This is a genomic window from Streptomyces sp. NPDC054796 (genome assembly GCF_053611545.1).
Window position 1 is genome coordinate 1 of sequence record NZ_JBSHAO010000041.1, and the last position, 57,671, is coordinate 57,671.

Genomic DNA, 57,671 nt, shown 5'->3' on the forward strand with positions numbered 1-57,671 from the left:
CCCGCCTTCCACACCCCCACAACCCCCACCACCATCTCCGGGCCACGAGGCAGGGCCAACCCCACCACCGACTCCCCACCCACACCCCGACCACGAAGCCAATTCGCCAACCGATTCGCCGCCACATCCAACTCGCCGTACGACAGCCCCACACCCTCAAACACCACCGCCACCGCACCCGGAGACTCCGCCACCCGCTCCGCAAACAACTCCAGCACAGACACATCCACCACATCGGCAGCCGTGTCATTCCACTCCGACAACAGCCGATCCCGCTCGCGAGGCTCAAGAATGTTCAACACGCCAAGTCGAGTCTCGGGAGCTCCGTTCAACGTGTCGGCCAGCGCCTCCAGCACGCTTCCTATCGCCGTGCGCAGCAGATGGCACACAGCGGCCACATCAATCGGCTGGACGGCCTCCACACTGATGCTGAGCTCGCTCGGCCCAACGTCGTTGAGCGCCACGGTGAGCGGATAGTTGGTCCGCTCCCGTCGGGAAATATGCTGGATTCCCTCAAGCTGCCGTTGTCCGGCCGCGTCTTCCTGCTGAACGGTATGACGGTAATTGAACAGCGAAGTGAAGAGCGGAGCATTCCCCGCGACTCCGCTGGTCCGCTGGGCGACGGCCAGCGGAGCGTGCTCGTGCTCCAACAGGGCGGCCAGTTGGTCCCGCATCATCTCGACCGCGGCTCGTACTCCGACCTCTCCGGTCCGCAGGCGTACCGGCAGCGTGTTGATGAACGGGCCGAGCACTCGGTCGGCGCCCGCGCCTGCGTTCATCCGGCCGAAGAGCACGGTGCCGAACACCACGTCGTCCCGGCCCGACAAGGTGGCCACAACCCGCGCCCACGCCACATGCAGCACGGTGGCCACGCTGACGCCCAGCTCACGCGCCACCTGACGCAGGGCCGCGACCATCTGGCCAGGCAGAGGCAGCAGCTCTGCGCGGAGGTCAGCGTCCCCCCGTACATCCAGCACTCCGTAGGGGGCGGTGGGTTCGGTGATGTCGCCGAGCAGCTCGGCGAAGAACCGCTCGTGCTCGGCCCTCGGGACGGCCCGTGTCTGCGCCACGAAGTTCCGGAACGGCAACGCCGGCGCCAGGTCCGCGGCCCTCCCGGCCAGCACGGTTCGCAGCTCGCCCAAGAGCACGTCCATGCCGAGGTGGTCCTGGACCATGTGGTGCATGCGGACGACGGCCAGCCAGCGGCCCCCCACCACCTCTGCCACGTGCACGTCCACCAGCGGCGCACGCCCCAGGTCCATTACCGAACCAGCTCGGGCCATCAAGTCCGCCCCCGTGGCGGCCGGTTCCGTACCCTCGACCTCCAGCGTGTGCTCGACGACGGGGAGCTCTATCTCCCGCCACACCACCTGCACAGGCTCCCGCAAGCCCTCCCAGACGACGCCGGTGCGGTAGATGTCGTGCCGATCCACCACCCGCTGCAAGGCTCGCGCAAACTCATCCAGCCGGGACCGCGAGTCGAACTCCATCACCCGCACGGTGAGGTAGACATCTTCTCCTTCACCCGCCATGAGGTGGTGGAAGAACATGCCCTCCTGTAACGGCGCCAGCGGGTAGATGTCGGCGACGTTCGCCGCCCCGCCCTCGACCGACGCGACGACCCGATCGACCTCCACCTGGTCCAGCTCCACCAGCGGCAGCATGTCCGGCGTGATCCGCTCCGCTCCGTAGGGGATCAGGTTCTCCGGCACCTCGACAGCACCGACACCTGCCGCCCCTGCCAGGCCCGCGGGCGTCGGCGCCTCGAACAACGCCCGGACCCCGACCTCCACACCCAGCACCGCGCGGATCCGCGATATCAGCCGGACAGCGAGGAGGGAGTGTCCGCCGAGCTGGAAGAAGTTGTCATCGACCCCAACCGACTCCACGCCCAGCACGTCGGCGAAGACAGCGCACAGGATCTCCTCCTGCACGGTCGCCGGTGCGCGTCCAGATCCGGTGGTGTACTCGGGGGCGGGCAGAGCACGGCGGTCCAGCTTCCCGTTGGCCGTCAGCGGCAACTCCGGCAGCGTGACGAACGCGGCCGGGACCATGTACTCCGGCAGCCGCGAGGCCACCACCTCCCGCAGCCCTTCCGGCTCCCGGCCGTTCGGCACTACGTAGGCCACCAACTGCTGATCACCAGGGCTGTCCTCACGGGCGATCACCGCAGCCTGCGTGACGCTCGGGTGGGTCAGCAGGGCGGCCTCGATCTCGCCCGGCTCGATACGGAACCCGCGGATCTTCACCTGCTCATCCGCACGACCGACAAAGAGCAGCTGACCGTCCGGGGTCCATTTCGCCAGGTCACCGGTGCGGTACATCCGCTCACCCGACCCCGAGCCGAACGGGGAAGCCACGAACCGCTCACCCGTCAACGACGGACGACCCACATAGCCACGCGCCAGGCCCGCACCGGCAACGTAGAGCTCACCGGCCACCCCGACGGGCATCGGCTGAAGGGTGTCGTCGAGCACGAACAGGCGGGTGTTGGCAATCGGGCCGCCGAACGGCACCGTGCCCGGACGGCTCCCGTCGACCGTGCCGATCGCCGAGATGACCGTCGCCTCGGTCGGACCGTAGGCATGCACCAGGTCCCGCCCCGGCGACCAGGTGCGCGCCACGCTCTCGCTGACCGCCTCCGACCCCACCACCATCGGACCCACCTGCGCGAGATCCTGCGGATCCAGCACCTCCAGCAACGACGGCACCACACTCGCCGCCCCCACACCCTCCAGCTCCGCAAGTCGCTGCGGTTCCCGACGCTGCTCCTCGCTGGCGATCCACAACGTCGCACCCGACGACAACGCCACACACACATCCAGCACAGAGGCGTCGAAACTGAAGGAAGCAAACTGCAACAGCCCCACACCCGGCCCCGCGCCCATCACCGGAACAAACACCGACACCAAATTCGCCACCGAAGCGTGCGAGATACCCACGCCCTTCGGCCGCCCCGTCGAACCCGACGTGAAGATCACATACGCCAGCGAAGCCGGGTTCACAGCCACCTGCGGTGCCGTCTCCGGTGAATCGGCAGAGCTGGCCAGCTCCTCCACACCAACGACCATCCCGACCCCGGCGTCGGCGAGCATGAACGCCACCCGCTCGGGCGGCAGCGCCGCGTCGACCGGCACATACGCCGCCCCGGCCTTCCACACCCCCACAACCCCCACCACCATCTCCGGACCACGAGGCAGGGCCAACCCCACCACCGACTCCCCACCCACACCCCGGCCACGAAGCCAATTCGCCAACCGATTCGCCGCCACATCCAACTCGCCGTACGACAGCCCCACACCCTCAAACACCACCGCAGCCGAATCGGGAGCCTCGGCCACCCACCGCTCAAACAACTCCGGCACCGTCACGGAATCCACCGGCACAGCCGTGTCATTCCAGCCCGACACCAACTGGGCACGCTCGTTGGCATCGAGCACGTCCGTCTGACGAAGCCGCAGCTCAGGAGTTGCGGTCACCGACTCCAGCACGCGGTCAAGCCACACCGTCAGCCGCTCGGCCGTCTCCGCCTCGAACACATCCGCCGACGCCACCAGCGCACCCCGCAACCCCGCCGGACGCCCCTCCTCGTCAACCACCTCCGACAGCAACACCTCAAGGTCGAACTTCGACACGGCTGTCGACCTGTCCAGCCGCACACCCTCAGCATCCGCGTCGACCAGCTCCAACGCGGCACGCTCGACGTTCTGTACCGTCAGCGTCACCTGGAACAGTGGATGCCGCGCCAACGACCGCTCCGGCGCCAGCTCCTCCACCAGCCGCTCGAACGGCACATCCTGATGCGCCAACGCACCCAGACTCGCCTCCCGCACCCGTGCCAGCACCTGCCGGAACTCCGGATCACCCGACAGATCCGTACGGATCACCAACGTGTTCACGAAGAACCCGACCAGATCGTCCAGTGCCTCATCGGTACGACCCGCGATCGGCGACCCGATCGGGATGTCGGTACCGGCCCCGAGTCGCGACAGCGTCACCGCCAGCGCGGCCTGCGCCACCATGAACACCGTCACGCCCTCGGCACGGGCCAGGTCCACCATCCGCTGGTGCACCTCGGCAGATATCCGCACCGGCACCCGATGACCAACGTGGCTGGCCACCGCAGGGCGGGGCCGGTCCACCGGCAACACCAACTCCTCCGGGGCACCGGCCAGCGCCTGCCGCCAGTACTCCACCTGCTGCGACAGCAGACTGTTCGGGTCGGATTCCTCGCCCAGCAGCTCCCGCTGCCACACCGCGTAATCCGCGTACTGCACCGGCAACGGCTCCCACGCCGGAGCCTCACCCCGCAGCCGCGCCTCGTAAGCGAAGGAGACATCCCGAGCAAGCGGACCCCGCGACCAACCGTCGGAAGCAATGTGGTGCACGACTACGACCAGCACCTGATCATCCGACCCCGCCTGGAACAACCACGCCTTGATAGGCAGCTCCACCGACAAGTCGAAGGCATACCGCGACGCCTCCGCTACGGCGTCCGCGACACCCTCGGGCTCCACCTGCGACACTTCCAGGTCCCATGCCAGCTCGTCCGCAGAGAGGATGTGCTGGTAGGGCTCGCCGTCGACCGCCGGGAACATCGTCCGCAGCGACTCATGTCGCCCGATCACATCCCGCAGCGCCGCACCCAACGCGTCGACGTCCACGCCACTCATCCGAATCGGGCTCGGAATGTTGTAGGTGGGGCTGGGGCCCTCCAACTGCGCCAGGAACCACAGCCGCCGCTGCGCGAACGACAACGGCACCCGCTCCGGACGCACCGCGGCCCGCAACGGCGGACGAACCGAGCCCGCACCCTCGTCCGTGAGACGTGTCGCCAGTCCAGCAACGGTCGGGGCCTCGAACAAGGCCCGGACTTCGACCTCCACCCCCAACACGGCGCGGATCCGCGATATCAGCCGGACGGCGAGGAGGGAGTGGCCGCCGAGCTGGAAGAAGTTGTCATCGACCCCGACCACGGCCACACCGAGCACGTCGGCGAAGGCCGCGCACAGGATCTCCTCCTGCACGGTCGCCGGTGCGCGTCCAGATCCGGTGGCGTACTCCGGGGCGGGCAGAGCACGGCGGTCCAGCTTCCCGTTGGCCGTCAGCGGCAACTCCGGCAGCATGACGAACGCGGCGGGCACCATGTACTCCGGCAGCCGCGAGGCCACCACCTCCCGCAGTCCCTCCGGCTCCCGACCGTCGGGAACCACATAGGCCACCAACTGCTGATCACCGGAGCTGTCCTCGCGGGCGATCACCGCAGCCTGCGTCACATGCGGGTGGGCCAGCAGAGCGGCCTCGATCTCGCCCGGCTCGATCCGGAACCCGCGGATCTTCACCTGCTCATCCACGCGCCCGACAAAGAGCAGCTGGCCGTCTTCAGTCCATTTCGCCAGGTCACCGGTGCGGTACATCCGCTCACCCGACCCCGAGCCGAACGGGGAAGCCACGAACCGCTCACCCGTCAACCCCGCACGACCCACATAGCCGCGCGCCAAACCGGCACCGGCCACATACAGCTCACCGGCCACGCCCACCGGCACCGGCTGAAGGGCGTCATCCAGCACGAACATGCGGGTGTTGGCGATCGGGCGACCGAAGGGCACCGCACCCGGACGACTGGCATCGACCGTCTCGGCAGCCACCATCACCGTCGCCTCAGTCGGACCATACGTGTTCACCAGCCGACGCCCACCCGACCAACGCCGCGCCACACTCTCGCTGACCGCCTCCGACCCCACCAACAACGGACCCACCTGCGCCAGATCCTGCGGATCCAGCACCTCCAGCAACGACGGCACCACACTCGCCGCACCCACACCCACCAACTCCGCAAGCCGCCCCGGCTCCCGACGCTGCCCCTCACTCGCAATCCACAACGCCGCACCCGACGACAACGCCACACACACATCCAGCACCGACGCATCGAAACTGAACGAGGCGAACTGCAACACCCCCACACCCGGCCCCGCACCCATCACCGGAACAAACACCGACACCAAATTCGCCACCGAACCATGCGAGACCCCCACACCCTTCGGCCGCCCCGTCGAACCCGACGTGAAGAGCACATACGCCAGCGAAGCCGGATCCAGCACCACCTGCGGTGCCGTCTCCGATGAATCGGCAGAGCTGGCCAGCTCCTCCACACCAACAACCATCCCCACCCCGGCGTCAGCGAGCATGAACGCCACCCGCTCGGGCGGCAGCCCAGCATCCACCGGCACATACGCCGCCCCCGCCTTCCACACCCCCACAACCCCCACCACCATCTCCGGGCCACGAGGCAGGGCCAACCCCACCACCGACTCCCCACCCACACCCCGACCACGCAGCCAATTCGCCAACCGATTCGCCGCCACATCCAACTCGCCGTACGACAGCCCCACACCCTCAAACACCACCGCAGCCGAATCGGGAGCCTCCACCACCCGCTCCGCAAACAACTCCAGCACAGACACATCCACCACATCGGCAGCCGTGTCATTCCACTGCCGCACCACCACATCGCGCTCATCGGCATCCAGCACCTGCACCGCACGCACGGAGATGCTTGGCTCAGCGACCGACGCGCCCAGGACCCGTGCGAACCAGTCCGCGATCCTGTTCACAGTTCGTGGCTCGAACAGGTCCACGGCGCCGGTCACGGAGCCTTCCAGTCCCGCAGGGCGGCCCTGGTCGTCGGTCATCTCGTGCAACGACACTTCCAGGTCGAACCGTGCGGAGCTGCCTGACCCGTCAAGTGCCTCGGTTTCGACGTCGGGCAGTTCAAGTACGGCACGGTCCAGGTTGCGCAGCGTCAGCATGACTTGGAACAGCGGGTGCCGTACCAACGACCGCTCCGGCGCCAGCCCCTCCACCAACCGCTCGAAGGGCACATCCTGATGCGCCAACGCCCCCAGACTCGCCTCCCGCACCCGACCCAACACCTGCCGGAACTCCGGATCCCCCGACAGATCCGTACGGATCACCAGCGTGTTCACGAAGAACCCGACCAGATCGTCCAGCGCATCATCCGTACGTCCCGCCACCGCCGAGCCGACGGGGATATCCGTCCCCGCGCCCAGCCGCGACAGCGTCACCGCCAGCGCGGCCTGCGCCACCATGAACACCGTCACGCCCTCGGCACGGGCCAGCTCCACCATCCGCTCGTGCACCTCGACCGGTATCCGCACCGGCACCCGATGACCAACGTGGCTGGCCACCGCCGGACGCGGCCGGTCACTGGGCAGCGATAACTCCTCCGGGGCACCGGCCAACGCCCGCCGCCAGAACTCCACCTGCTGCGACAGCAGACTCTCCGGATCCGACTCCTCCCCCAGCAACTCCCGCTGCCACACCACGTAATCCGCGTACTGCACCGGCAACGGCTCCCACACCGGAGCCTCACCCCGCAGCCGCGCCGCGTAAGCGGTGGACAGGTCGCGGCCCAGCGGCCGATGGGACCAGCCGTCAGTGGCGATGTGGTGGACCACCAGCGCCAGCACCTGCTCGTCCGTGCCCGCCCGGAACAACCACGCCCGGATCGGCGGCTCCGCCGACAGGTCGAACGCGTAGTTCGCGGCCTGCGCTGCGGCACCCGCCAGCGCGTCGGGCTCCACCTCGGTCACCGTGACGTGCCAGTCCAGCTCGTCCGGGTCGAGGATCTGCTGGTAGGGCTCGCCGTCCGTGGCGTGGTAGATGCTGCGCAATGGTGCGTGTCGGGCGATGACGTCCCGCAGCGCCGCGTCCAACGCGGCGATGTCGAGTGCGCCGGTCAGCCGCACCGCGAGGGGGAGGTTGTAGGTCGGGCTCGGTCCCGCCAACTGGTCCAGGAACCAGATGCGTTGCTGCGCGAACGACAGCGGCACCCGCTCCGGATGGGGCCCCGCGCGCAGCGGGAGGCGGGCCCGGTCGTGTCTGCGGCCGGTGGCCAGGAGGGCCGCGAGACCGGCCGGCGTGGGGGTCTCGAAGAGCGTCCTGATCTTGACTTCCGCGCCCAGCCTGCTGCGGATTCGGGACAGCAGCCGGATCGCCAGCAGGGAGTGGCCGCCGAGCTCGAAGAAGCTGTCGTCCACTCCGGGCGTGTCCAGGCCCAGAACCTCGGCGAAGATCCCGCAGAGCGCGGCCTCCGTCTCGTTCGCCGGTGCCCGGCCGGTATCGGCGCCCGGGAACTCGTCGGGGAGCGGAAGGGCCTTGCGGTCGAGTTTGCCGTTGGCGGTCAGCGGCAGCTCCGGCAGCGTGACGAACGCTGCCGGGACCATGTATTCGGGCAACCGCCGGGCCACGAACTCCCGTAGGTCCCCGGCGCCGGGCCCGTCCCCGGTGAGCACGACGTACGCGATCAGCCGGTCGCCACCGGTTCCGTCTTGGCGGGCCATCACCGCGGTGCGGGAGACGGCGGAGTGCTCCAGCAGGACGGATTCGACCTCACCTGGTTCGACGCGGTAGCCGCGGATCTTCACCTGCTCATCCGCACGCCCGACGAACACCAACTGCCCGTCCGACGTCCACTTCGCCAGGTCCCCGGTCCGGTACATCCGCTCACCGGAGCCCGGACCGAAGGGGCACGCCACGAACCGCTCACCCGTCAACCCCGGACGGCCCACATAGCCGCGCGCCAGCCCGGCACCGGCGACGTACAGCTCGCCGACGACACCCATCGGAACGGGACCGAGCGCATCGTCCAGGACGTACAACCGGGTGTTCGCGAGGGGCCGGCCGATCGGGATCACACCCCCGGCCACGGTCGCGGGGGAAAGCTCGGCGGTGGCGACGCCGATCGTGGTCTCCGTCGGGCCGTAGTGGTTGAACACCTGACGGTGTGCGGCGGCCCCGACCACGTCGCGTGTCCAGGCCGCTGGTGCGGCCTCCCCGCCGAGCACCAGGGAGCGGGCGGGCAGCACGGCCTCCACTCCGGCGTCCGCGGACAGCGCGGCCAGGTGTGACGGCACTGCCTTGACGAAGTCGATCCTCTGGTCCCGCAGATAGTCGGTCACGGCTGCCGGATCGGTCACCGCCTCGGAGTCGAGAACGTGCAACTGACCGCCGGTCGCCAGGCTGACGAACAGCACCGTGTTGCCCAGGTCGGTCACCTGCGGTTGCAGCAGTGCGTAACGCGAGCCCGCATCCGCCCATCCGAGTCGGTCGGCCACCGAGGCCACGTAGTTGGCAACCGCTCCATGGGTGACCAGGACGCCCTTCGGCGAGCCCGTCGATCCGGACGTGTACATCACGTACGCCAGCGCTGCGGGGTCCACCGTGGCCGCCGTGGCCGCCGTGGCCGCCGTGACCGGCGTGGCTGGTTCGGTGAGTTCTGGTCCGGCGGAAGCCGCCGAGCGCATCGCCTCGTCGATCCACACCACCGGTACATCTACCGGTACATCTACCGGCACGTCTACCGGCCGGTCCACGTCCGAGAGAGCCGTGTCCGGGGGAGCCGCGTCGCAGTGGGTCAGGAGCACTGTCGCTCCGCTGTCCGCCAGCATGAACGCGATGCGCTCGGACGGCAGGTTCCCGTCGATGGGCAGGTAGGCCGCGCCGGTCTGCCACACGCCCAGGATCGCCGTGATCATCTCGATGCCGTGGGGCAGGCAGAGCCCCACCACCGACTCGGCGCCCACGCCCTCACCGCGCAGGTGTCGGGCCAGCCGGCCGGCCGACGCGTCGAGCTCCCGATACGTCACCTCGACGCCGTCGGCCACCAGGGCTGTCGCGTCCGGGGTCGCGGCGACCTGGTTCTGGAACAGGCCGGGGAGCGCCGAGCGCGCGTGGGGCACGACGGTGTCGTTCCACTCGATGAGCACCTGGTCCCGCTCGTGGGTGTCGAGCAGGTCCACCTCGTGCAGCCGCAGGCCCGCGTCCGCGGTCACGCCATCCAGCACCCGGACATACCAGGCGGCGATCTTGGACGCGGTGGATTCGTCGAACAGGTCCGCTGACAGGGTCAGCAGGGCGTGCAGGCCAGCCGGGCGGTCCTGGTCGTCGAACGTCTCGCTGACCGTCAGGTGCAGGTCGTAACGGGCGGGCTGGGCGGCTGCGACCACGATCTCGGACGTGCCCACCGCGACGTCGGCGCCGGTCAGGTCCAGCTCGGCGGGGTCGGTGTTCAGCATGGTGAGCATGGTCTGGAACAGCGGATACCGGCTGAGCGACCTCGTCACCGCCAGCTCCTCGACCAGCCTCTCGAACGGCACGTCCTGGCGCTCCAGCGCCCCCAGGCTCACCTCCCGCACCCGCTCCAGCACCTGCCGGAACTCGGGATTCCCCGTCAGGTCCGTCCGGAGCACCAGCGTGTTGACGAAGAAGCCGACCAGGTCGTCCAACGCCTCGTCGGCGCGCCCGCTGACCGGCGCGCCGATTGGGATGTCGGTGCCGGCGCCGAGCCTGGACAGCAGGACAGCCAGCGATGCCTGGAGGGCCATGAAGGGGGTGACGCTCTCCGTCCTGGCCAGCTCCATGAGCCGCTGGTGCACTTCCGCGGACACCTCGAACGCCACCCGATGCCCGCGGTGGCCCGCCACCGCGGGGCGCGGACGGTCGGTCGGCAGCGTCAGTTCCTCCGGCGCACCGGCCAGCATCTGACGCCAGTACCCCACCTGCCGCGACAGCAGACTGTCCGCGTCCGACTCCTCGCCCAGCAGTTCCCGCTGCCACAGCGCGTAGTCCGCGTACTGCACCGGCAGCGGCTCCCACGCCGGGGTCTCACCGCGCACCCGCGCCGCATAGGCCGTCGACAGGTCGCGTGCCAGCGGTCTCATCGACCAGCCGTCCGAGGCGATGTGGTGCATGACCAGTACCAGCACGTACTCGTCGGCAGACGTCTGGAGCAGTTCCGCTCGGATGGGCAGTTCCTCGGCCAGGTCGAATGTGTGCTCGCGCGCCTGCGACACGGCCTCGGCCACGTCGGCGGTGCCGACCTGCCGTACCTCCAGGTCCCACTCGACCTCGTGCACGGCCAGGATCCGCTGGCGCGGTTCGCCGTCGACGGACCGGTAGAGGGTGCGCAGGGGCTCGTGGCGTTCGATCACGTCGCGCAGCGCTCTCGCCAGCGCCGGGGCGTCCAACTGGCCGGTGACGCGGATCGCCGCCGGGTTGTTGTAGGTCGGGCTCGGTCCCTGGAGTTGGTCGATGAACCACAGTCGGCGTTGCGCGAACGACAGCGGCAGCAGCTCCGGCCGGTCTCCGGCCATCGGGGCAGCGCGGACGGAGTCCGACCCCGCCCGCGCGAGCAATGCGGCCAGGCCTGCCACCGTCGGCCTCTCGAATACGGTCCGCAGCGGCAGCTCAGCGCCCAGAGCGACGCGGATGCGTGAGACCAGCCGGGTGGCGAGCAGCGAATGTCCGCCCAGTGTGAAGAAGTTGTCGTCCGGCCCGACAGATTCCAGATCCAGCACGCTGGCGAACGCCCCGCACAGGAGCTCCTCCTGCACGGTCGCCGGACCGCGTCCCGTCCCGCTCGCGTACTCCGGGGCCGGCAGCGCCCGGCGGTCCAGCTTGCCGTTGGCGGTCAGCGGCAGCTCCGGCAGCACTACCACTGCCGCAGGCACCATGTACGCCGGCAGCCGCTCGCCGACGAAGTCGCGTACGGCGGCGGGCAGCCCGGCAGCCGCGACCGTAGCCGTGGTCGTGGCCGTAGCCGTGGTGTCGTCGCCGGCAGCCGCGACCACGTAGGCCACCAGCCGCTTGTCCCCCGGGATGCCCTCCCGGACCACCACCGCGACCTGCTCGACATCGGGATGCCGACGCACCACTGTCTCGATCTCACCGAGCTCCACCCGGAACCCGCGGATCTTGACCTGATCGTCCGCCCGGCCCGCGAACACCAACTGCCCGTCCGCCGTCCACTTCACCAGGTCCCCGGTCCGGTACATCCGCTCTCCGCCGGACCGGAACGGGCACGCGACGAACCTCTCGCTCGTCAGCCCTGTCCTCCCGACGTATCCCCGTGCGATGCCGGCGCCCGCCACGTACAGCTCACCGGTCACGCCGGGCGGCACCGGGTCGAGACGGTCGTCCAGGACGTACAGACGGGTGTTGGCGATCGGGCCGCCGAACGGCACCGCACCCGAACGGCTCCCGTCGACCGTGCCGATCGCCGAGATGACCGTCGCCTCGGTCGGACCGTAGGCATGCACCAGGTCCCGCCCCTGCGACCACGTGCGCGCCACACTCTCGCTGACCGCCTCCGAACCCACCACCATCGGACCCACCTGCGCCAGATCCTGCGGATCCAGCACCTCCAACAACGACGGCACCACACTCGCCGCCCCCACACCCTCCAGCTCCGCAAGCCGCCGCGGCTCCTCACGCTGCCCCTCACTGGCGACCCACAACGTGGCACCCGAGGACAGCGCCACACACACATCCAGCACAGAGGCGTCGAAGCTGAAGGAGGCGAACTGCAACACCCCCACACCCGGCCCCGCACCCATCACCGGAGCGAACACCGACACCAAATTCGCCACCGAAGCGTGCGAGACCCCGACACCCTTCGGCCGCCCCGTCGAACCCGACGTATAGATCACATACGCCAGCGAAGCCGGGTCCACAGCCACCTGCGGCGCCACCTCAGCACCGCCGTCCCACGCGTCGGAGTCGTCCAGCCACACCACCGGCGCGCGGCTCGCATCGGCCAGGTTCCCGAACTCGTCCCGGTCCGCCAGCACCAGGCGCACGCCGCCGTCGGCGAGCATGAACTCCGCGCGGTCGAACGGCAGTTGCCCGTCGACCGGCAGATAGGCGGCTCCCGCCTTCCACACACCCAGGATCGCCGCGATCATCTTCACGCCGCGCGGGAGACACAGTCCGACGACGGACTCCGGCCCCACCCCGGCACTCCGCAGGCAGTGGGCCAGTCGATTGGCCCTGGCGTTCAGCTCCGCGTACGAGACCTCCATGCCCTCGCACACGACCGCGACCGCGTCCGGGGCCCGGAGCGCGTGGGCGGCGAACATCTCCAGCACGGGTGCCGGCCGGTCGGCGACCGCCGTGTCGTTCCAGTCGGTGAGTATCCGGTCCCGCTCCTGCGGATCGAGCACGTCCACCGCGTGCAGGCGTATGTCCGGATCCGCGGTCACCGCCTCCAGCACCCGCACGAGCCGCTCGGCGATCGCCGCCACGGTCGGCATCTCGAAGAGGTCAGCGGCGCCGGTGACGAGCCCGCTGAGACCCGCCGGGCGGCCCTGGTCGTCGAAGTGCTCGGACAGGTTCAGATCGATGTCGAACTTCGCCACGGGCAGGTTCGGCGCGATCGGCCGGGCGGTGATGCCTGGCAGCTCCAGGGACGCCTGTGCCGTGTTCTGGAGGGTGAGCATGACCTGGAAGAGCGGGTGCCGGGCCAGCGACCGCTCCGGTGCCAGCTCCTCCACCAGCCGCTCGAACGGCACATCCTGGTGCGCGTACGCCCCCAGGCTCGCCCGGCGGACCCGGGCGAGCGCCTGGCGGAACTCCGGATCGTCCGACAGGTCGGTGCGGATGACCAGGGTGTTGACGAAGAACCCGATCAGGTCGTCCAGCGCCTCGTCGGTGCGCCCCGCGACCGGTGACCCGATCGGGATGTCCGTGCCGGCCCCGAGCCGCGACAGCAGCACCGCCAACGCGGTCTGAAGGACCATGAACACCGTCGCGCCTTCGGCCCTGGCCACCTCTGCCAGCCGCTCGTGCACCGAGGCCGGCACCGTCAGCGGCACCCGGTGTCCGCGGTCGCCCGCCATGGCGGGCCGCGGGCGGTCCGCAGGCAGCGCCAGTTCCTCCGGCGCCCCGGCCAGCGCCCGCCGCCAGTAGTCCAACTGGACCGAGATCCGGCTGTCCGGGTCGGACTCCTCCCCCAGCAGGTCCTGCTGCCAGAGGGTGTAGTCCGCGTACTGCACGGGCAGCGGCTCCCACACCGGGGCCTCACCGCGCACCCGCGCCGCATAGGCCGTCGACAGGTCACGTGCCAGCGGACGGTGGGACGAGGCGTCGGTGGCGATGTGATGCACGACCAGGACCAGCACATGCTCGTCCGGCGCGGCCGTGAGCAGCGACGCGCGGATGGGCACGTCCGAGGACAGCTCGAAGGTGGCGCGGGCCACCTCCAGCCTGGCCGCGTCCACGTCCTCTTGCGCGACGTGTCGGACCGCCAGCCCCCAGTCGAGCTCCCCCGGATCAAGGATTCGCTGGTAAGGCTCGCCGTCCACGTCGGGGAATACTGTGCGCAAGGATTCGTGGCGTATTAGCAAATCCCGTAAGGCGGCGTCAAGCGCCGTCACGTTCACGGCTCCCCGCAACGCCAAAGCCATGACATTGCTGTAGGAGAGGCTCGAATTATCCAACCTTGACAGGAACCACAGCCGACGCTGCGCGAACGACAACGGGATCATCAATGCATCTCCTCAGCGCATCGGATGCCACACCGTAATTCCGCCCACCGCCGATACACCACCCAAGTCGGCCGGCAGGATCATTCCAGTCCATCCGCGGACGGCTTGGCAAGGTTCCTTAATTCGCTGCGATCCCTTGTTCAACCGATGCGCTCGCGCAGTTGAACGCCACGGCGAGCCGTGCGGTGTGCGCGCCGGGCGGTGGCGCCCTTGGCGGAGTCGGCCGAGCCCTTGCGCAAACGGGTGGCCACGGTGTTCGGTGCCCCGAGGAGAGTGGGGGCGACTTGCTTGATCTTGGAGTCGACGTCCAGGTGGACGATCTGGTCGTCGCCGGGCAGCAGGTCGCGGTGCGCTGCCAGGTTGAAGGCGCGCGGGAAGGTTCCCGGCCATAGGGAATCCGAAATTCTCGCGGGTCAGCCGTTCCCGCGTCGTTCCCGCGCCGCCCCCGGCTCCAAGGTCACGATCTATGGAGCGCTACCCGCGCTTGCCTCCAAATTTCTTGTTGCACACTGAGAATGCCTCGACGAGCTTCTCCTGGGAGATATCGGAATCCTCCCCGATGCCGATTTCCACCGTTCCCGGCTCAGGATCCTTGGCGTCGATCCCCTCTTTGCGCAAGCACTCGGCCTTCTTCAGCGCGCGGTCCTGGTCGGCTTTCGAGACGTCCTCGGGGGCGTCCTGGGCGGGCGCGTACTTCGCGCAGGCCATCCGCGCGGCCTCCTGCTCGGCGGAGGATTCCCCGGGTTGCTGGACATCCATCTCGCCCTCCTTCACCTCGCCGGGGGCAGGCATGTCCATGCCGTGTTCCTCCATGCACTTCTGGTACCTCTGCTGCTGCGGGCCCTCATCCGACAGCGACTTCCCGCTGCCGGAGGACGAGTCCTCGCCGCAAGCGGTCAGCCCGAACGTGGCGACAGCCGCGAGGGTCACCGCGGCAAGAATCTGTGTCTTCATGCCCACAAGCGTTGCCGCCGACAGGTTTCCCCACGGTGACCGTCTCCAGCGGGAGCGAGAACGGGAACGCGAGCGGGAGCACGGCGGCGGACATGAAGGCGGGGTGCCTCCGCGACGGTGAAAGCGGAGGCACCCCTGTGACCGGCTCGGGGGATGACCGGTCAGTTCGTGGCGAGGGCTTCGGTGGGCGTGAGATTGGCCGCGCGGCGGGCCGGATAGACGCCGGCCAGCGCGCCGATGAGGACGGCGGCCAGCGCACCGCCGACGATGGCATCGGCAGGCAGGACGGTGGGCCAGCCCCGGTAGACGGCGTATCCGACACAGGTGCCGAGCCCGATGAGCACTCCGGCGGCCCCGCCCAGTGCTGACAGGGTCACCGATTCGGTGAGGAACTGGAGTCTGATCTGCCCACGGGTGGCGCCCAGCGAGCGGCGCAACCCGATCTCCTGCCGTCGCTCCAGCACCGAGATGACCATGATGTTCGCGATGCCGACGCCGCCTGCCAGCAGGGCGATGGCGCCGAGCCCGAAGAACAGCGCGTTGAAGGTGCGTTCCGCGGCGGCCTGGGCCGTGAGCGCGTCCGACGGACGGCTGACCGCCACCTCCTCCGGATGCTCGGGATTCACGGTGTACCCCAGCACGCTGCGCACCTTGTCCACCGTCGCGTCCGTGGACTTCTCGTAGAGGGTGGTGATGTTCCCGTCGAACCCCAGCTTTTCCGCGTACGACCAGCCGATGAGGGCGGCGCGGTCGACCTCGGGCGCGAGGTCGACCTCGTCGAGGATCCCCACGACCATGAACCACCGTCCGTCGATGTAGACGTGGGCGCCGGCGCGGTCGATGCCGAGCCGCCCGGCGGCGTCGGTTCCCAGCACGACCACCGGGTATTTGCTGGTGGCGGCGTTGAGGAAGGTGCCGGAGCGCATCTTGCCACCGAGGGTCTTGAGCAGGTCGGTCCGGCTGGCCTGCACCGCGATGCCGTTGGTGGTATCGGCGTCGATCTTGTCGGTGCGGCGGGCGGTCGCGTCCTCGACCTTTCCGACCGCGGACACGCTGGTCACCCCGGGGACACGGGCGACCATGTCTTCCGCGCTCTTGGGCAGTTCCGAGTCCTTGCCCGTCAGCGTCGTGCCCGGCTCGACGGTCAGCAGGTTGGTGCCCAGCTTCTCGATGTCGGCGATCAGCCCGGCCCGGCTGGAGGTGCTGATGCCCACCAGGCCGATCATGGCGGCGACACCGATGGCGATGCCGAGCGCGGAGAGCACGGCGCGCAGCGGCCGGCCGCGCAGTCCGTCGACGCCGACGACGGCCAGGTCACGGGTGCGCAGCCGGGCTGCGTTGGGCAGGGCCTTCATGCCGGCATCCCCGAATCGGCGTAGATCCGCCCGTCGCGGATCTCCAAACGCCGCGGCAGCGCGGCCGCGACCTCCATGTCATGGGTGATCACCACGACGGCGGTGCCGTCGCGGTTCAGTTCCGCGAGCAGTTCCAGCACACCCTCACCTGACTTCGTGTCGAGGTTGCCTGTCGGCTCGTCCGCGAGCACGAGCGGCGGATTGCCGACGACCGCCCGGGCAATCGCGGCGCGCTGCTTCTCGCCACCCGACATCTGGTTCGGGCGGTGATTCAGCCGGTGGCCGAGCCCGACCCGCTCCAGTGCGGCCTTCGCCAGCCTGCGTCGCTCCCGGGGCGGGATGCCGTGGTAGAGCAGCCCGGTCGCCACGTTGTCCACGGCGGAGAGGTGCGAGGTGAGGAAGAACTGCTGGAAGACGAAGCCGATCCAGTGGGCGCGGACCGCGGCGAGCCGCCGGTCGGGAACATTGGCGACGTCGTGTCCCTGGATGAGGACCCGGCCGCTGCTCGGCTTGTCCAGGGTCCCCATCAGGTTCAGCAGCGTCGACTTTCCGGATCCGGACGGCCCCAGGATCGCCATCAGCTCACCTTCATGGACAGCGAGCGAGACGCGGCGCAGTGCCCACACGCCACCGGGGTACTCCTTGGTGCAGTTGTCCACCTCGATGACCGCGGCCGGCCGGTCGGCGGTCGGTTCCGTGGGTGTCAGCCCTTCCGCGGTGCTGATGCTCTGGCTCATGAGCGGGGCACCTGCACCTTCATGCCCGCCGAGAGGTCGCCCTTCACCTCGACCATGTCGGCTTCGAAAAGGCCGAGCTTGACCGGCACGGTCCGCGCCTTCCCTGCCGCGTTCACGACCTTCACCTGGTAGGTGCCGTTCGCCGATGCCAGCAGCGCGTTCACGGGCACCGCCAACACATCCTTGTGCTCGGCGCTGGTGAAGCCGACGGTCACGGGGGAACCGTCCAGCTTCTCCGCGCCGCTGTTCTTCTCCAGCACGACGTAGACGGGGATGGTGGCGTTCTCGGTGCCTTGCCCGGTCTGGGATTTGGAGTTGGTCTTCCCGGCGGCCGCCACCTTGCCGATCGAGGAGATCCGGCCGGTGGTGCTCTTGTCGCCCGGCAGCTTCACCGTCACCTTCGCGCCCACCTTCGCCATCTCCAGGTCGGTCACCGGCAGATCCACGGTGATCCGCTGCCGTGTGCTGCCGCCGGTCAGTACCGGTCCCTTGGCCGGTGCGCCGAGCTGAGCCTCGACCTCGCTCACCCGCAACTTCCCCGCGCGCATCACCACGTCGCCCGGCGCGACCACGCCGGACTCCTTCACGCCCAGGTCCTCCTGCCATTCCTTCACGGCATCCGCGGTCGCCGAGGTGAACTCCTCGTCCACGCTCAGGTAGTCGCCATAGCCGAGTGCGAGCAGGTTGCGTTCCAGCTCCAGCACGTCGCGCCCGTCGGACATCCCCGTCTTCAGATCCCGCCAGAACGGCGTCGAGCCGTAGAACAGCGGTACCGAGTGGCCGTCCATGGCGTAGACCCGGTCGCCCCGCTCGATGACGTCGCCGACGCGCGGGAGCCATGTGAGCCGACCGGCCCCCTCGGCGAGCACCGCGCTGCCGCTCGTATAGCCCAGCGTGCCGTCCACCTCGGTGGTGTCGATCAGGTCGGTGCGGACCACCCCCGCGGTCGGCAGCTTCGCGGCCGACCGTGCCGGCTTGCTGTCCTCGTCCTGCGCCAGGTACACAGCGCCGGACCCGCCGATCACCAGCACGACGGCCCCGCCGAGCATCACCCAGACTCCGCGCCTGCGCCGACGCGGCGGCGACGACGCCTCGTACCGGTCCTCGGCGGAGTCGATTTCCGGCTCCGTCCAGCGTTCCTGCTCGGGCACGCTCTCCCGGGTGGCCTCAGATTCCAACATGGCTCAGCCTCCGCGTGGTCCGCTCGGCCCCGCCGCGGATCGGACCGAGGCAGCGGACCACTGCCGTCGTAGCGGTGAAAGGTGACTTCGTCTGCATGACCATCAGGGTGCTGTGCGGCAGGTTTCCCGGCGGTTAGCTCATCCCCCGCTGCGATCCTTACGGCAGGACGACGCGGAAACCGTCGCCGTGCCCTGCCGTTCAACCGCGGCGAGGCCGGGGTTGAACGGCCTCCGGCACTCCAGGACGCCCGTCCGGACGGGCGGACGGGCGGACGGGCGGACGGACGGGCGGACGGGCGGACGGGCAAGCGGACGAACGGACAGACGGCGTTATCGCGCCCGCATCGGCCGCAGCCGCGGCCTGGTCCGCTTCTCGTCGTCGGCCCGGGCCGCCAGCCAGGTGGCGAGAGCGGCCGGGGTGGGCTTGTCGAACAGCTCGTGGATCGGAAGTTCCTCGCCCAGCACCACCCGCACCCGGCTGACCAGCTTCGTCGCCAGCAGCGAGTGCCCGCCGAGGACGAAGAAGTCGTCCCGCACACCGACCGCGGGCAGGCCGAGGATCTCCGCGAACGCCTCGCACAGCGCCGCCTCCCGCTCGTTGGCCGGCTGCGGTCCCGCCCCCGCGGCCGCCGCCCGGTCCGGCTCCGGCAGCGCGCCGCGATCGAGCTTCCCGTTGCCGGTCAACGGCAGCCCGGCGAGCGGTACCACCACGTCGGGCACCATGTGCCGCGGCAGGTTCTCCTGGGCGAACCGCCGCACCGCCTCGGTCAGCGCACCCGCGCCGTCGGCGCTCTGGTCCGCCGGTACGACGTACGCGGTCAGGCGCTTGTCACCCGGCGTGTCCTCCCGGGCGATCACCGCGGCCTGCGTCACGGCCGGGTGTCTCGCGAGCACCGACCGGACCTCGCCGGGTTCCACCCGAAACCCGCGGATCTTGACCTGCTCGTCCGTCCGCCCCAGGTACTCCAGGAATCCGCCGTCGGACCAGCGGGCGCGGTCCCCCGTCCGGTACATCCGCGTCCCGTCCCCGAACGGGCTGGCCACGAAGCGCTCCGCGGTCTGACCGGGGTGGCCCACGTAGCCGCGCGCCACCTGCGCCCCGGCCACGTACAGCTCCCCCGCCACCCCGGCGAGCACCGGCCGCAGCGCGTCGTCGAGCACATGCACCGTCGTGTTGGCCACCGGTGTCCCGATGGGGACCGTGCCGGCGGTCACGGGTGCGCGGTCGAGCCGTGCGGTCACGGCCCCGATCGTGGTCTCCGTGGGGCCGTAGTGGTTGAACACCGGCAGGTCCCCGGCCGCCTTGAGCAGTTGCTCGGCCCAGTCGGTGGGAGCCGCCTCCCCGCCCAGCACCAGCGCGCTCCGCGGCAGCAGCCAGCTCAGGTCGCCGGTGGCGCCGAGCGCGGCCAGGTGTGAGGGCACCACCTTCACGAAGTCGATCCCGTGCCGGGCCAGATACCCGGCGACGGCGACCGGGTCCGTCACCGCGCCGGCGTCCAGTACGTGCAGCTCACCGCCCGTGGTCAGGCTGGCGAACAGCACCGTGTTGCCCAGATCCGTCACGGCCGGCTGAAGCAGTGCGTACCGCCCGCCGGCGGCTCCGAAGCCCACCCGCCGCGGCACATGGATCACATAGTTGGCCAGGTTCCCGTGGGTGACGGCGACGCCCTTCGGCCGCCCGGTGGACCCGGAGGTGTAGATCACGTACGCCAGATGGCCGGACTGCGCGCCGGTGTCGAAGGGCGTCGCAGGCTGCGCCGCCAGTGCGGACACCACTGCCGGATCGTCCAGGCAGAGGGTGCGGACCCTTCCTGTCACCGGCATGTCGTCCAGCACCTCGGCGGTGCCGACCAGCACCGAGGCCCGGCTGTCGTCGAGCATGTAGGCGGTTCTGGCCGCGGGCTGGGCCGGGTCCAGCGGCAGGTAGGCGGCCCCGGCCTGCCACACGGCGAGGATCGCGGTCACCATCTCGATGCCGCGTGGCAGGCAGAGGGCCACCACCGACTCGGTTCCGACGCCGGTGTCGCGCAGCAGACGGGCCAGCCGGACGGACCGCTCCTGGAGCTCCCGGTAACCGACCTCGACGCCTGAGCAGACCAGGGCGATGTCCTCCGGGGTACGCGCCACCTGCGCGGCGAACAGCCCCGGCACCGTACGGGCCTGCGACGTCCGGTCCAGCACCGGCGCCGCGGTCCTGTTCAACTCGTCGAGGAGTTGCCCGCGTTCGGCCGGGCCGAGGACGTCCACCGCGACGAACGGGGTGCCCGGAGCGTCGGCCAGGGCGGTGGCCAGGTTGTCCAGGCAGATGTGCAGCAGTGCGCATATCCGGGTGGCGTCGGCAGGCGCCAGCGCGTCGACGGTGACGTCGAACGCGGACTCGGTGTCGCGGACGATCAGCGTTATCGGGTAGTTGGTGCGTTCCTTGGCGGAGCGCAGTCTGACCCCTTCGAGGCCGATGTCGGACTCGTCGGCCGACGGGTCGCGCCGGTAGTTGACGAGGGAGGTGAACAGCGGTCTGCCGGGTGGCACGGCGCTCGCCTTCTGGGCGAGTGCCAGCGGCGCCTGCTCATGCTCCAGCAGTTCGGCCATCTGCCGCCGCAGTCCGGCCAGCGCGTCGGCCGCACCACGCCCGTCGACACCCACCCGCAGGGGCAGGGTGTTGAGGAACAGGCCGGGCACCCGGTCGGCACCGGCCCCCGCGTTCATCCGGCCGGCCAGCACCGTGCCGAACACGACGTCGTCGCTCCCCGACAGTGCCGCGAGCACGCGGGCCCAGGCCAGGTGGAAGACCGTCGCAGGGCTCACAGCGGACGCCGACGCCACGTCGCGTATCCGTGCGCCGAGCCCGTCTTCGACCCGTCCGCCCGCGCGTACCACCGCGGCGCCGTCGCCGTGCACGTCCAGCAGTCCGAAGGGAGCGGTCGTCTCCGTGACGTCACCGAGCAGACGGGCGAAGTAGCGCGCGTGTTCCGCCGCGGGCGTGCCCAGTCGCGCCTGGGCCACGAAGTTCCGGTACGGCAGCGGCGGCGGCAGCCGGTCGCCACGCGCCGCCAGGAACTCGCGGATCTCCTGGATGAGAACCCGCAGCGTCGTGAGGTCCTGCACCATGTGATGGACGCGCAGTACGGCCAGCCAGCACCCGTCGCTCGGCTCGGTGAGGACGTGTGCCCTGAGCAGCGGGGCCCGGTCCAGCTCCATCCACGTTCCGGCCGCGGCCAGCAACTGCTCCACCGGGTCCTGGCCCGGGTCTCTCTCGACCCTCTCGACCGGAAGTGCGACCCGGCGCGAGACCACCTGCACCGGCTCGCGCAGACCCTCCGAGACGAACGCGGTGCGGTAGATGTCGTGCCGGTTCATCACTTGCCGCAGCGCGTCGAAGAACCCGTCACGTCGCTCCCGTGAGTCGAACTCCAGCACCGCTGACCGCAGGTAGACGTCGGGGTCGCCCTCGGCTCGCGCCAGATGGTGGAAGAGGATGCCCTCCTGCAACGGGGCCAGGGGGTACACGTCCGCGACGTTGGCCGCTCCGCCGTCGACATGGTCCAGGACACGCGCGAGCTCAGCCTCGGACAGCTCGATGAGCGGCAGCATGCCGGGAGTGATCTCGGTGGCCCCCTCGGGTATCCGGTTCTCCGGCACCGCCACCTGCTCCGGGCCCGAGACCGCGGCCAGCCTCGCCGGGGTCGGAGTGAGGAACAGTGCGCGTACCGAGACGGAGACGCCGCGCGTCCGCAGGTCCTCCACCAGGGCCACGGCCACGAGCGAGTTGCCGCCGAGGGCGAAGAAGTCCTCGTCCGGGCCGACCACGTCCCAGCCGAGCGCGCGGGCGAACGCCTCGCAGAGGAACTCCTCTTCCGCGCCGGCCGGTGCGCGGCCCGCGCCCGGCACGCGGCCCGGCGACGGCAGCGCCTTGCGGTCCAGCTTCCCGTTCCCGGTCAGCGGCAGTTCGCCGAGCACGACGACGGCGGCGGGGACCATGTGGTCGGGCAGCCGGTCCCTCAGATGTTCCCGTACCCGGTCCGGGAGCCCGTCCGCGAGCCCGTCCGCGGCCGTCGGGTCGTCGGGAACGACGTACGCGACCAGCTCCACCGCCCCTGGCACGCCCTGCCCGCCACCGGACGGGTGCTGCCCGCCACCGGGCGGGTGCTGCCCGCCACCGGACGGGTGCTGCCCGCCACCGGGCGGGTGCTGCCGGGCGACGACGGCGGCCCGGGCCACCTCGGGGTGGGCGGCGAGGGCGCTCTCGACCTCCCCGGGCTCGACCCGGAAGCCCCGGATCTTGACCTGGTCGTCCGCGCGGCCCGCGAACACCAGCCGCCCGTCGCGGCCCCAGCGGGCCCGGTCTCCCGTCCGGTACATCCGCGTCCCGCGCTCGAACGGGCAGGCCACGAACCGCTCGCCGGTGAGCCCGGGCCGGTTCACATAGCCCCGTGCCAGTGCGTCGCCCGCCGCGTACAGCTCTCCGGTCACTCCCACCGGTGCCGGGCGCAGCGAAGCGTCGAGGACGTAGACCCGTACGCCGTCTATGGGCGCGCCGATCGGGACGTCGCCGTCCGCGACGTCGTCTGGGGCCAGCCGGGTGGTGGTGACCCCGATGGTGGTCTCGGTGGGGCCGTAGTGGTTGTAGACCCCCCGTCCCTGCTCCCCCGCCGCTTGCAGCAGGGCACGGGCCCAGTCCGGCGGCGCGGCCTCGCCGCCGAGCACCAGCGAGCGGGCCGGCAGCACGCTCGCGGGGCCCGCGGGTGCCGAGAGCGCCGCCAGATGGGACGGAACGGCCTTGAGGTGATCGATCCGGTGGTCGGCGAGGTAGCCGCAAACCGCGGCCGGGTCGAGCACGGTGTCGGGGTCGAGGACGTGGAGTTCCCCGCCGGTGGCCAGCGAGCAGAAGACCATCGTGTATCCCAGGTCGGTCACCTGCGGCTGGAGCACCGCGTACCGGGCGCCCTCGCCGCCGAGGCCGAGCCGCTCCCGCGCCGATGCCACGTAGTTCGCCAGGGAGCGGTGCGTCACGGCGACGCCCTTGGGCGTACCGGTCGAGCCCGAGGTGTAGATGACGTACGCCAGCCCGTCCGGTTCCGGCGCGGATGCGGATGCGGATGCGAGAGCGGGTGCGGGTGCGGGTGTGGGCGCGGGTGTGGGCGCGGATGCGGGCGCGCCGGGGGTGGCCAGGTCGTCCACCGAGACGGTGCGTACGCGTCCGGCCGGGAGGTCCTCCAGCAGTGCGCCGGTGGCCACGAGCAGGGCGGCCCGGGCGTCGGCGAGCTGGAACGCGGTCCGCTCCACCGGCTGCCGGGGATCGATGGGCAGGTAGGCGGCGCCTGCCCGCCAGACGCCCAGGATCGCCGCGATCATCTCCGGGCCCGGCGGCAGGCACAGCCCGATCACCGACTCAGGGCACGCGCCCGACGCGGCCAGGTGCCGCGCGAGCCGTTCGGCACGGGCGTCCAGCTCCGCGTACGCCATCGTGCCGTCGGCCGAGACGACCGCGGTGCCGTGCGGTGTACGCGCCGCCTGCGCGTCGATCATCCGCGGTACGGTCACCCGCGGCAGGTCGGCCGCGGTGTCGTTCCAGCCGCGCACGACCTGGAACCACTCGTGCTCGTCGAGGATCTCCGCGTCGCCGACCGGGGTCTGCGGCGGCGCCGTCACCATCCAGTCCAGGATCCGGCGGAAGCGGCGCAGCAGGTCACCGGCGGCGGCCGGTCCGTTCCGGCCGCGGTCCGCGTCCACGTCGATCTGGACCGGCGACCGGTCCGACGACCGCTCCGACGACCAGCCCGGCGACCGGTCCAAGCGGTCGTAGACCGCCAGCCGACGGTCCATGGTCGGCCCCTGGCTGAGGTTCCTGACGGTCACTTCCGCGTCGCCGAACCGCATGGGGTAGGCGAAGCTCATGACGTCGACGATCAGCCCGCACAGGGAGGCCCCGTCGCCGAGTTGCAGGTCCCGGATCATGTCCGCGTAGCGGTACCGGTGGTGGCGCAGTCCTCGGCCGATCGCCCGCCCGGTGCGGCGGACGATCTCCGCGACGGGCGTCCCGGGCGTGACGTCCAGCCGCACCGGCATGACGTTCGCGGTCATGCCCGGGGCCTGCCCCTCGCGCCGCCCGACGCGGCCGGGCACGGACACCCCGAGAACGATGTCCCGTGCCCCGGTGGTCCGATGCTCGTGTACGGCCGCTGCCGCGATGACCAGGACGGCGAGGCTCGTCTTCAACCGGCGGGCGGCGTCCCTGAGTTCGGCGCCGCGCTCCGGGCCGAGTTCGGCGCTGGCGCGCGAGGGCGTTCCCTGTCCCCCCTGGCCTTCCCGTCCGGCCGGTGCGGACGGTGCGGCCGGTCCGGCCCGGTCCGGCAGACCGTCCAGGACGGCGAGCCAGAATGCCCGGTCCGAGCCGAGGTCCGGAGACATCCGGTACTCACGGTCCGCCTCCACCAACGCCGAGAACGGCTCGAACGCGTCGCCCCCGCCGGGATCCGCACCCGCCGACAGCGCGGAGTACGTGGCCGCCACGCGGGTGGCGATCAGCGCGCCGCTGTGCGCGTCCATGATCAGGTGGTGGGCGCGGTGGTACCAGAGCAGGTGGCCCTCTCCCAGGGAGAGCACGGCGCAGGTGAACAGGGGGCGCCGGCCCGTCAGGTCGACCGGCCGGCGCAGCTCAGCGCGCATCCATCGTTCCGCTGTGGCCCGAGGGTCGGCCTCGGCACTGACGTCGATGACGCGCACGGGAACCTCGGCGGTGACGTCGACGTAATGCCGCGGCTGCCCGTCCACCACGCGGAAACGGAGACGGTACGCGTCGACATCGGAGAGCACCTGCCGCAGGGCCCGCACGAACACGTCCAGATCCACGCCCCCGCGGATCTCAAGGCATTCGGCAATGTTGTACGGAACATTGTCCGGCGCAATCTGCTGGGCATACCAGATACCGAGCTGAGCCGATGTCAGCTCTCCCAGCACGACGTTCTCATAAGGGTCTCCGTCGGAACCGACCAGCGAAATGGACACAGTCCGTTCCCCTTCGGAGAGTGAATGAGCCTCGGTCACAGCGGTGTTCAGGTTCATTTCAGTGCGCACATCCTCACCAGTCGCCGAACGGACGTCAATTGACGGTCCGGCGCGTGCGGGTGCGGGTGCGGACCCGGCTGTTCAACTGCGGCATTTCAGCGGTTGAACGCCGCCGCGCGATATTCCCGGGTTTGCGGCGCACAGGTACTGTCGACGATCGTCGATCGTCTGCCTCGATGAGAATTTCCTGCCCCGATGAGAATGGATTCGGTGATGGTCGGAACCGCCGGCGGGACCGAGGAATCGGTACGGTCGGGCCGTCCTCCACTACTGGCGGAGATCGCCGGTCTGACCGATCCGGACAGCCACAACCTGAACCTGCGCGGGCCGTCGCACCTCCTGGTCGACTTCGACGGCGTCCGCACCGGTTGAGGAACCCGTCACCGTCCCGATCCCAAGCCAGTCGCGGAGGACGAACCCATGTCGCATTCCCTGGCCGACGCACCCGACCTGGTGACGCTGTTCCGTGAGCGGGTGGCGGCCCAGCCGGCCGCCGAGGCGGTCGCGTTCCTCGCCGAACCCGACGACCTCACCGGCGGCATGGTGCGCTGGTCGTACGCCCAGCTCGACGAGGAGGCGCGCGGCCGCGCGGCGTGGCTGCGGGAGAACGTGCCCCCGGGCTCCCGCGTGCTCCTGCTCCACCCCAACGGCCTTGAGTTCGCCGCGGCCTTCTTCGGCTGCCTGTACGCCGGAATGATCGCTGTCCCGGCTCCGCTTCCGGGCCGCTATCCGCACCACCGCAAACGGCTTGCCGCGATCGCCGCCGACTCCGGCGCCACCGCCGCGCTGACCACGTCCCGGCATCTGGACGAGGTGCACACGTGGATGAGGGACATGGACGTCACCACGATCCGCACCGCCGCGGGTGACGAGCCCGGATTCGGCGACCCACGGGGCTGGGCGCCCCCGCCGCTGGACCGGTCGACGACAGCCCTGCTCCAGTACACGTCGGGATCGACCGGCGCCCCCAAAGGCACGGTCATCCAGCACGACCAGTTCTTGTTCAACAGCGACGAGGGCATGCGAGCGCTCCAGTGGCGCGGGCCTTCGGGCGGCTGGCTGCCGCTGTACCACGACATGGGGCTCAACGTGTTCCTGTGGCCGCTGCTGCGCGGCGACAGAAGCGTGCTGATGGAACCGCTGGCGTTCGTCCGCAGGCCGCTGCGCTGGCTCCAGTTGATCGAGAGCGAGAGCCTGACCGTGTCGTTCGCTCCCAACTTCGCCTTCGAGCTGTGCACACGCAAGGTCAGCGAGGAGCAGGCGGCCGCGCTGGACCTGTCCCGCTGGGACCTGGCCGGCTGCGCCTCGGAGCCCATCGCACCGGACACCCTCGCCGGCTTCAGCGCCAAGTTCGCGGCCTCCGGACTCCGCCCGGAGGCGGTGGTCCCCGTCTACGGCCTCGCCGAGGCGACCGTGTTCGTCTCCGGGCACCCGGGCCGACGACCCGTGACCAGCGAAGTGGACCTCGACGCGCTCGCACGGGGCACGTTCGCCCCGGCCACCGGAGCGGCCCGGACGCGCGAGATCGTCAGTTGCGGTGTGCCCACCCCCGCGGTGGAGATCCGCGTGGTCGACCCGACGTCCCGTGAGGTGCTCCCGGGAGGCTCCCTCGGAGAGATCTGGCTGCGCGGTCGCAGCATCTCCCCCGGCTACTGGCAGCGGGACGACAACGCGGAGACCTTCGACGCCGTCACCGCGAACGGCGCCCGCGGCTACCTCCGCACCGGCGACATCGGCGTACTGCACGAAGGTGAGCTGTATGTGCACGGGCGGCTCAAGGACGTCATCATCGTGCACGGGCGCAACGTCTACCCCCAGGACGTGGAGCACGAACTGCGCGCCCAGCACCCGGAGTTGGGCAACGCGGGCGTGGTGTTCGGCGGTCCTGGCCACACCCATGGCGGCGACGAGTCCATGGTCGTCGTCACACACGAGGTGCGCCACATGCGGCACGACGAGTTGCCCGCTCTCGCGGCCGGTATCCGGCACACGGTGGGGCGCGAGTTCGGCATCAGCGTCGACAGTGTGGCGCTGCTCAAACCCGGCAGTGTGCTGCGCACCACGAGCGGCAAGGTGCGCCGCGCGGCGATGCGGGACCTCTTCCACCAGGGCCTGCTGACCCCCCTCTACCAGGACCCTCGCTAGAAGGTGTCTTCAACGTCCCGTCCGGGACGCGACGTACTGGTCCACTCACCCGAAGGGCTCCCATGCACATGCAGAACGCCGGTACCGACGCGCTCCACGCCGAACTCCAGGACTGGCTCTGCGCCCGCCTGGCCGAGGAGCTGCGGCTCCCGCGGGGGGAAGTCGATCCGACTGTGCCCATGTCCGCGTACGGCCTGGATTCGGTCAAGGCCATCACCCTTCTCACCACGGTCGAAGACCACGTGGGCTTCGAGATCGACCCCAACGCCCTCTGGGAGTTCCCCACCGTGGCCTCCCTCACCGAGTCGCTGGCCGGCCAGTTGGCCACCCGGCCCGCGCAAGGTTGAAGCCGGCTGCCGCGGGCGGCGGGTGCGCGTCGGCCCGTGGCAGCGGGGCGAAGCCGGAATACGGGCGCACCGTCCCCGCTTCCGGCCCGCGTCCTTGGTCGTCGCCGTTCACCCCGTTCACTCGGTGCGACCTGGATTCTCCTTCCTGCGGACCACGCGACGCAGTTGGCTGGAGAAGCGGCCCCTGCGCCGCCGGGCCCCGTGCTGAGTGGTGCTGAGTGGTGCTGAGTGCCGTGTACGGCTGCGCCCGACAGTTCGGTACGCCGGTGGGCCGGGAAGTCGGCCCCGGGAGTCGGGAGAGGGCCGCGGTGGAGTCCAGTCAGTTCGATGCCTTGGCGCAGATGTACGAGGAGTTCTCGGAGCTTCCTTTCCGTCGGCACATGGAGTTCCCCACCGTCTTTTCGCTGCTCGGAGAGGTCAGCGGGCTGCGTCTCCTTGATCTGGGCTGTGGCAGCGGGGTCTACAGCCGCCTCCTCGCCGCGTCGGGGGCCGACGCGGTGACCGGACTCGACGAATCCGCCGGCATGATCGACTACGCGGTGCGACGCGAGGAGCGGGAGCGGCTCGGCGTCGACTTCCACTGCGGTCCGCTGCCCCACCACCTCAAGGGAACCTTCGACCTGGTGCTGGCCGTGTACGTGCTGCCGTACGCCACCCGCTACCAGGAGCTGGTGGCCATGTGCCGCACCGCCGGGGAGGCGCTGCGGCCGGGAGGGCGTCTGCTGACCCTGCCGGTGAACCCGGACTTCCACCCCGACCCCGGCTACTACGCGCCCTACGGCTTCCGCCTGTCGGCCGAGGCGCCACGCGAGGACGGTTCGCCCGTCGGCCTTCACCTTCGGTTCGGCCGTCACGACGCACACGTCACCGCCCGCTACTGGACTCGGCCGACCCTGGAGAAGGCCCTGTCCGAGGCGGGCTTCACGGGGCACACGTGGCGAGCGCACCAGGTCTCCCCTGAGTCGGTGGGCGATCCCTTCTTCCAGCCATACCTCGATGTGCCGCACGCTGCCGTCATCGAGACGTCCAAGGAGGTGCCCGCGGGATGACTCCCGTGCCGCTGCTGAGGGAACGCAGCAACGTACTGATCGAGAACGCCCGCTTCATGACACTGGCCACCCAGGGCGCGGACGGCCCCTGGGCGTCGACCGTCAACTACGTACCGTTGCGGGAGCCACTGCGGCTGCTGTGGTACTCGCTGCGCCGGTCCCGCCACTCCCGCAACATCGAGACACACCCCGAGGTGTCCGGCTCGCTCTTCATGACCGGTCTGGACACTCAACTGACCCTGGACGGCGCTCAGTTCACCGCTACCGCCGAGGCGGTGGGAGCGGACCGACTGGCCGAGCTGAGCGACTGGTACTACGCGCGGAACTTTCCCGACGAGACGGTCAGGGCCCAGTGGCGGCTGCCGCGGGAGGAATTCACCGGAGACGGCCCGCGCCGCTTCTACCTCCTCACCGTCCACGAATGGTGGCTGCTGGACGTGGACCAGTGGCTCGTGGACATGAACGACCAGCGGATCGCCGTCCCGCTCGACGCGGTGACCACGCGCGGCGCGACGGATGCCGCGCGGCCGGAGGAGACGGAGTGGACCGGCGGGACCGTGGAGGGCGGCGCATGAAAGCACTCGTCAAGACCACCCCCGGTGAGGGGCTGGAACTCACCGACGTGCCCGTACCCCGCGTGGGACGTCATGACGTGCTGATCCGGGTGCTGCGCAGCGGGATCTGCGGTACCGACCTCCATCTGTACCGGTGGGATGCCTGGGCGGCCCGTGCTCTTGAGTTGCCGAGGATCATCGGCCACGAATTCGTCGGCGAGGTCGCGGCGACGGGGGCCGGGGTCGGCGGCCTCCGCCCGGGCCTGCTGGTCAGTGGCGAGGGCCACCTCACCTGCGGAGACTGCGTGCGCTGCCGTGCCGACGACCGGCACCTGTGTCTGGACGTCCAGGGCTTGGGCATCCAGCGCGACGGCGCCTTCGCCGAGTATCTCGTCCTGCCCGCCGAGAACGTGTGGACCCACCCGCCCGGCACCTCGCTCGATGTGGCAGCCCTGAGCGACCCGTTCGGCAACGCCGTCCACGTCGCGGACGCCTTCGACGTGCGGGACAAGACGGTGCTCGTCACCGGCGCCGGGCCCATCGGAGCCATGGCCACGGCGGTCGCCGTGCACCGCGGCGCCCGGCTCGTCGTGACCACCGACATCGCTCCCCTCCGGCTCGACCTGGCCCGCGCGGCCGGTGCACACCATGTGGTGGAGGCAACCCCCGGTGCCGTGACACGCACCGCGCGGGAACTGGGTCTGGCCGACGGCTTCGACATCGGATTCGAGATGTCGGGGAGCCGTGAGGCGGTGCGCGAACTCCTCGGGTCGGTCGCCCACGGCGGACAAGTCGCCGTCCTGGGCCTGCCTTCCGACCGGGTCGCCACCGACTGGGCCGACATCTCCATGCGCATGCTGACGATCCAGGGTGTCAGCGGCCGTCAGGTGTTCGACACCTGGCACAGCATGTCCCGCCTGATCGCCGACGGACTCGACCCGTCCTTCACCGTCACCCACCACTATGCGGCGGAGGAACACCTCAAGGCGTTCACCGCCGCGGCCGAAGGCACGGCGGGCAAGGTGCTCATCGACTGGGGCGAACCCTCATGACCCCGCGTCACACCAGCTCCGCCACCCTGCTGACCAGCGACTACGACTCCGAGATCCGTCTCTCCATCGACGACGTCGGGCCCGAATGGGACGAGCTGATGACCGTGGCCCGCGCCCCGGTCTTCTACCGCCGCCCCTTCCTCCGCGCCTTCGAACGGCATCCGCTGCACGCCGTCGAGCGCACCGCCTACCTCCTCATCCGCGACCACAGCGGCACGCTCCAGGCAGCACTGCCCGCCTGTCTCCAGTCGGGCGTCGATCCGATGCGGGTCATCCACGACCACTTCCCCCACGCGGTGGGGCAGCCCGCCCTGCTCAGCCATGTGTGGCACTGCTACGACTCCGTCCTGCCGACCCGGCCAGGCGCCGAGCCCGCCACCGCGGCGGCCCTCGACACGCTTCACCGCACCGCCCGGGACTGGGGTGCCCGGCTGTACGGCCTGGCCAACGTGGACGGCGCCACCCGCCTCGACGGCATGCTGGCGGCACGTGGCATGTCCGGGGTCGACATCGACATCGGGTGGGGGCTCGACCTGACGGCCGTCGGCGGCTACGAAAACTACCTCGCCTCCCTGCGCAGCAAGCCCCGCCGCAACCTCCACCGCGACCTGCGGGCCGCCGAACAGGCCCGGGTCACCGCCGCCGTCCACCGTACGGACGACGCGGACCTGGACGGATTCGTCGAGCTGGCCCGTGCCACCGCCGCCAAGTACGACAACTCCGACTACTACCGGCCCGGCCTCTTCCAGGACTTCGTCCGCGCCCTCGACGACGACGCGCGGGTGCTGGAACTGCGCATCGACGACCGGCTGATCTGCTCCGGCCTGCTGCTCACGGACGACACCCGCTACCACTTCTGGGCCTGCGGCTTCGCCCCCATGGACGGCTTCAGCGGCTTCTACGTCGCCTTCGACCAGGTGATGCGCGGAGCATTCGCGTCCGGGCGCACATGGGTCGAGCTCGGCCGCCGCAACCCCGTCTTCAAACGCCGTTACGGCCTCACCCCCCGCACCCTCCGCACCTGGCTGGCCGACACCACATGAGCCGGGCCCCTCACCGGGCCCGCCCGGCACAGGTCACGCATCTGTGCCACGGCACCGTTGTCCCGCACACTTGCTCCCACGGTGCCCGAGTGGGCACGGGAGGGGCGGTTTCTGATGAGACATCGCGCAAGACGGGTGCTGGCGGCCGGGCTCGGGGTCCTGGTCGCCGGCGCGTTGGCCTGTACGGCGCAGGCGGCTCCGTCGCAGCAGGTCCGGCAGGGGCAGCAGGCCCAGCAGATACGGCAGGACTTCAACGGCGACGGTTACCAGGACCTCGCCATCGGCGCGCCCGGGAAGTACGGGGAGGAGACCTCCACGGGCTATGTGGCCGTCACATACGGCTCGGCCTCCGGCCTGCGCACGGCAGGCAAGACGGTCATCGAGCAGAACACGTCCGGGGTGCCCGGCGCCTCGGAGCTGGGCGACCAGTTCGGCTACCGGCTGGTGGGCGGTGACTACGACGGTGACGGGTTCACCGATCTGGTCGTCGTCAGCCCCGGCGAGCGGTTCGACGATCCGGACGGCTCGGACCCCGGCGGCTGGGGCTCGCTGACCCTGCTGTGGGGCGGTGCGAACGGGCTGAGCGGCCAGGGCGCCAAGCTGCTGTCGGCCGGTGTCCAGGAGAACTACCGGTACGGGCATCACGTCTACGCCGGTGACTACAACGGCGACGGCGGGCAGGACCTGCTGGTGTCGCGCGGCGGCGACCACGGATTCGCCGTGCTCCAGGGGCCGTTCACCCGCTCGGGAGAGCCCGCTGACATCACACCGGTCGAGCTGGGGAACCTGGAGAGTTCCGTTCCCTCCGTCATCGTGGGCGATCTGAACGGGGACGGCGCCGACGACGTCGTGGTGTGCCAGTCCTTCGAGGAGTCCAGTGAGCTGTCCCGCCTCTTCATGGGCGGCCCGGGCGGTCTCACCTTCGAACGCACCCTGCCCTACGCCGCGACGGGCGCCGTCGGCGACTTCGACAAGGACGGGTACGGCGACCTCGCCTACCGCGCCGTCACCGGGCTCTTCGAAGAGCTGCCGTACGACCCCGGCACCGTGAAGGTGAGCTACGGAACCGCGAGCGGGCCCGGCACCCGCACGGCCACCTTCACGCAGAACACCTCCGGCGTCCCGGGCACCAGTGAGGCGGACGACCAGTTCGGCGGCACGCTCTCGGCCGGTGACGCCAATGGTGACGGCTACGCCGACCTCGCCGTCGGGGTGCCGTACGAGGCCGTCGGGACCGCGAAGGCGGCGGGCGCGACGGTGCTGCTCAAGGGCTCGTCGACGGGTCTGACCGGCGCCGGGGCGCAGGCGTTCCACCAGGACACCGCGGGCGTCACCGGGGTCGCCGAGCAGGGTGACCACTTCGGCAGCGCGATCCAGCTCGCGGACTACGGCGCCGACGGCAAGGCCGACCTCGCGGCCTCCGCGCCGGGCGAGAACGACTCCAGCGGCGCGGTCTGGTCGCTGCCGGGCGCGTCCGGCGGCCTCACCGCCACCGGGTCGCTCTCCTTCGGCCCGGCAGCGCTCGACGCCTGGTGGGGGACGAACGTACTGGGCGCGTCCTTCGGCGGCTCAGCGTACGCGCCGCTGTGGGGCCCGGACTGAGGCCCCGGGCCCTGGGGGCGGCTGCTCAAGGGGTGTCGCGTACTGCCGTCAGGCCGTTGAACACCCCCACGTACGCCGTACCGTCGGGACCGAGGGTCACCGGCGCCCAGTTGTTGTCGTAGGCGAGGCCCGTGCCGACGAGACGGCGCCAGCGGCGCTCGCCCGTGCGGAAGTCGACGGCCGTCAGATACCAGGCGTCGATGCCCAGGGCGTTCGGCGGCTTCTCGTAGAAGTAGAGCAGCCCGCTCGCGGTGGAGAGCTTCGGCACCGTCGAGGGGGAGCGCACGTCGCTCTCCCAGACGGTGTCGCAGCCGCTGCCGTCCGGGCGCACGTCGACGCGGGTGGCGCCGCCGGCCACGGAGCGGCCGAAAGTGAGCGAGGTGATGTTCTCGTAGCCGTAGTTGTTCTCGACGACCAGGCTGTTGCCCCAACTGATCAGTGAATTGTCGGTCGTCGAGGCGCCGCTGCCGAACACGGGCACCTTGCACACCAGACGTTCGTCGTCGGGCACGTCCTCGCCGAGCCGGTACACCAGGACGTTCATGCGGTCGTCGGCATTGTCCGTGATGGCGACGTATTTCTGCCCGCCACCATTCTCTGCGTCGCCGCCGAACAGGTCGGGTGTGGTTCCCGAACCCTGGTTCACCGAGCCGGGTTTGCCGCCCGTGCCACGGTCGTACGTCTGCCGCCAGACCGCCCGCGGGGTGCCGTCGTCGGTGGCGCGGAAGCTGTAGAGCGCGTGGTCGGAGACGATGGAGACCCCGTCCTCCGCGACGGAGAAGGAATTCTGGATCTCCTCGCCTTCGAGCCGGATGGAGCGGACGGTCCCCGTGTCCGGGTCGACGGTGCCGACGCGGCCCTGACGCGTCACCCACCAGAGTCGGCCCTCCCAGTCGGGCATCACGGAGGTGACCGGGTCGCACTCGCCGCTCGGGTAGAGGTTGGTCCACGAGACGCAGTCGTGCGGGACGTGTGCGGTGAGGTCCCACTCGTCGGTCACCTCGAAGCGCCAACTGCCGTCCGCCGAGCGTTCGTGCGCGAGGCGCAGGATGTGCTGCCGGGAGTCGGCGAACACCAGGCGGTCCTTGTCGTCGAGGTAGGAGTAGGCGCCGCCGGAGGTGTCCTTGAAGATGCGGGAGAAGTCGAGCCGGGTGATGGCCTCCACCGTGGACGGCCGCTGCGGCAGCTTGTACTCGGCCAGCGTGTCCATGGTCTCCGGGTCGAGCAGCTTGACCAGGAACCCCTCGAAGGTCCCGCAGACGGTGACGATGCGGCCCTCCGCGTCGAAGGTGACCGTGGCGCACTCGCCGCCGAGCGCCGCCATCTTCTCGCTGCTCACCTCGGGGTTGCGGCCCTGCGGCCCCTGCCATGGGTATGTGCCGCTGCCTGCCGCGTCCGCGTGCATGCCGCTGCGCCCGTTGGGTGCCATGTACGGATGCTGCGGCGGCTTCGCGCCGGGCACGGGCGCCGGGTCAGCGGGCGCGCCCTCGTACTGCTCGACGAGCCGGTGGCCCGGTGCCTTCGGGATGTCGTCGGCGTACGCGGGGGTGGGCAGCGCGAACACCGCGACGGCGAGGAGCGACGTCAGAGCGCAGCGGTGTCGGGGTCTGCTCGGCATGGGGGGAACGTAGGTTCGCCCGCCTGAAGTGTCCATGGAAGGTGAAGGCTTTTCATGGCAACGCGACAGGCGCGACGCGACGCTCGACAGTGGCCGCTTCCCGAGTGCGCACGGGCAATGGCATGGTCACGGCATGAACAGATCAGCCGGACTCCCCCACGAGGTCAACCAGGCCAGCCAGGTCAACGCACCTGACTTTCCGCGGCAGTTCGCGCGGACGCGCCGCTTCTCGCTCGGTACGGTCAGGCACCCTCGCGTCTCCTCCGACGGTGCGCGGGTGCTGTTTCTGCGGACGGGCGGGGGCGCCGATCCGGTGGGGCGGCTGTGGGTGTGGGAGGACGGTGCGGAACGGCTGCTGGCCGACCCCCGCGCGCTCACCGTCCCCTCGGGCCCGGGCCCGGTCACCGAGGCGGAGCGGTCGCGCAGGGAGCGACTACGGGAGCAGACGGAGGGCGTGACCTCGTACGCGGCCGATGCCGACGCGCGTCTCGTGGCCTTCGCGCTCGGCGGGGCGCTGTGGGCGGTGCGTGCGGAGGGCGGGGGCGGGGGTGGCGCGAAGGGGGCCAGTGGAGGGGCCGGGGCCGGAGAGGGTGCCGGTGAAGGAATCGGGCCCTTTCCCGTACCGGCGGCGGGGCCCGTCGCCGACCCGCGCCCCTCGCCCGACGGACGGCTGATCGCCTATGTGACGGGCGGCGCCCTGCACGTCGTACGCCCCGACGGCACCGGTGAGGTGCGGCTCGCCGCGCCGGAGGGCCCCGAGGTGACGTACGGGCTGACCGACTATGTGTCGGCCGAATCGATGGGGCGCATGCACGGGTACTGGTGGGCGCCGGACGGCGGGGCGCTGCTGGCGGCGCGCGTCGACACCTCGCGGGTGCACCGTCGCTGGATCACCGACCCGGCCGACCCGGCGGCGCCCCCGCGCATGACCCGCTACCCGGCCGCGGGAACCGCCAACGCGGACGTCTCCCTCCACCTCCTCCACCTCGACGGGCGTCGCGTGGCCGTGGACTGGGACAGGACCGCCTTCGAGTACGTCGTCACAGCGGGCTGGGACGGACACGGTCCGCTGGTCACCGTGCTGAGCCGCGACCAGCGCACCCTCGCCGTCGACCCGGCCTCGGGGGCGACCCGGGTACTGGCGGAGCGGCGCGACCCGTGGTGGGTGGAGATCGTGCCGGGCGCCTGGTGCCGTACGGCCTCCGGGGCGCTGGTGAGCCCGTACGAGAGCGGGGACACGAGACGGCTGCGGGTCGGCGGGGAGACGGTCACACCTGTGGGGCTGCAACTGGGCGAAGTCCTCGGCACACAAGGGGAGTCGGTGCTCTTCACCGCGGGTGAGGACCCGACCGAGGAACACGTGTGGAGGTACACGCCCGGACAGGGGTGCCTGCGGATCAGCGACGCGCCGGGCAAGCACCACGCTGCCGTGGGCGGCGACACCCTCGTCCTGGACTCGCTCACCCGCGACGGGCAGGAGGTGAGCGTGGTGCACGTGGCGCATGCGGCGGAGGCGGAGGCCGGGAGTGGGCTCCGGGGTGCTGTGCGGAAGCGGGGGATCATCGCCTCGCGCGCCGAGAAGCCCTCGGTCCTCCCCCGCCCCTTCTTCCTGTCCCTCGGCGACCGCCAGTTGCGCAGCGCGCTGTTCCTGCCGTCCTGGTACGTGCCGGGCGCGCCCGGCACCGCCCCGCTCCCCGTACTGCTCGACCCCTACAACGGCCCCGGCGCCCGCCAGGTGATGCGGGCCAGGCACTGGAGCACATGCGTGTCGCAGTGGTTCGCCGAGCAGGGCTTCGCCGTGCTGGTCACCGACGGGAGGGGCACCCCGGGCCGCGGCCCCGCCTGGGAGAAGGCCGTCAGGGGCGATCAGCTCACGCCCGTGCTGGCGGACCAGATCGACGCGCTGCGCACGGCGGCCCGTTCCCGTCCGTACCTGGATCTGGGGCGGGTGGCGATCCGCGGCTGGTCCTTCGGGGGCATCCTCGCGACGGCGGCCGTACTGCGTCACCCCGACGTGTTCCACGCCGCCGTCGCCGGGGCGGCGCCCTCGGACCAGCGGCTCTACGACACACACTGGAAGGAGCGCTTCCTGGGACACCCCGACGAGGAGCCCGAGAACTACGACCGCTGCTCGCTGCTGACCGAGGCCCCGCTGCTGCGGCGCCCGCTCCTGCTGGTGCACGGGACCACCGACGACAACGTGGCCTTCGCGAACACGCTGCGCCTGTCGGCCGCGCTGCTGGCGGCCGGGCGGGAGCACACCGTTCTGCCGCTGCCCGGACAGTCGCACATGGTGACGGACGAGGCCGCGGCGGAGGCACTGCTCGGATTCCAGCTCCGGTTCCTGCGCGAGGCACTCGCGAGGCGCGCGGACGCGGAGCGCATGGGGCCCGCTGACCACGGGGCGGGGCGCGGGCAGGCGGATCCGGTACGGGGCTGAACGCGGCGGCGCCGCGTTCCGTATGGCCTGGAGAACCGTTGCACGGAGTTGTTCCACGAGGGTTGTCCACGGAAGGGAAGTGCCGTAATGAACGCCTCTCTCACCTCACGTCTCACCTCACGTCTCACTTCACGACGCACCTCACATCTCGCCTCGCGCCGGTCCGTCCTCGCTGCCGCGGGCACGGTCGGGCTCGCCACCGCACTCGTCGCCTGCGGCGGCTCGGGGGAGGAAGACGGGCAAGAGGCGGGCGATGCCGCGCCCGAGGGCGACGCGGGAGAGGACGCCGAGGACGGGGCCGGTGCCGGTGAGGGCCAGGAGCTGGGCAAGGCGGCCGACATCCCCGAGGGAGGGGGCAAGGTCTTCAAGGAGCAGAAGGTGGTGGTGACCCAGCCCAGCGCGGGGCAGTACAAGGCGTACTCGGCCACCTGCACGCACAAGGGCTGCCTGGTGACGGAGGTGGCGAACGGAACCATCAAGTGTCCCTGCCACGGCAGCAGTTTCAGCATCTCCGACGGCAGCGTCTCCGGCGGTCCCGCGACCCGGCCGTTGCCCAGCGCCAAGGTCTCGGTGGAGGGCGGCACCGTGCGGCTCGACGACTGAGCTTCAGCACAGCGTGGGACGGGGGCGTGCGGCAGGCGCGTGGTGGGGGCGCGCGCCTGCCGTCCGTATGATTTCGCCCATGACAGCCCAACGCCCGGAACCCGCGGCGCACAGTGCCCTACGCGTTTCTCACGCCGACCGCGAGAGGGTCGTGGACCAACTGCGGGAAGCGGCTGCCGAAGGCCGTCTGGAGATGGACGAGCTGGACACCCGGCTGGGCCAGGCACTCACCGCCAAGACCTTCGGCGATCTGGCACCGCTCACCGCCGATCTGCCGCCCGTCGACTCTCCTGAGGGGACCGTCGGCCCTCCGGAGCGGAAGGAACCGCTGATCCTCAAGGGCGGCATGCACGGCGCGTCGCGCACGGGGCGCTGGCAAGTGCCCGGCCGGATCGCCGCCTACGGCAACATCGGGGGCGTCACGCTCGACTTCACCCTGACCGAAACCCGGCTGCCCGAGGTGGAGGTGGAGGTGCACGGCCAGATGGCGGGCGTCACCATCGTCATCCCCGGCGACTGGGCCGCGTCGACGGACGACGTGGAGCCCGAGATCGGCGGCGTACAGGACAAGACGACACCCGACCGCCTGCCCGGCACCCCGCTGATCCGTCTCACGGGCAACGCGGGCATGGGCGGCGTGATCGTCCGCCACCCCAACTTCCGCGAACGCCGCAGACTCAAGCGCGGCCGCTAGCGGAACCCTTGGCCGTGCCGTCCGCCGGGGCGTGTCAGCGCTTCTGCTGCCACACGCCCACCACGTCCGCCGTCCTGGTGACGGTGGCGACGAGGGCGAGGGTGTGGCGGATCATCACCGGTGTGTAGTCCACGGGCACACCGGCGATGGCGTCCTCGGGGACGACGGCGGTATAGCCGAGGTTGACGGCGTCGAAGACCGCGTTGGGTATCGCCACGTTCGCGGAGACCCCCACGACGACCAGCGACCGTATCCCAAGGTTGCGCAGCAGCGGGTCCACGTCCGTCCCGGCGAGGGGCGACAGCCCGTGCAGCCTGCGCACGACGATGTCCTCCTCCGCGACGGGCACGGATTCGGCGACGCGCACGGCCGAGGAACCGGTCAACTGCCGCACGGGAAGCCGCTCGGCCGCCCTGAACAGGCGCGCGTTGCTGTTCGAGCCCCGGCCGTCGGGACGCCGCTCGGCGACCGCGTGCAGCACCTGCACCCCCGCCGCGTGCGCGGCCCGCGTGAGCTGCGCGACGTGGTCGAGAGCACCCGACTCCCGTGCCGCCCGCGCCAGTTCGGGCAGCGCGCTCTCCTCCCCCACGACGCCACGCTGGCACTCGACGGTGAGCAGCGCCGTGCTCCCGGGCTCCACCGTGGCCGCGAGGCGCTCCCGCGCGGTGGAGCCCTCTCTGCCCCCGCCGTCCGTGCTGCCTGCCGCGTTCGCTGCCATCTGCGCTCCTCACGGTGACGGACGGGACATCCCGGCCTGGGCCAGGCCGGAGGATAGGAGGCATTGCGCACGGACGGAAGAGCCCTCATGATTTTCTGACACCTCATCAGGAGTCGGGCGGAGAGCGGAGAGAGCCATGTCGGTCACGGATCAGCAGCGCCGGGGGCGCCGGATCATGATGTCGTCCGAGGAACTGGACGCATTCCTCACCGAGCAGCGCACCTGCCGGGTCGCGACGGTCGGCTCCGACGGCGCCCCGCACGTCGGAGCCCTGTGGTTCTGCTGGGACGGCCAAGCGCTGTGGCTCTACTCGATCACCCGCAGCAAGCGCTGGGCCCAGTTGCGGCGCGATCCGCGGATCGCCGTGGTCGTGGACGACGGGGAGGAGTACATGGAGCTGCGAGGCGTCGAACTCACCGGTGAGGCCGTGTCCGTCGGCGAAGCACCGCGCACGGGCGAGGTGTGTCCGGAGCTGACGGCACCTGAACGGCTCTTCGCCGCCAAATACTTCGGCCTGGATCACATGCCGCACGACGAACGGCACGCGTGGCTGCGCCTGACCCCACAGTCCGTGGTCTCCTGGGACTTCCGCAAAATCTGATCCCCCCTCCCCGTCGTTCCTCCCCCGTCACTCATTCATAGCGCCGCGCCTCCGCCGGTATCAGCACCCTCGCCACCGCGTCGGCCAGCGGCACGATGTCGTCCTCGGTGAGGGGTGAGACCGTCAGCCGCACCCCTGGAGGCGAAGCGAGGCGGAACCGGGCTCCGGGGGCCACGGCCCACCCCTCGTGCAGCAGCCGGGTGACGGCGCCCGTCTCGTCCGGGACGGGCACCCAGACGTTCATCCCGCTGCGGCCGTGCGCCTCGACACCCCGCGCGGCCAGGGCTCCGACCAGCGCGTCCCGCCGCTCCCCATAGGCCCGGGCCACCTCCCGCGCGTCGACGGCGGCCGTCTCCCACAGGTGCGCGACCGCGTCCTGGAGCAGATGGCTGACCCAGCCGGGACCGAGCCGCTGCCGCCCGCGTACCCGGCCGACCGTGACCTCGTCACCGGTGAGCACGGCCAGCCGCAGATCCGGCCCGTACGCCTTGGCGGTGGAGCGCACCAGCGCCCAGTGGTCCGTCCCGCCCGCCAACGGGTGCAGTGGGAGGCCGACGATGCCGTGACCGTGATCGTCCTCGATCAGGAGGGTGCCGGGGTGCGCGGCCAGCACCGCCCGCAGCTCTCTCGCGCGCTCCGCCGAGAGCGCGGCGCCGGTGGGGTTCTGGGCACGGTCGGTGACGATCAGGGCCCGCGCACCCTGGCGCAGCGCGCGCTCGGCACCCTCGGGCGACGGCCCGTCATCGTCCACGGCCACCGGGACGGGGCGCAGCCCGAGGGCCGGGACGAGATCGAGCAGGCTGCCCCATCCTGGGTCCTCGACGGCCACGGCGTCACCCGGTTTCAGATGCGCGTTCAGCACCCGCTCGATGGCGTCCAGCGACCCGGACGTCAGCCCCACGGGCCCCTCGGGGACTCCGTCCTCGTCGAACGCGGCGCGGGCGGCGCGGGCGAGGGAGTCATCGACGGCGGGAGTGCCATAGAGCGCGGGGCGGCGCGCCGCACGCTCGGCCGCCACCCTCAGCGCCTCGCTCAGCGACGGCAGCAGCGCGACATCCGGATTGCCCTGCGCTATATCCATGGCCCCCTCCGGGACCTCCACGCGGATGGCCTCGCGGGCCGTGCTGGCAGGACGATCGCGCACCCGGCTGCCGCGCCGCCCCGCCGTCTCGATCACCCCGCGCTCGCGCAGGGTGCGATAGGCCGCGGCCACCGTGTTCGGATTCACCCCCAGCTCGACCGCCAACTCCCGCATCGGCGGCAGCACTTCACCCGGTGTCAGCTCTCCCGCACCCACCCCCCGCTCCACGCTTTCGGCAATCTCGGCTGCGCGACGACCTGCAATCCGATACTCTCCTAGCACAAAGCCAAGTATGCACTAGTACAAAGATCCGCGCAAGGAGAATCCCGTGACCGTCCCGGCCAACGCCCCCTCCGCCGACACGCCCTCCGCTCCCGGCCCGTACTCCCCCACCGAGCGCACCGTCCCGACCCGGGCCCGCGAGCGGGCCACGTACGACCGCGAGGTGGTCCATTCGATACTCGACGCCGGTTACCTCTGCCACCTCGGCTTCGTGCGCGACGGCGCGCCCGTGGTGCTGCCCACGCTCTACGCACGGGTGGGCGAGCGGCTCTACGTCCACGGCTCCACCGGTTCCCGGCCCCTGCGGGAGGCGGGCGAGCGGGACCCGGGACTGCCCGTCTGCCTGACCGTGACGCACGTCGACGGACTGGTGCTCGCGCGCTCGGCCTTCCACCACTCCATCAACTACCGCTCCGTCGTGGTGCACGGCACGGCCGTCCAGGTCACGGGGCGCGAGGAGCGGTCCGCCGCGCTCGACGCGCTCACCGATCACATCGTCCCGGGGCGCGCCGCCGACTCCCGGCCCGCGAACCCGAAGGAGCTGGCCGCCACCGCCGTCCTCCGGCTGGATCTCGAAGAGGTCTCCGCCAAGATCCGCGCCAAGGGCCCGAGCGACGACGAGGAGGACCTCGGCCTCCCGTACTGGACCGGTGTCGTCCCCGTGACCCGTACGTACGGCACGCCCGTCCCCGCCGACGACCTCGCACCCGGCATCGGGCTGCCCGCCTATCTCGCGCCCGCGGCCCTCGCCGCGGCCCATGACGGGGACGGCACGGCGAACGGCACGGCGAACGGCGCGGAAGGGCGCTGATCCCGTAGCCCGCCGCGCACCGCACGCGCACACAGCACCCACCACAGGGAGACCCGAACCCCATGCTCATCCACCCCTGGGACGCTGCCCGCGACGACGCGGAGTGGCAACGGTGGCTCGCGGGCCACGACTTCGGCCAGCTCGCCGTGAACGGCGGCCCCGGAGAGCCGCCCCTCGTGCAGCCCCTGCACTTCGCGTACCAAAGCACGCGAAGCGCGTCGGACGGCGCCGTGCAGGAGGGCGGCACGCTGGGCAGCGTCCTGGCCCACCTCGCCCGTCCGAACCCCCTGTGGCCCGCGCTGGACGCGGCCCCGGAGGTGCTGCTCAGCGTCGTGGACGACTACGTCTTCGTCCCCGGCCCCTGGCAGGCGCCCGAGGACACGCCACCGGAGCACGGCGTCCCCACCAGCTTCTACGCCGCCGTCCAGTTGCGCTGCACCGCGCACATCGTCGACGGCCCCGAGGAGAAGGCCGCACTGCTGCGCGCCCAGATGGACCACTTCCAGCCCGAGGGCGGTTCCGCACCCGTGACGGCGGGAGAGGCCCCGTACGGGCGGTTGCTGTCCGGCATTCGCGGGCTGCGGCTGGAGGTCACGGACGTCCGGGCGAAGTTCAAGTACGCGGGGCACCGGACGGACGCGGTGCGGCAGCGCATCGCGGAGGGTCTCGCCGCGCGGGGCGGGCCGCGTGACGCGAGCGCGCGCGACCTCCAGTTGCGACGGGGCGCCACGGCGCCGTGACACGTACGGGGCCGGAACGCGTATGGGCCCGCCCGTCGCGAACCGCCCACCCCCCGGGGCCGGGCCGCCCCTGTGCGTCAGGGGGTGGGCGCCGTGCGGGGCGGGCGGGTGCCGCTGTCCGGTGCCGCGTCGGCGTGCCCGGCGCCGCCGGAGGCGACCAACTCCCCCTGCTCGCCGCCCGTACCGCCCTTCGGCGCCGAAGACTGCGCGATGAAAGCGCCCAGCAGCACGACCGCACCGCCGACGACCTGCACGGGCGACAGATGCTCGCCCAGCAGCACCCACGCGAGCACGGTCGCGATGACCGCCTCCAGGCAGGCGACGACTCCCGCGACCTGGGGCGAGAGCCTGCGTACCGAGATGACTCCGGTGAGGTAGGCCAGCACCGTCGCCACCAGGACGATCCACGCCAGCAGCGCGAGCCCTGGCACGGAGGTGCCGTCCATCGGGGCCTGTCCGCCGAGCACGGCCCAGTCCATCCGCCAGGGGCGGGCGACGACGGTGAGGACGACGGCGCCGAACAGCAGCCCGTAGGCGATGACCCCGATCGGGTCGGCGGCCCGCTTGCCGTCCTTGGCCGAGCTGCCGTGGTCGGACAGCACGAAGTACGCCGTCTGGCAGCACGCGGCGCCCAGCGCCAGCAGCAGCCCGACGGGGTCCACGCTCAGTCCGGCCCACACCTCGACCACGCAGGCGAGCCCGCCGACGGCGAGCACCACACCCACGGCCGCGGCCCTGGTCACGGGCCGCCGCTGCACGAAACGCACCCAGCCGAGCACGAGCGCGGGCGCGAGATACTCGATGAGCAGCGCGACTCCGACGGGGATACGGGAGAGCGCGGCGAAGTAGCACGCCTGCACACCGGCGACGGCCAGCAGCCCGTACCCGGCAAGCAGCCCCGGCCGTTCCCGCAGCAGCGCACGGTGGCGCCAGGCCAGCGGGAGCATCACGAGTGCGGCACCGGCCACCCGCAGCCAGGTGACATGCAGGGGATCGAGGCCCGCCTCGATCAGCGGTTTGGCCGCGGGCCCTGAACCGCCGTAGGCGAAGGCCGAGAGCAGTGCGATGGCGATTCCAGAGTTCCGGCCCGGGGCGGCCGGCGCGGTGGAGGTGGCGTGCATTGCCACATGATGTCAGGAGCCAACAGCAGTGTCACCCGTGTTGCTCCTGACCCCGAGACGTACCGCCAGCCGCCTCGTGTCCACTCCGGCGCGCCGCAGCACCTCCACTCCCCGGCACTCCTCGTCCGCCACGAGCCCCGCGAACAGGTCGATGCCCTCGGCCGCCGGCGCGCCCCGGCGCCAGGCCCTGCGCAGTGCGAGATCCATCGCCGCCGAGGCCGTCGGCGACCATCCGGGGACGGCTCCGGGCTGGTCCGCCACGGCGGGCACCGCTCCGGAGTCCTCGACGGCGCCCTGCCAGCGCAGCCCGTAGCCGATGCTGCGCTGCACGAGATAGCCCAGCAGCTTCCCCATCTGCGGGCCGCCGCCGTCCAGGAGTTCCCACACCTCCGGGTCGGACTCCAGGAGGCTGTGGAGCAGATGGGCCGTGTCGATCTGACGGTCGCCGTCGCGCGCGGCGCGCCTGCGCGCCGTCGTCACCATCGACGCCAGCCGCTCGCTGAGCTGGTCGTCGGCTCCCCTGTCGACGGGCTGACTGGACGATGTACGGATCTCCACGCAACCACCACATCACATGCGCGCTTTTTGGACATCGGCACCCCGGGGCATATGCGGGTCCCACTGAGGTCGGGTATGGCGCCCCCGCCTCTCCTCCTTGGGGAGGAGGCGCGATCTTGGCGAGAAGACGCAACCTGAACGCCCGCTTCCACGTCCCACAGGGCGAAGCGGTCCATGACATCCGACGGTGTCCCCGCCTCCCGCGCACGACCGCCCCGCCACACCCCCGGCCGAGGAGACCGATGGCCGCCCGCACCCAGCCCGTACTGGAGAGCTGGCTGGTGGCGCTGCTCGCGATCGACGGCAAGGAGTACGTGTACCGGGTCTACGCGCCCTGCGACGCGCTGCCCGGCGACCTGTTCTGGTCGGCGTTCCACGCGCACGACGACTCACTCCTCCCCCGCGCGCTCGACTCCTTCGACACGGCCGAGATCTGGCGGCTCCGGGGCTGAGCGTCACCGCTCCCGCCGCCGCTCCCTTTCACCGCTCCCCTCTCCACCTCACCGCCCACATGCCGGCCACTGGCGAGGCGAAATGGCGCATGTCCCCTATGTCAGCTGATGCCGCCCGTCCCCCATGGAGGGTGACGACACACGGAGTTGGCGTGATCTGAGCGGTACGGGGAACCCCCTGCGCGGACCGGCAGTCCAAGCACACAACTCTCCGCACGGCAACCACTGGAGACCTCATGGCCCGGCCCCATGCACGCTCCGCGCCCGCCGCCCTCGCCGTCGTCGCCGCCCTGACCGTCTCCCCCGCCCTCGCCGGGTGCGGCGCGGGCACCGTCTCGCCCGCGGACGGCGCGCGTTCGCCCTCAGCGCCCTCGTCGGCCGCCTCCTCGTCGGCCGCGGCCTCCGTCCCCGGCTCCGGCTCCGGCGAGGACAGCACGTCCGCTCCCGCCGGGTCGGCGGCCGGCTCGCCACCCGGTCAGGCAGTCCCGAAGAGCGACGGCGAGGGAGCCGACGGGGCCCGCGGCGGCGGGGCTCCCGCCTGGTGCGCCACCTCCGCGCTCACCCCCTCGGTCCGTGCCCTCGAAGCGGGAGCGGGCAACCGCTACGCGGCACTGGTGGTCACCAACACCTCCGGCGCGCCCTGCCGCACCCAGGGCTGGCCCGGCCTCCAGTTCACCCGCGCCGACGGCGACGCGATCCCGACCACGACCGTGCGCGACCGCTCCCGGCCCGCCACCCAGCTCACCCTCCAGCCGGGCGAGCGCGCCTGGAGCCGCCTGCACTGGACCGTCGTCCCCGGCGAGGGCGACCCGGACGACGGAAGCTGCCCGACCCCCGCGACGCTCCGTGTGATCCCGCCCGACCAGCGCGAGGCCGACTCCGCGAAGTGGAAGCTGGGGAGTGTCTGCGGGACCGGGCACGTGGAGGAGCGGGCACTGCGCGCCGGCGACGGTCCGGCGCGCTGACGGCGGGCGCGGCCAGCCGGCAACGCGGGAGCCCGGGGCCGGAGGGCACGCGGTGGATCGCGCGCTCCCGGACCCCGGGCTCTCTCGCATCAGAGAAGCCGGTGCTCCCCGGCAGGGGATCACCCCCAGGGGATCCCCCTCCCCGACAGGGGTCAGTCCTCCTCGGCGAGGATCAGATACAGCTTCTTGCGGGCCTCGTTGACCACCTCGAGCGCCTTGTCGCGCTGCTCGGCAGAGCCGGTGGTCCACACCTGCTGGAAGGCGCTGGCCAGGCCGCCGCCCGCCTTGCGCACCTCGTGCAGTGCTTCCCAGTCGACGCCGCGCCCGGCCTCCTCCCAGGGAGCCTCGGGGCCGGACTCGGCCTCGGTACGGCCGGACTCGGTGAGCGCGAACAGCTTCTTCCCGCCCTCGCTCTCGCTGCTGATCAGCCCCTCGTCCTCCAGCATCTGGAGGGTGGGGTACACCGAGCCGGGGCTCGGCTTCCAGGCTCCGCCACTGCGCTCGTCGATCTCCTGGATCATCTCGTAGCCGTGCATGGGGCGGTCCTTGAGCAGGGCCAGGATCGAGGCCCGCACGTCGCCGCGCCGGGCCCTTCCGCGCCGTCCCCCGTGGCCGCGGCCACGGCCGCCGAAGGGCGGGCCGTCACCGAAGGGCGGCCCGAAGGGGCCGAAGGCGGCACGCAGCCGCTCGCCGCTGCCGAAGCCGCCCCCTCCCGGGCCGCCGAAGCCCCCGAAACCGCCGAACCCACCGGGCCCGCCGGGACCGCCAGGGCCACCGAAACCTCCGGGTCCGCGACCCCCACGGCCGCGTCCGCCCTCGTGGGCGTGCTCATGTCCTTCTGTACGCATCGTCGACACTCCTTCTCACTAGTCGTTGATCTGTCGCGATGCCTCAACGATATATCGGAAGAGTTCGCTCGGCAACACCCCGCTCCACCGCACCTCTGACCTGTCTCAACGAAGCTGATGTGGATCTCATCGAAGTTGCATCAAATCCACTTCGTCTCAGCGAACCTGCACGTCGTGGTGGTACGTCTCAACAGATCTGCATCAAGCACCCGCTCTCGGCAACGCAGCGCGTGAGCGCGTCACCCACCTCCATGTCGGTATCCACAGGAGATTGCAGCGCACGTGCCCCTGAGCTGGGCTCGGGGGAGCACGCCTGGCACCGAACCGACGGCGTGTGACGAACGATGCGTTGCGGAGGGCGAGGGGCTGCACAATGGCCGTCTCGGCCTCGGCTGGGACAGGGACGCAGGGCAGGAGATGCACCGTGACCACGACCGGGTACGAAGTGAGTGTCGGGGAGCCCGACTGGGAGCCGCTCGGTAGCAATCACCGGCTCTCCGGTCCGCCACCGTCGGTTGCGAGAGCGCTGCCAACTACGGCGGCGCTCTCGCTACCGACCGAGTACCTGGCTTGGGAGTCTTTCGAGCACCTCGTGGCCGCAGTTGTGCGCGAGGTGGAAGGTGCGTTCGAAGCACGCATCTACGGTCGACGCGGCCAAAAGCAGAACGGCATCGACGTTGCCGGCTTCTTCGACGGCGAGAAAGCACGCGTCTACCAGGCGAAGGACTACGCCAGGTACACCGCCGCCGATCTGGAGCAGGCGGTCAAGGCCTTCGTCAAGGGAAGTCGGCCCTTCGGATCCGTACATTTCGTGGTCATGACGACGGCGGACGTCAGTGACACGAAGATCGACGACAAGCTTCATGAACTCCGAAGGGCGAACCCGCAGCTCACGATCAACCTGTGGGGCAGGCAACAGCTGACCGACAAGCTGGAGGGGCATCCGCGTGTTGTCACTCGCTTCTTCGGCGCGGAAACCGCACGCCTGGTCTGCGGGGCGTCAAACCAACCAGGCCTCAGCGCCCAGACGACTACCGTCGCGTCCGACGCGATGGTGCGGGGGCCGGTACAGCACCTCGGTCTGCACACGGACCTGGAAGCGGCACGTCGCCTGCGCGACGATCAGCCCGCGCAAGCAGCACTAGAGTTTCGACGCCTGGCCGATGCCCTAGAAGCAGCAGGCTTCGCCGCCCATGCACTGCAGATCCGTCGGGACCAAGCACAAGCCCTGCACGCAGCCCAGGACACTACTGCGGCTGTGGCCGTAGACCTGCAGATCATGGCCGGAGAACTAGAGAGCGGGGAGCCCGGCCTCGCGCTCTCCGTAGCCCGGCGCCTGGAAGCAGCGGACGCACAGACCCCTGAGGCGCTCGTGCGGGCCGTTGAGGTGCTGGGCGCACTCGCCTCCTATGAGCACCATCACGACACCAGTCTGGATGAAATCGCTCATGCGGTCGACGCTCTCCAAGAAGGTGACCCGGAGATTACTTCCGCCTTCATGCTGTTCGCGGAATACGCGGTCGCTGAAGACCGGCTCGGCTTCATCACCGGCCGTGCTGAACGGTTCGAAGCCATCGCCAGGGCAACCCGCACCGGCTCTCCGGAACACGCGCGCCTGCGTGCCTGTCTGGCGGACGCTGGTGTCGGTGAGTCCTGGGAGGACTTGCAGTACACCATCCGCACCGCCTGGCCGCCCCGGCTTGCCGCACTGCTCATGGCCCGGCACGGCCGGCACCTCGTCCGGCGACAGAAGGCACCCGCCGCCCTCTCCCGATACTCCGACGCGATCGCCCTCGCCACCGAGGACGGAGCCATCGACGATGTCGTTAACTGGCTTCAGACCCAAGACCTCATCCGTATTCGTTTCGGCCTGACCCGGCCCTTCAGCATGAATGAGGGCTATCGCCGGATCCTCACTCTCCGGGCTGCTGGTAATGGCGGCAGTGTCGTGCCCACCGGGGTGCGCTTCAGGGAGAGGGCGCTGTCCCGAATGCAGAAGGGACGACTCGCCGACGCCGCCCAGGCCGTCGGTGCATACCGATCGCGCTCCACACTGACCGCAGACTGGTCGGGAGCACAGGAGGCCGAACACCTTCTCGGACTCCTGCACCAAAAGGCGGGGCAGCCCGAACAAGCACTGCACCACCACCTCGCCGCCGGAGACGTAGATGAGTTGGCGGTCGCCGCTAAGCTCCTGCCAGAGGAGTCCTTGGACTTCCCTCCTCCCCAGAACCTGGTCGATAGGGCCGGCTGGTACCGGGTCAGCGCCTTTCGTGCGGCGGCAGCGACAGCGGACCTCCTGCCCGACGATCAGGCCAGGCTATGGCTCGACACAGCCCTGGCAGAGCTCGAGCTGGACCGCCCTGCCCCGCCCCGCGCCGCCAGCGCCGTCCACGCAGCATTCGCCGCAACGGCCGCCCTGCTCGGCGCCTCCACCAGGCAGCAAGCGCAACGCTTCCTCTCCTACTCCGGTCCACTCTTGGACCGTGAGCCTGGTGCCCACCGCAGGACCGATCGTGAACATATGCAGGCTCTGATCGTCATTGCGCAGACCCATGCCGCTCTGCGCGAGTCTGCCGTTCGCTCAATGTGCCGGGCGCTGCTCTGCGCGGACCACCTCGCCGCATCGGTCCTCAATCACGGTGTCCCTGAGCTGGCCCTGTCTGCGGACGTCGTCGCCGAGCAGTGCACACCACCCGCCCGCGACGGCAACATCAAAGCAGCTCTCGCCCTCATCCTCGTTGAGACCAACATGGCCGACGCAATACCCGCAGCGATAAGGCAGATGCCACTGCCTCTTCCCGGCGCCGGGGAACACCCCCGTAAGGATCTCAGCACACTGGCTCTGCTGGCAGCCGCTGTGGAACTGCCGACCCGCCAAGCCCTGTCCGACAGCCTCATCGCCCATGCGCTCCACCGCGACGATGCGGCCTTCCAACGCCGAGAGGCCTTGCACGCCCTTGCTGCCTTGGCACCTCACCTTGATCACGACACCCGAACACGGCACTTCACTACGGCCATGGCCTTCGCCCACGGCCGCCACGACGGCAGCGCGGATGATGATCTGCCTCACGAGCCCTTCAATCGCATCAGCTTCGATTTCGGTCCGACATCGCTACGCCCTGACGGTCTTCTTGCCGCCGCATGCCTCGCGCACCCGGGCCAGCAGGCTGCCGAGGTGTCGGCCTGCGCTCTCGACATCCTGCAGACCTATGACGGGGACAGAAATGCAGTCGTGCGCGCCCTCTTCCAACTGCGCGGTCAGGACGTGGCCTTGGAGCCGGCGCTGCTGTCCATCCACGCTGATCACCAGGTACGTCTTCTGGCTGCAGGCCTGTGGTGCGAGCGCGAGGACGCTGAGCCCGTCACCGGCCGGGTTCTCGCCAGCGACCGGAACGCGCTGGTGCGTCAGTACATGGCCAGCCATACCGACCAGCCGCACCTCAGGGAGCTGCTCAATGCAGATCCCCGCCGATCCGTCCGCTCTCGCGTGCTCGTTCGCCGGAGTTGAGAACTTTTCTCGGGCGGGCCGTTACAGCCCGTGCGACCATTTGCGGCTCTCACGGCCGTCCGCGATGAGGTCGAGGCTGCCCTGCAAGCGCTGTCAGAAGTTCGCTAGCGCGCGGGGCACGGATGTCACTGGCCGGGACGCTCGAAACGGCTCAGGCCTCGCAGCGGGGCGACTAGGTGCGGCGGTGAACCGAAGAGCAGGACCACCGTGGTGTGCCGCGCTCGAGTGAGCACGACATACAGGAGACGTGAGCCATCGAGGTACGGCGGTGGCTCCGTGCCGAAGAAGTCCCTGTCGCGAAGGACGACGACGGTGGCGTCGGCTTCTCTGCCCTTCGCCTGGTACAGGCCCATGAGCTGTACCGGAGTCTCGGCGTTGGCGCCGTCGGTTTCACAGGTAAGCAGGCTCACCCCGCGTTCGGTCACCGCTTGGTCCAAGAGCTTGAGGGCACCCGCATTATCAGGAGCGCGCCGCAGGCTTTGCGCCATCAGGGGACGCAACAGCTGGGCAGCGCGGTCCCAGTGTCGTTGGCCGCGCGGCAGACCGATACCGCGGTGGGCTTGGGCGGCCAGCAGAAGGGCGTCCTGCGGATCAGCCTGGCGAAGCTGGTCGTAGAGGGAGTCAAGCCGCCGTGCCAGAATGCCGGGAGTCGCACGCAGGATCTGATAGGCCAGAGGCGGGACGCGCTCGCCGCGAACAGAGCTGGTAACAAAGACGGCCAGCCGATAGCGGACGCGGTCCCAGCCGGAACCGTCGACAGCAAATGCGATCATGGCGTGCTGCGCGTGGAGGGCGGCGGTCAGAGACTCCGGCAATCCGACGATCTCGTGATCAATGTCCAAGTCACGAAGTTGATCGGACAGCTCTGTGGTGGAGTCGATGTGGTGACTGAAAACGGCTACAGATAGGTGTCCTTCATCCAGGAGCTGCTGCACGTGGGAAGCGACCAAGTCTGCTTCCTCATCAGGCCCGAGGTCGGCATGAATACGCAGCCGCCTGTCCCGAATCGCGGTACTGAGGGCCTCATGACCGAAGTCACGGCGGCGTATTGCTTCCGCTGCGGCCGGCAGCACCCCGGTCGGGTCTCGGTGGGATGCCGGAAGCAAGTCGATCTGGCGGGCGCCGTCGAGTGCGAGTGCGTCAGCCACCCTCTCAGGACCGACGCCCACGACGCCCGGTAGCGTTCGGTAGATGCACTGGTTTAGGTCGCCGAGGAGCAGCAGCCGGGCGGACCCGCAGATAGTCGTCAGCAGTTGGAACTGTCGGCGGTCCGTGTCCTGGAACTCGTCACAGACGATGATGGACCATCGGGTCCGAAGATGCTGGGCTACTGCGGGGACTTGGCAGATCCGCATGGCGAGCGGTAGCAGATCTTTGTAGAGGATCTTACTTCCGGGGGCAAGGAGTTTGGCCTCTGCAGCGCTGGTGAGTTGAGGTTCAGGCTGGCCGATCACGTTCCCGAAGCGCTGGATCAGTTCCCAGGCGAATGCGTGATAGGTCGTCGTCTCGACCCGTTCCTGGTACGAGCCGAGTATGTTGGCCGAGCGGTCCAGGATCTGAGAGACGGCAGCACGGGAGAAGGAAAGGAACAACGCCCTGCCAGTACGGGAAGGATGTGCTGAGCGCTCCAGGTCTTGACGTTCTAGCTCGGCACGGACGGCAGCGGCGGCGGTGCTCGTCTTCCCTGTCCCCGCTCCTCCCAGGACCAACAGTACGGGGTCGGTTGCATCAATGACCTGCTGCTGTACGTCATCGGGATCGAAGGTCACGATGACCCCTGAGGGTTGTCCAGTTCGAGGAGAACACCTCCGGATGGACCGGCGCTGAGGGCGTCGAGCACGGCGGCGATCAGAGGTGGCACCGTATGTTCGGGAAGCGCGTCGACGAAGGGGTGGTGCAGGCCACCCTTCTGCTTCAGCTGCCTCGCCGCTTCCTTCTCCACATCAGCGTCGGGAAGAGAGGCGAAGTCAGCGGACAGCCCGTACACCTCCTTCACCTCCTGCATCGCCGAACGGAGCGTTTCTGCCGACAGTCCACGGACCAGCGCCCGCTCGATAGCGGTCCGTTCCGGAAAGCGGATCACCTGCTCGGCAAGCGTCACGAGTTCGGCGATCAGGTCAATATCTTCCCCAGGTTTGTCGTTGTCGACGACGATCCGTACATGAAAGCCGAGGTCGGCTGCGAGACTTGCCAGTTTCGGAAGCTGGTTCTTGCCTCCGTCGGCCAGACCCGGGGCCGCTAGGCGGATGCCATGGGCGGACGGCGGCGCTACACCGTCCTCGTCCAAGCGACGCTGGGCCACAGCGCTGAGGGCTTCCTGGTCGTGCGGCCCTTCCAGCAGTGCCACGACCCGCGTAGTCATGGCAGGGATCAACAGCTGATGGAGCTGCCGACGCGCCAGGCGCTCTTTGCGGTCCGTGGAGGGGGCCAGCTGATGTTGCCGCCGCACGCCGTGACTGCGGGTGAGGCGGAGAACCTCTGTCGGCTCGAATGCTCTCACGACGTCTGGGCGCCGGGTGGATAGCCACACCTGCCCGCTCCGGCGGCGCAACAGAGCGGCGAGATACTCAGCCGCTCCGGCATCCACGTCGTCGCCAAAATCGTCAGAGAGCACAATGGCGCCGTCGAGGTCGGCCGTCACCATGGCTTCGGCCACACGAAGCACCCCCGCAGCACTGGAACCGTGCAGCGACAACGGGAGTGCACCGACACCCTCATCGAACGACACGGATGGTTGCAGCCGTCGCAGGAGGGCCTCGACGGATCCGTCATCGGTGACAAACCCGACCGTCCTCTCGGGATGATCCGTACTGGACAACTCCAACAGTTGTGCCGCGCCCTGGTGCAGAACGCTGCGGATGCTTTCCTGGACCGCCTTCACGTCAGCGAGGGCGCCGAAAGCGACAGACGTCTCCGCTGCAAGAGATTTGAGCGCGGTCGCCAGCTCATCGCCGTCCAGGTCAGAAACCATCCGGCGGAATCCCGCCCCGGACCTCAGCTGAAGCGGAGTCCCGGGTCCGATCACGACTGCTGCCAAGGCCAGACGCTCGCCTCGCGGAACCCGCCTCTCAGTCTTCGGGTACTCCCAGGCATGCTCAGGATCGCCCACACGCTCGTCGTAGGTGAGCCGGTAGCGCAGACGGACACCCAACTGCGCCGTGGAAGCAGCGGCTTCGTCGGCCGGGAGGCCGGAGGCCACATCGATCAGCTCAAGCCGGTCGTACAGATCCTGTTCCAGCTCGGATCCGAGGCCCAGGAGGGTGACCTCCACCTCAGTGGCTGGCATTACCTCGTCCTCGGCAAGTTCAGGGAACGGTCGTTGCACGTCATCCAGGTTGGGTGCCGCGCCGGCGCGGGGGTCAAGGACCCGGCGTAGAGCGGCGATCAAATCCGAACGGCCAGCACGGGGCTCGCCCACCAGCACCGCATGACCTTGCGGGACGATCTCTGCCTCGGTGAACCCACGGAAGCGCCTTAGCGAGACCCGGCACACATACACAGCATCCTCCGCGCCATGGAACAACACGCCCTTGTGCGTCCTGCGATGCGCGCAACCATAGGTAGAACATCCTGTTCGTTCAACACAAATGCGTAAGATCGCACGTCAGTACGACATCCAGGCGCCATATCGGACGTAATGCCCCACCCGCGAACTTTAGCCCTCAAATCTTTCATATCAGTCGCAATGATCATGACGCTCAGTGATCAAACTGAAGGCCTCCAGGCGGTACTGAAATCTTCAGAGCGCCTCGACACTTGACCTGGGGTTTTATTGGTCACCTGAGGCCCGGATGACGAAGGTGACGCACTTTTCCTCTATCTCTCTGCATGGTGAGGCTGCCAGGAGTGGTGCTGCGCTTCTGCCGACTGCCCCGGCCTTCGTCGTGGTGAACGCCAGCGTCACGCGGACTAGCTTTTGGCGGCAGTGGCCTTGCGACGGCGCCGTTGGGCCTTCTCACGACAGCTCCTGGAGCACCACCGACGGGCTCTTCCGGACTCATCCCTCTCGATGGGCTCCTGACAGTGTTCGCAAGTCCGGATCCTGTGCAGAGCTGGGTCGACTCCGCGGCGGGCCCGTTGCCCGCAGAGATATGAGCACCAGCGACGCTGGCCGGCACTGGAATTTGCTTTCGGGAGAAGGTCCTGGCAGAACTCACAGATCCCAGCTGGCGAGTGAAGAAAGCGCTCGGGTGAAGTGAGATGGCTCCAGCGGCGGGCGTGCTGCCGGCAGGCCGCTGAGCACGTCTGGCGGTGCGATCGAGAGCCTGGGGGCAGAGGCCTTTCGCAGGCTATGCAGCGACGGTCTTCTTGGCGGGCAGGATCATCGCCGGCGCTGGAAGCCGTCGAGGCAGCGTGACCTTGCTGGCGCTGAAGGTAGGCGGTGCGGCGGCATGCCGATGAACAGAGCCGGTGGCGCTGTCCGACCTGGATCTTCATCGGCTTCTGGCAGATGCGGCAGGGGGCTGTGGTTTGCCGTCTGCGGTGGGCCCGGGTCCTGCAGCGCATTGAGCAGAGGATCGCCCGTCGGCCGAAGGTATCGCTGGGCGGAATGGCTGTGCCACACTCCACGCACTTCTTCGTCTCGAGTGTTGTTCGCAGGAGGCCAGGATCACGGCCGGTGATGGCGGCGAGGCGGGCCCAGGACGGTTTGCCCCTGGGGCCATGTGGTTCGTTGAGGAATTTTCGCAGGTAGGGCGGCGGGAGGTGGTTGGCCTGCGCGAGACGCCGAATGAACATGGGGGCGCCCTCTCCCGCCTTCGGCCGGACCTGAAAGGGGAGTGGGGCGAGCTGCGGGTCGGCGTTGCCGAGTGTCACTGCCTCCCGCCCGCTGTTGGCGGGTCGTTCGGCCGATCGCGCCCAGAGGCGATGTCTAAGTCGACGGCCAGCAGTCCGCTTTTAGTGATCTTCTCGGTGCCGGTCAGGATGGCGTCGACTGCAGCCCCGCGGATTTGATGAGCGAGTGTGCCAATCATGCCGCCGGTGCGAGTGTGGAGGAAGCGGTCGAGTCGAGCCAGGGTGCCACGTTTATGCTGGTGCAGGAGGAGAGTTTCTTCCATCTGCGCCACGAGACCTTTCCATTCCTTGTTGTAAGGGAACTGGTGGGTGATCACGGAGGTGAAGCGTCCCGCAATCTGGTCACCACGGGTGCCGGAGAGGAGGCCCCCGGACTCGATGTCGATTCCGGCGTAGGCAAACGTAGCTGGGATGCGCTCGGAGAAGTACTTGAGCGTGTCGGATGCCTCAGCTCCCGTACGGGTGTGCAGGGAAATGTTATGAATCTCGTCGACCAGGACCATGCCGGTTCGGGCGGTGGTGCAGACGCCGACCACGGCTTCGGTGAGGTCAGTGAAGTTCAGACTGCGGGTGACGGGGAGGCCGAGGAAGCGAGCGAACTCGGCGGCGATCATGCGGGATGTCGCGGCTGGCGGGACGGTGATGTAGACGACCGGAATGCGTTCGTCCTGGCCTGGGTGCCGACGCCGGTCCACAAGTTCGTGGGCCAGGCCAAGCTGGGTAAGAGCGATCGTCTTGCCGGTGTTCGCGGGCCCGGAGACGAGCAGGCCGCGGCGGGCGCTCACCGCGCCGCGGTTCAGGATGATCAGGCGACGTCCGCAGGTCACGGTGTGCCGGACCGTGGACGTGGCGATCACTTGAAGGCGCGCGTGATGGTTCAGCCGATCGTCGTCGTAGGCGCTCTTCTCGTCCTGCACCGACGGATCCGACTCGGCCGACGCAACGAGTGCCTCGTACTCAGCCTCGCTCATGATGGCCATCGGCTGGCCCAGGGATGTTGCGATAAACCCGCGCCACCCGGGGAGGGTAGTGAGATGCTGACCGATGTCGCCGCCAGCCTGACCGGGTAGTGGTCTGATCACGAACGTCTCCAGGGGTCCTCAAGCGGGTCGAAGAGTCCCAGCGGGATCACCTCAGCCATCTCTTCTTCGTCCACGGATTCCTCGACGGCTGGCGCGTCTGCAGGCTGCGGCTCGGGGAGGACGACAGGGGCAGGAGCCGTCACCTTGGTCCGGGCCACCACTTGGCGGTCGCGCTTGGAGGGCCTGTTCTTCTTCCTCTTCTGGCCGGGCTCGGCCGGGTCCGGTCCGGCGTTAGCGCGGGTCAGCAAAGCGGCCACGGCCTCGGCGAGTTCTTCCTCGGTGGCCTTGGGAAGCTGGTGACTGACGTGGTCCCAGGCGAGATCACCGAAGGGAACCGGCGTCCGGTTCAAGTACTTCCACGTCGCCTGGATCCACTCGCCGTCACCGCGGTGGTTGCGTACCCAGACGCGAGAGACGTCGTAGGGGTCGCGATGGACCTCCCAGAGCCCCCGCTTGGCCGTGACACCTGAAACGCGCCGACGCATGGGCCCGAGTTCCGGAGCGTCGTAGGTGCGGTTATTGATACGAATGCCGTAGGAGTTGACGGCTCGCCAGGCAGTGGGCAGAAGCTCGGTGTAGTCGTCTGCGCTGAGCGCGACCGGGACGTAGCCGGTGGACTCCACCAGCGCGGCATACTTCTGGTTCGGAGTGAACAGCCGCCCGGGGTGATCGGGGTCTCGCAGCCCGTCATGCGGGCGGTTCTGCCACTTTGCCACCACCCATTCATCGAGGAGCTCCTGCAACTCGGGCAGCGACCAAAGGTTTTCTTTCTCCGGGTGTCGGCCGCGACGGTCAGTGTTGCGGCCGGTGTATCCGGGGAGGAACTGCACGAACATCGTGGCAACCGAACCCAGCATCTTCTCGATGTGGCCCTTCTCGAAGGGCGAGCCCTTGTGAGTCGGCTGGAACTCGATCTCCAGGAACCTGCACGATGCCCGGAAGTTGTGCGAGATGAACACCTTTCCGTGATCGCAGACGATCATCTCCGGGACGATCACCGGCTTGGCAGCTGCATGCTCCAGACGCTCATCCAGTGTCAGCAGCCTGCGGTGAGGCAGCACAGAGCGGGACATCTTGAGGGCATCTACCCAGCCCGGCCGCATCAACTCGGGCGTGACGGTCCTCGCCAGCAGCACGCTGGCGTCGACGGACTTCGTCGACGGCCGCAGGACAAGCGCCGTCGGGGTCCGGGTCGCGACATCGATCATGCCTGTGAGCTCGACCTTGCCGACCACTCCGTTGTCGAGGCGGACCATCACATCCAGCGGGGTGGAGTCGATCTGCATGACCTCGCCCGGAGCGCTCACCGTCAGCTCTCCCAAG

33 protein-coding genes (1 of these 33 running past the window's edge) are annotated in these 57,671 nt (G+C 70.0%); 17 read left to right on the top strand and 16 right to left on the bottom strand.

The features are described 5' to 3' along the window. The 6 genes from ACWGJ2_RS28315 to ACWGJ2_RS28340 form a co-directional block, all read right to left on the bottom strand. A partial coding sequence (locus tag ACWGJ2_RS28315) for an amino acid adenylation domain-containing protein (protein WP_453349097.1) occupies positions 1-14,345 on the bottom strand: 14,345 nt, incomplete at its 3' end. Positions 14,346-14,819: 474 nt separating this feature from the next. Then, positions 14,820-15,299, bottom strand: coding sequence for a hypothetical protein (locus tag ACWGJ2_RS28320; protein WP_453349098.1), 480 nt, complete (start codon positions 15,297-15,299; stop codon positions 14,820-14,822). Positions 15,300-15,460: 161 nt separating this feature from the next. Then, complete coding sequence (locus ACWGJ2_RS28325) at positions 15,461-16,654, bottom strand: ABC transporter permease (RefSeq protein WP_453349099.1); 1,194 nt, start codon at positions 16,652-16,654, stop codon at positions 15,461-15,463. Continuing rightward, positions 16,651-17,391: an ABC transporter ATP-binding protein gene (locus tag ACWGJ2_RS28330; RefSeq protein ID WP_453349100.1), complete on the bottom strand. Its 741-nt coding sequence runs from the start codon at positions 17,389-17,391 to the stop codon at positions 16,651-16,653. Before ACWGJ2_RS28330 ends, ACWGJ2_RS28325 begins: the two co-directional genes overlap by 4 nt. Then, entirely contained in the window at positions 17,388-18,572 is a 1,185-nt protein-coding gene (locus ACWGJ2_RS28335; RefSeq protein ID WP_453349101.1) for an efflux RND transporter periplasmic adaptor subunit, read from the bottom strand. The genes ACWGJ2_RS28330 and ACWGJ2_RS28335 overlap by 4 nt, the downstream gene beginning before the upstream one ends. A 330-nt stretch (positions 18,573-18,902) precedes the next feature. Continuing rightward, positions 18,903-25,634, bottom strand: coding sequence for an amino acid adenylation domain-containing protein (locus tag ACWGJ2_RS28340; protein WP_453349102.1), 6,732 nt, complete (start codon positions 25,632-25,634; stop codon positions 18,903-18,905). Between the two features lie 216 nt (positions 25,635-25,850). Between ACWGJ2_RS28340 and ACWGJ2_RS28345 the strand changes: the two genes are divergently transcribed. The 8 genes from ACWGJ2_RS28345 (at position 25,851) to ACWGJ2_RS28380 (ending at position 33,429) form a co-directional block, all read left to right on the top strand. After that, positions 25,851-26,009 carry a hypothetical protein gene (locus ACWGJ2_RS28345; RefSeq protein ID WP_453349103.1) on the top strand — a complete coding sequence of 53 codons (159 nt, stop codon included), beginning with the start codon at positions 25,851-25,853 and terminating at the stop codon, positions 26,007-26,009. Between the two features lie 48 nt (positions 26,010-26,057). Beyond that, complete coding sequence (locus ACWGJ2_RS28350) at positions 26,058-27,782, top strand: fatty acyl-AMP ligase (protein ID WP_453349104.1); 1,725 nt, start codon at positions 26,058-26,060, stop codon at positions 27,780-27,782. Positions 27,783-27,844: 62 nt separating this feature from the next. Next, positions 27,845-28,129: an acyl carrier protein gene (locus ACWGJ2_RS28355; protein WP_453349105.1), complete on the top strand. Its 285-nt coding sequence runs from the start codon at positions 27,845-27,847 to the stop codon at positions 28,127-28,129. Positions 28,130-28,437: 308 nt separating this feature from the next. Continuing rightward, entirely contained in the window at positions 28,438-29,178 is a 741-nt protein-coding gene (locus ACWGJ2_RS28360; protein ID WP_453349106.1) for a class I SAM-dependent methyltransferase, read from the top strand. Next, the gene (locus ACWGJ2_RS28365) at positions 29,175-29,753 is read left to right on the top strand and encodes a pyridoxamine 5'-phosphate oxidase family protein (RefSeq protein WP_453349107.1); all 579 of its coding nucleotides are present in this window, start codon (positions 29,175-29,177) and stop codon (positions 29,751-29,753) included. Before ACWGJ2_RS28360 ends, ACWGJ2_RS28365 begins: the two co-directional genes overlap by 4 nt. Beyond that, positions 29,750-30,784, top strand: a complete 1,035-nt coding sequence (gene tdh, locus ACWGJ2_RS28370; RefSeq protein WP_453349108.1) for an L-threonine 3-dehydrogenase — start codon at positions 29,750-29,752, stop codon at positions 30,782-30,784. Before ACWGJ2_RS28365 ends, tdh begins: the two co-directional genes overlap by 4 nt. After that, a complete protein-coding gene (locus tag ACWGJ2_RS28375) occupies positions 30,781-31,827 on the top strand; it encodes a GNAT family N-acetyltransferase (protein WP_453349109.1) in 1,047 nt (348 codons plus the stop codon). Before tdh ends, ACWGJ2_RS28375 begins: the two co-directional genes overlap by 4 nt. A gap of 114 nt (positions 31,828-31,941) precedes the next feature. Further along, positions 31,942-33,429 carry an FG-GAP-like repeat-containing protein gene (locus tag ACWGJ2_RS28380; protein WP_453349110.1) on the top strand — a complete coding sequence of 496 codons (1,488 nt, stop codon included), beginning with the start codon at positions 31,942-31,944 and terminating at the stop codon, positions 33,427-33,429. A gap of 25 nt (positions 33,430-33,454) precedes the next feature. Here the strand turns inward: ACWGJ2_RS28380 and ACWGJ2_RS28385 are convergent, their stop codons facing one another. Continuing rightward, positions 33,455-35,047, bottom strand: a complete 1,593-nt coding sequence (locus ACWGJ2_RS28385) for a hypothetical protein (protein ID WP_453349111.1) — start codon at positions 35,045-35,047, stop codon at positions 33,455-33,457. A gap of 133 nt (positions 35,048-35,180) precedes the next feature. On the opposite strand from ACWGJ2_RS28385, the gene ACWGJ2_RS28390 reads away from it, so the two are divergent. From ACWGJ2_RS28390 to ACWGJ2_RS28400, 3 genes are all read left to right on the top strand, one after another. Further along, positions 35,181-37,487: an alpha/beta fold hydrolase gene (locus tag ACWGJ2_RS28390; protein ID WP_453349112.1), complete on the top strand. Its 2,307-nt coding sequence runs from the start codon at positions 35,181-35,183 to the stop codon at positions 37,485-37,487. 87 nt (positions 37,488-37,574) lie between these two features. Further along, the gene (locus tag ACWGJ2_RS28395) at positions 37,575-38,090 is read left to right on the top strand and encodes a Rieske (2Fe-2S) protein (RefSeq protein WP_453349113.1); all 516 of its coding nucleotides are present in this window, start codon (positions 37,575-37,577) and stop codon (positions 38,088-38,090) included. Between the two features lie 79 nt (positions 38,091-38,169). Then, the gene (locus ACWGJ2_RS28400; RefSeq protein WP_453349114.1) at positions 38,170-38,784 is read left to right on the top strand and encodes a DUF1707 SHOCT-like domain-containing protein; all 615 of its coding nucleotides are present in this window, start codon (positions 38,170-38,172) and stop codon (positions 38,782-38,784) included. A gap of 34 nt (positions 38,785-38,818) precedes the next feature. Here ACWGJ2_RS28400 and ACWGJ2_RS28405 read toward each other — a convergent pair whose 3' ends face one another. Next, positions 38,819-39,502 carry a cysteine hydrolase family protein gene (locus tag ACWGJ2_RS28405; protein WP_453349115.1) on the bottom strand — a complete coding sequence of 228 codons (684 nt, stop codon included), beginning with the start codon at positions 39,500-39,502 and terminating at the stop codon, positions 38,819-38,821. A gap of 136 nt (positions 39,503-39,638) precedes the next feature. Here ACWGJ2_RS28405 and ACWGJ2_RS28410 point away from each other — a divergent pair, with 136 nt between their 5' ends. Beyond that, positions 39,639-40,103, top strand: a complete 465-nt coding sequence (locus tag ACWGJ2_RS28410) for a pyridoxamine 5'-phosphate oxidase family protein (RefSeq protein WP_453349116.1) — start codon at positions 39,639-39,641, stop codon at positions 40,101-40,103. Between the two features lie 31 nt (positions 40,104-40,134). On the opposite strand, the gene ACWGJ2_RS28415 is transcribed toward ACWGJ2_RS28410, so the two are convergent. Continuing rightward, positions 40,135-41,466: an aminotransferase class I/II-fold pyridoxal phosphate-dependent enzyme gene (locus ACWGJ2_RS28415; protein WP_453349117.1), complete on the bottom strand. Its 1,332-nt coding sequence runs from the start codon at positions 41,464-41,466 to the stop codon at positions 40,135-40,137. A gap of 46 nt (positions 41,467-41,512) precedes the next feature. Between ACWGJ2_RS28415 and ACWGJ2_RS28420 the strand changes: the two genes are divergently transcribed. Both ACWGJ2_RS28420 and ACWGJ2_RS28425 read left to right on the top strand, forming a co-directional pair. After that, positions 41,513-42,277 (top strand): pyridoxamine 5'-phosphate oxidase family protein, encoded by a 765-nt coding sequence (locus ACWGJ2_RS28420; protein WP_453349118.1) that lies wholly within the window; start codon positions 41,513-41,515, stop codon positions 42,275-42,277. 62 nt (positions 42,278-42,339) lie between these two features. Next, on the top strand, positions 42,340-43,017 hold the full coding sequence (locus ACWGJ2_RS28425) for an FMN-binding negative transcriptional regulator (protein ID WP_453349119.1): 678 nt from the start codon (positions 42,340-42,342) through the stop codon (positions 43,015-43,017). A gap of 77 nt (positions 43,018-43,094) precedes the next feature. Here ACWGJ2_RS28425 and ACWGJ2_RS28430 read toward each other — a convergent pair whose 3' ends face one another. Next, entirely contained in the window at positions 43,095-44,138 is a 1,044-nt protein-coding gene (locus ACWGJ2_RS28430) for an EamA family transporter (protein WP_453349120.1), read from the bottom strand. A 12-nt stretch (positions 44,139-44,150) separates the two neighbouring features. Further along, on the bottom strand, positions 44,151-44,696 hold the full coding sequence (locus ACWGJ2_RS28435; RefSeq protein ID WP_453349121.1) for a Clp protease N-terminal domain-containing protein: 546 nt from the start codon (positions 44,694-44,696) through the stop codon (positions 44,151-44,153). A 242-nt stretch (positions 44,697-44,938) separates the two neighbouring features. Here ACWGJ2_RS28435 and ACWGJ2_RS28440 point away from each other — a divergent pair, with 242 nt between their 5' ends. Together ACWGJ2_RS28440 and ACWGJ2_RS28445 are read left to right on the top strand one after the other, a co-directional pair. After that, positions 44,939-45,148: a hypothetical protein gene (locus ACWGJ2_RS28440; protein WP_453349122.1), complete on the top strand. Its 210-nt coding sequence runs from the start codon at positions 44,939-44,941 to the stop codon at positions 45,146-45,148. A 236-nt stretch (positions 45,149-45,384) separates the two neighbouring features. After that, the gene (locus tag ACWGJ2_RS28445) at positions 45,385-46,113 is read left to right on the top strand and encodes a DUF4232 domain-containing protein (protein ID WP_453349123.1); all 729 of its coding nucleotides are present in this window, start codon (positions 45,385-45,387) and stop codon (positions 46,111-46,113) included. A 152-nt stretch (positions 46,114-46,265) separates the two neighbouring features. Here the strand turns inward: ACWGJ2_RS28445 and ACWGJ2_RS28450 are convergent, their stop codons facing one another. Further along, positions 46,266-46,961, bottom strand: a complete 696-nt coding sequence (locus tag ACWGJ2_RS28450) for a PadR family transcriptional regulator (RefSeq protein ID WP_453349124.1) — start codon at positions 46,959-46,961, stop codon at positions 46,266-46,268. Positions 46,962-47,385: 424 nt separating this feature from the next. Between ACWGJ2_RS28450 and ACWGJ2_RS28455 the strand changes: the two genes are divergently transcribed. After that, positions 47,386-50,472, top strand: a complete 3,087-nt coding sequence (locus tag ACWGJ2_RS28455) for a hypothetical protein (RefSeq protein WP_453349125.1) — start codon at positions 47,386-47,388, stop codon at positions 50,470-50,472. Positions 50,473-50,597: 125 nt separating this feature from the next. Here ACWGJ2_RS28455 and ACWGJ2_RS28460 read toward each other — a convergent pair whose 3' ends face one another. The 4 genes from ACWGJ2_RS28460 to ACWGJ2_RS28475 form a co-directional block, all read right to left on the bottom strand. After that, complete coding sequence (locus tag ACWGJ2_RS28460; protein WP_453349126.1) at positions 50,598-52,241, bottom strand: UvrD-helicase domain-containing protein; 1,644 nt, start codon at positions 52,239-52,241, stop codon at positions 50,598-50,600. Beyond that, the gene (locus tag ACWGJ2_RS28465; protein ID WP_453349127.1) at positions 52,238-53,998 is read right to left on the bottom strand and encodes a hypothetical protein; all 1,761 of its coding nucleotides are present in this window, start codon (positions 53,996-53,998) and stop codon (positions 52,238-52,240) included. Before ACWGJ2_RS28465 ends, ACWGJ2_RS28460 begins: the two co-directional genes overlap by 4 nt. Positions 53,999-55,283: 1,285 nt before the next feature. Further along, a complete protein-coding gene (locus tag ACWGJ2_RS28470; protein WP_453349128.1) occupies positions 55,284-56,246 on the bottom strand; it encodes a TniB family NTP-binding protein in 963 nt (320 codons plus the stop codon). A 98-nt stretch (positions 56,247-56,344) separates the two neighbouring features. Continuing rightward, positions 56,345-57,671, bottom strand: the 3' portion of a protein-coding gene (locus tag ACWGJ2_RS28475) for a Mu transposase C-terminal domain-containing protein (RefSeq protein ID WP_453349129.1). It continues 797 nt past the right edge of the window; the window shows 1,327 of its 2,124 coding nt (coding positions 798-2,124); the start codon falls outside the window, past its right edge — the gene reads right to left on this strand; the stop codon is at positions 56,345-56,347.

Coding starts and splice junctions, on each gene's coding strand:
- ACWGJ2_RS28440 (WP_453349122.1), top strand. CDS start 44,939: ATGGCCGCCCGCACCCAGCCCGTACTGGAGAGCTGGCTGGTGGCGCTG.
- ACWGJ2_RS28375 (WP_453349109.1), top strand. CDS start 30,781: ATGACCCCGCGTCACACCAGCTCCGCCACCCTGCTGACCAGCGACTAC.
- ACWGJ2_RS28390 (WP_453349112.1), top strand. CDS start 35,181: ATGAACAGATCAGCCGGACTCCCCCACGAGGTCAACCAGGCCAGCCAG.
- ACWGJ2_RS28450 (WP_453349124.1), bottom strand. CDS start 46,961: ATGCGTACAGAAGGACATGAGCACGCCCACGAGGGCGGACGCGGCCGT.
- ACWGJ2_RS28405 (WP_453349115.1), bottom strand. CDS start 39,502: ATGGCAGCGAACGCGGCAGGCAGCACGGACGGCGGGGGCAGAGAGGGC.
- ACWGJ2_RS28410 (WP_453349116.1), top strand. CDS start 39,639: ATGTCGGTCACGGATCAGCAGCGCCGGGGGCGCCGGATCATGATGTCG.
- ACWGJ2_RS28345 (WP_453349103.1), top strand. CDS start 25,851: ATGGTCGGAACCGCCGGCGGGACCGAGGAATCGGTACGGTCGGGCCGT.
- ACWGJ2_RS28425 (WP_453349119.1), top strand. CDS start 42,340: ATGCTCATCCACCCCTGGGACGCTGCCCGCGACGACGCGGAGTGGCAA.
- ACWGJ2_RS28395 (WP_453349113.1), top strand. CDS start 37,575: ATGAACGCCTCTCTCACCTCACGTCTCACCTCACGTCTCACTTCACGA.
- ACWGJ2_RS28400 (WP_453349114.1), top strand. CDS start 38,170: ATGACAGCCCAACGCCCGGAACCCGCGGCGCACAGTGCCCTACGCGTT.
- ACWGJ2_RS28385 (WP_453349111.1), bottom strand. CDS start 35,047: ATGCCGAGCAGACCCCGACACCGCTGCGCTCTGACGTCGCTCCTCGCC.
- ACWGJ2_RS28470 (WP_453349128.1), bottom strand. CDS start 56,246: ATGGCCATCATGAGCGAGGCTGAGTACGAGGCACTCGTTGCGTCGGCC.
- ACWGJ2_RS28355 (WP_453349105.1), top strand. CDS start 27,845: ATGCACATGCAGAACGCCGGTACCGACGCGCTCCACGCCGAACTCCAG.
- ACWGJ2_RS28445 (WP_453349123.1), top strand. CDS start 45,385: ATGGCCCGGCCCCATGCACGCTCCGCGCCCGCCGCCCTCGCCGTCGTC.
- ACWGJ2_RS28340 (WP_453349102.1), bottom strand. CDS start 25,634: ATGAACCTGAACACCGCTGTGACCGAGGCTCATTCACTCTCCGAAGGG.
- ACWGJ2_RS28330 (WP_453349100.1), bottom strand. CDS start 17,391: ATGAGCCAGAGCATCAGCACCGCGGAAGGGCTGACACCCACGGAACCG.
- ACWGJ2_RS28430 (WP_453349120.1), bottom strand. CDS start 44,138: ATGCACGCCACCTCCACCGCGCCGGCCGCCCCGGGCCGGAACTCTGGA.
- ACWGJ2_RS28350 (WP_453349104.1), top strand. CDS start 26,058: ATGTCGCATTCCCTGGCCGACGCACCCGACCTGGTGACGCTGTTCCGT.
- ACWGJ2_RS28335 (WP_453349101.1), bottom strand. CDS start 18,572: ATGTTGGAATCTGAGGCCACCCGGGAGAGCGTGCCCGAGCAGGAACGC.
- tdh (WP_453349108.1), top strand. CDS start 29,750: ATGAAAGCACTCGTCAAGACCACCCCCGGTGAGGGGCTGGAACTCACC.
- ACWGJ2_RS28320 (WP_453349098.1), bottom strand. CDS start 15,299: ATGAAGACACAGATTCTTGCCGCGGTGACCCTCGCGGCTGTCGCCACG.
- ACWGJ2_RS28380 (WP_453349110.1), top strand. CDS start 31,942: ATGAGACATCGCGCAAGACGGGTGCTGGCGGCCGGGCTCGGGGTCCTG.
- ACWGJ2_RS28325 (WP_453349099.1), bottom strand. CDS start 16,654: ATGAAGGCCCTGCCCAACGCAGCCCGGCTGCGCACCCGTGACCTGGCC.
- ACWGJ2_RS28365 (WP_453349107.1), top strand. CDS start 29,175: ATGACTCCCGTGCCGCTGCTGAGGGAACGCAGCAACGTACTGATCGAG.